The sequence below is a fragment of the Kitasatospora purpeofusca genome (assembly GCF_000718025.1).
Classification (GTDB): Bacteria; Actinomycetota; Actinomycetes; order Streptomycetales; family Streptomycetaceae; genus Kitasatospora; species Kitasatospora purpeofusca.
Window position 1 is genome coordinate 1 of sequence record NZ_JODS01000028.1, and the last position, 56961, is coordinate 56961.

A 56961-nucleotide genomic window follows, 5' to 3' on the forward strand; every position below is an offset into this window, starting at 1 on the left:
AAACAAGTCCGAGGCCGGGGATGTCAACATATCTGGCGTTGACTTTTGGCACGCTGTTGAGTTCTCAAGGAACGGACACTTCCTTCAGGCGGCTTTCACCGGCCCTCCGGGCGCTTCGTTCTTTCGTGATTCCAGCGTATCAGATCCGTTTGCCGTTGTTTAACCGGCGCTTTTCGTTTCTGAAATCTGGTGTTAACCGTCGACTTGCGGCGACTCGACCAACCATAGCGGGTCGTCGGGCCGAGCGCGAATCGGGCCGCGCCGGTGTCACCCGGACGGACGCGTGATTTGTTGCTCTCGCGAGCATATACAGCAATGGTCCCGATTCGCCAAGATGCCTGTAGAGTGCGGCGCATCGGCCAAGAGGACTAGACCACTAGTGGTCGACGAGATGACTGACTGGTGGGGGCGGACGGCGCGGCCGGCCACCCGGAATGTCAGCGGATGTCCGAAGTTGACATGATTTAGGCTTCAGTCGATCACCCCGCCGCGTTCGCGGCCGCTCGCCTGTACTGCGCACTTGGGAGGCTCATCCATGACCACTGTGACGTCGCCGCTGACCGGCCGGGTCGTAGGGCTCGCCGGCGTGCCGGACCCCGTGTTCTCGGGTGCGATGGTCGGCCCCGGCACCGCGATCGACCCGGTGCGTCGGCCGACCGAGGCCGTTGCCCCGGTCGACGGCGTGGTCGTCTCGATGCACCCGCACGCGTTCGTCGTCGTCGACGCGGACGGGCACGGGGTCCTGACGCACCTGGGCATCGACACCGTCCAGCTGAACGGCGAGGGCTTCGAGCTGCTCGTCAACAAGGGCGACACCGTCACCCGCGGCCAGGCCGTCATCAAGTGGGACCCGGCCGCCGTCGAGGCCGCCGGCAAGTCGCCGATCTCGCCGATCGTCGCGCTGGAGGCCGCTGCCGACTCGCTCGGCGGGCTGCTGGAGAGCGGGGAGGTCGCCGTCGGCGACGCCCTGTTCAGCTGGAGCTGACCTCTCCTCCCCTTCTTAAGGACACACCCGCCCCACCGCTCCGGTCGGGGCGGCCCGGCACACAGCGGTACCCGGCGGGGCCGCCTCTCTCACGGAGAAAGACATGGAGAAGACGCTGCGAGGCGTGGGTGTCAGCCACGGAGTCGCGATCGGCCAGGTGCGGCACATGGGCACCGCGGTGCTGGAGCCCCCGGCCACCCAGATCCCGACCGAGGACGCTCCTCGCGAGCAGGCCCGCGCCCAGGCAGCCGTCGAGGCCGTGGCCGCGGACCTGATCGCCCGCGGCAACCTGGCGGGCGGCGAGGCCCAGGCCGTGCTGGAGGCCCAGGCGCTGATGGCGCAGGACCCGGAGCTGATGGCCGACGTCTCCCGCCGGATCGCGGTCGGCAGCAGCGCCGAGCGCGGCGTCTACGACGCCTTCGCCGCCTACCGGGCGCTGCTCGCCTCGGCCGGGGAGTACCTGGCCGGCCGAGTCGCCGACCTGGACGACGTGCGGAACCGGATCGTCGCGCGCCTGCTGGGCGTGCCGATGCCGGGTGTGCCGGACAGCGACGAGCCGTACGTGCTGTTCGCCCGGGACCTCGCGCCGGCCGACACCGCGCTGCTGGACCCGACGCTGGTGCTCGGCTTCGTGACCGAGGAGGGCGGGCCGACCAGCCACAGCGCCATCCTGGCGCGTGCCATGGGCGTACCGGCCGTGGTCGCGCTGCCGGGGGCGTCCGACGTGGCCGAGGGCACGGTCGTCGCGGTGGACGGCAGCTCCGGTGACGTGCTGGTCGAGCCGAGCACCGAGAAGCAGGACGAGCTGCGCCGGATCGCCGCCGAGCGCAAGGCGGCGCTGGCCGCCTCCTCCGGCCCGGGCGCGACCTCGGACGGGCACCGGATGCCGCTGCTGGCCAACGTCGGCGGTCCGGCGGACCTGCCGGCCGCGCTGGAGGCGGGCGCCGAGGGTGTCGGTCTGTTCCGCACCGAGTTCCTCTTCCTCGACGACTCGGCGAAGGCGCCGACCGAGGAGAAGCAGGTCGAGGCGTACCGCAAGGTGCTGGAGGCGTTCCCGGAGGGCCGGGTCGTGGTCCGGGTGCTCGACGCGGGCGCGGACAAGCCGCTGGACTTCCTGACCCCGGCCGACGAGCCGAACCCGGCGCTGGGTGTGCGCGGTCTGCGCACCCTGCTGGAGCACCCCGAGGTGCTCCGGACCCAGCTGCGGGCGCTGGCGACGGCCGTCGAGGGCCTGCCGGTGCACCTCGAGGTGATGGCCCCGATGGTGGCCGACCGCAAGGACGCCAAGGACTTCGCCGAGGCGTGTCGCGAGGCCGGGCTGAGCGCCAAGTTCGGCGCGATGGTGGAGATCCCGTCGGCCGCCCTGCGGGCGCGCTCGATCCTCCAGGAGGTCGAGTTCCTCTCCCTCGGGACCAACGACCTGGCCCAGTACGCCTTCGCCGCGGACCGCCAGGTCGGTGCGCTGGCGCGGCTGCAGGACCCGTGGCAGCCGGCGCTGCTGGACCTGATCGCGTTCGCCGCCGAGGCCGCGCAGGCCGAGGGCAAGAGCTGCGGTGTCTGTGGCGAGGCTGCCTCCGACCCTCTGCTGGCCGTGGTGCTGACCGGTCTCGGTGTCACCAGCCTGTCGATGGGCGCGGCGTCGATCCCCTATGTGCGGACGGCGCTGGCCAAGTACACGCTGGCGCAGTGCCGCCGGGCCGCCGAGGCGGCGCGGGCGGCGGACAGCGCCGAGGAGGCGCGGGCCGCGGCGCAGCAGGTGCTGTCGGGCGAGTAGCGGTCGCTGCACACAGCGACGACGTCGAAGGGGCCCTCCCCACCGGGTGGTGGGGAGGGCCCCTTCGACGTGTCCGGGGGTCGGTCACTCGGCGGCGGCAGCGGCGGCGCGCTCGCGCTCCTGGCGCAGCTGTTCGAACCAGCGCAGGTGGTCGAGGTTGTCGACGGAGCCGGGGTTGACGGCCTGGTCGAGCGGGGTGCCGGAGAGCAGGCGCTTGACCGGGACCTCGATCCGCTTGCCGGTGAGGGTGTGCGGCAGGCCGCGGACGGCGATGACCTCGTCGGGGACGTGGCGCGGGGAGAGCTCGGTGCGCAGCGAGGTGCGGATGCGGCCGATGAGGTCCTGGTCGAGCTCGGCGCCGGGGGCGAGGACGACGAAGAGCGGCATCCAGTAGCCGCCCTCGGGCTCCTCCAGGCCGATGACCAGGGATTCGGCGATCTCGGGGAGGCGCTCGACGACCTCGTAGATGTCCGAGGAGCCCATCCGGACGCCCTGGCGGTTGAGGGTGGAGTCGGAGCGGCCGTGGATGACGACGGTGCCGCGGGAGGTGGCGGTGATCCAGTCGCCGTGGCGCCAGACGCCGGGGTACACGTCGAAGTAGCTGTCGTGGTACCGGGTGCCCTCGGGGTCGTTCCAGAAGCCGGTGGGCATGGACGGGATGGGCTTGGTGACGACGAGTTCGCCGACCTCGTCGGTGAGCGACCGGCCGTTGACGTCCCAGGACTCGACGGCGGCGCCGAGGCTGGGGGCCTGGATCTCGCCGAGGTGGACCGGGAGGGTGGGGACGCCGCCCACGAAGCAGGAGCAGACGTCGGTGCCGCCGCTGACGGAGGCGAGCCAGACGTCCGCCTTGACCTCCTCGTAGATCCAGCGGAAGCCGTCGGGCGGCAGGGGGGAGCCGGTGGTGCCGAGGCAGCGGACGGCGGAGAGGTCGAGGTCCCGGCCGGGGTGGAGGTCGGCCTTGCGGCTGGCGATGACGTAGGCGGCGGAGGTGCCGAGGACGGTGGCGCGGGTGCGCGCGGCCACGGACCAGAAGGCGCCGGTGTCGGGGTGGCCCGGGCTGCCGTCGTAGGTGACGACCGTGGACCCGACGAGGAGGCCGGCGAGGAGGAAGTTCCACATCATCCAGCCGGTGGAGGTGTACCAGAGGAAGCGGTCCTCGGGGCCGAGGTCGAGGTGGAGGCCGGCCTGCTTGAGATGCTCGACCAGGATGCCGCCCTGGCTCTGGACGATGGCCTTGGGCAGGCCGGTGGTGCCGGAGGAGTAGAGGACCCAGAGCGGGTGGTCGAAGGGGACGGCCTCGAAGACCGGCTCGGTGTCCTCGGCGGTCAGGTCGTCCCAGGCCAGGGCGCCCTCGGGGGCGGGGGCGCCGAGCAGGGGGACGTGCACGACCGTGTGCAGGGTGGGGAGTTCGCGGCGGAGTTCGGCGACGACCTCGGTCCGGTCGTGGTCCTTGCCGCCGTAGTGGTAGCCGTCGACGGCGAACAGGACGACCGGCTCGATCTGCTGGAGGCGGTCGAGCACGCTGCGGGCCCCGAAGTCGGGGGCGCAACTGGTCCAGACGGCGCCGACGGCGGCGGTGGCGAGGAGGGCGACGGCGGCCTGCGGGATGTTGGGCAGGTAGGCGCCGACGCGGTCGCCGGGGCGGACGCCGCAGGCGCGGAGGGCGGCGGCGAGGGAACCGACCTGTCGGCGGAGTTCGGCCCAGGTGAGGACGAGCGGCTCGTCGGTGGTCTCGTCGAGGTGGAGGACGGCGGGGCGGTCGGCGTTCTCGGCCTGCTCGCCGGCGCGCAGGGCGTGCTCGGCGTAGTTGAGGCGGGCGCCGGGGAACCAGCGGGCGCCGGGCATCGCGGGGTCGGCGAGGACGGCCTCGGGGGCCTGGGTGAAGCGGACGTCGAACCACTGGGTGACGGCGGTCCAGAAGCGGTCGAGGTCCTCGACCGACCAGGCGTGCAGGGCGGCGTAGCGGGCGGCGGCCTCGGCGTCCGAGTCGGTGGGGGCGAGCGGGGCGGCCGGGGCGCCGTGGTGCTGGGCGGCCCAGGCCTGGAAGGCCACGATCCCGGTGCCGGCGGCACGCTCGGGGTTCGGGCGCCAGAGCGGCTGGTCCTGGGTTGGGGTGCTCACGGTGGTGGTCTCCCGGCCGGTGATGAGGGCGGACGGGGTCGCTTGTGGCAGGGCCCGCGTCCGGTTGGGGGCTGTCGGAGCAGACCCTGCCATGTGAGCGGCCGGGGCGCCAGGGTCTGCCCGGCGCGGCCGTGGCTGGTCAGGGGCGGGTGAATTCGCCGTTGAACCAGGAGCGGGAGACACGGGTGTGGAAGGGGAAGGCGAGCGGGGTTTCGGGGGTGGAGAGCTGCCAGCCGTCGGTCTCGTCGGTGGGGACGGAGGGCGGGAGCTCGGCGAACGGGCGGGCGGGGAGGAGGCCGAAGAGGCAGAGGAAGCCGCCGCGGGTGTCGGAGTCGGTGGCGACCAGGGTGACGTCGGTGTGCTCGGCGAGGATGCCGGTCTCCTCGCGCAGCTCGCGCACGCAGGCCTGCTGCCAGCTCTCGCCGTAGTCGATGTAGCCGCCGGGGAGGGCGAGTTCGCCGTAGCCGGGCTCGATGGTGCGGCGGATGACCACCAGGGCGGGGGCGGTGTCCTCCTGGACGACGGGGAGGAGGGTGACGACGACGGGCAGCGGGTTGCGGTAGCTGATCTCGGTGCAGGCGGAGCAGGTCCGGGGCCAGCCGTCGGTGCCGGGCGGGTAGGGGGCTCCGCAGAAGTGGCAGTGGGAGTTGGGCTGCTGGCGCACGGTGCCGGCCTCTTCAGTCGTCATGGCCGGATGGTAGTGCGGGCGGCCGGGAGCGGGGTGGTGGTCAGGTGATCCGGTCCGGGGAGGGCTCCGGGGTGGGCTGCTGCGAGGGCTCCTGGGACGGATCGCCCTGGGCGGGGCGGAGGAGGGCCGGGTGGAGGAGTGTGGCGCCGCCGGCGTGGTAGGTCCGGGCGCGGGGGCCGCCGCGGGCGCCGCCGCGCTCGGTGGTGGTGCCGGTGCCCTCGACGAAGCCGGGGACGGAGAGCACCTTGCGGTGGAAGTTGCCCGGGTGGAGCTTCTCGTCCCAGACGGCCTCGTAGACGGCGCGCAGCTCGGGAATGGTGAAGTCGTGCCGGAGGAAGGCGGTGGCCAGCGGGCTGTACTCGATCTTGGCGCGGGCGCGGTCGAGGCCGTCGGCGAGGATCCGGGCGTGGTCGAAGGCGAGCTCGATCGGGGTGACCGCACCGGTGGCCCGGGGCTCGGCCGGACCGGCGGGCTGCTCCGGCTCGGTGGGGCCGGTGCTCCCGCCGACGCCACCCCCGTGGGTGTCGGCGGGAGCAGCGGCGGACTCGGACCGGCCGGCGGGCCGGAGGTCGAGGTCGGTGACCGGGTGCCAGGCGGCGTGCGCCGCGTCGCTGCCGGCCTGCGGATCGGGCAGGTCGGGGGCGAAGGCGAGGTAGGCGACCGAGATCACGTGCATCCGCGGGTCGCGGTCGGGCACTCCGTAGCTGCCGAGCTGTTCGAGGTGGATCCGGCTGAGGGCGCCCTCGGCGCCGCCCGTGCCGGGCAGGCCGGTCTCCTCCGCGAGCTCGCGGGCGGCGGCCTCGTCGAGGCTCTCCTCGCCGGCCCGCAGGAACCCGCCGGGCAGGGCCCAGCGCCCCTGGTAGGGCGGGAGGGCGCGCTCGACGAGCAGGACATGGAGTCGGCCCTGGCGCAGGGTCAGTGCGACCACGTCCACGGTGACGGCGACCGGGGTGAAGGCGCGCGGATCGTAGGCGGCGAGCCAGTCCTGCTCGGTGGTGTCCACGCTGCGCGCTCCTCTCTCCCGCCGGGCCCGCGGTGGCGGGCGGCCGTCCTTCTCGGTCTGAGCACAACGTAGCGATCCCTTGACTCTGCGGCAAATGGTTTTCCGCCCCGGCCCCGGCCGGCCGCTCCTACCCTGTGACCAGGGCGTCCTGCGGATCGGCCGGGACGCCGCCCGCCCCGAGGAGGACGTGATGGACCGGGCAACCCCGTCGGCCCCGGCGGGTCCGGCGGACTTCGCGGCCGCGCTGGCGGCCGGGCCGCTGGTGCTGGACGGCGGGCTGTCCGAGCAGCTGGCCTCGGCCGGGTTCGACCTGACGGACGCGCTGTGGTCGGCCCGGCTGCTGGCGGACGCGCCGGAGGCGGTCGTGGCGGCGCACCGGGCGTACTTCGAGGCGGGCGCGCGGGTGGCGATCACCGCGAGCTACCAGGCGAGCTTCGCCGGTTTCGCCCGGCGCGGGGTGGGCCGGGCGGCGGCCGCCCGGCTGATGGCCGGCAGCGTGGAGCTGGCCCGGGAGGCGGCCCGCGGGCTGCCCGGGCCGCGCCGGTGGGTGGCGGCCTCGGTGGGTCCGTACGGGGCGGTGCTGGCGGACGGCTCGGAGTACCGGGGCCGGTACGGGCTGACTCGGGCCGAGCTGGAGGCGTTCCACCGGCCGCGGCTGGAGGTGCTGGCGGCGGCCGGTCCCGATGTGCTGGCGCTGGAGACGGTGCCGGACGTCGACGAGGCGCGGGTGCTGCTGCGGGCGGTGCGCGGGCTGGGGGTGCCGGTCTGGCTGTCGTTCGCCGCGGCGGACGGGCGGACCCGGGCCGGGCAGCCGCTGGCGGAGGCGTTCGCGCTGGCGGCCGGGGCGGACGAGGTGGTGGCGGTCGGGGTGAACTGCTGCGCGCCGGAGGAGGCGGACCGGGCGGTGGCGCTCGCGGCGCGGGTGTCGGGCAAGCCGGTGGTGGTGTACCCGAACAGCGGCGAGGGCTGGGACGCGGCGGCCGGGGCGTGGTGCGGGGAGCCGACCTTCGGTGCGGCCGGTCCTCCCCGGGCCGACGGCCGGGCCCGGGTCGCGGGCTGGCTGGCGGACGGGGCGCGGCTGGTGGGCGGCTGCTGCCGGGTCGGACCGGCCGGGATCCGGGCGGTGGCCGCCGGGGCGGCCGCCGCGACCGGGGAGCGGAGCGTCCGCGGCTAGGTGATCGGGACCGGACGGGCGGCGGTGCGCGGGCGCACGACCGGGTCGGCCGACGCAGGTTACCGAGGGGGAAGGTGCACGGAACGGCGGCGGCCTGGCAGACTCGTGCCGTTACCACTGCGGTCGACATTGTCGACCGCCTGTCCGCGCGGAGGTACCAATGCCCGGCCCGATCCAGTCGCTCTCCCGGGCCGCCGCGATCATGCGTCTGCTGGCCGGCGGCGAGCGCCGCCTGGGCCTGTCGGAGGTCGCGACGGCGCTGGACCTGGCGAAGGGCACCGCCCACGGGATCCTGCGCACCCTCCAGCAGGAGGGTTTCGTCGAGCAGGACCCGGAGAGCGGCAAGTACCAGCTGGGCGCCGAGCTGCTGCGGCTGGGCCAGAGCTACCTGGACGTGCACGAGCTGCGCGCCCGGGCCCTGGTCTGGGCGGACGACCTGGCCAGGGCGTCCGGGGAGACCGTCTACCTGGGAGTGCTGCACCAGCGCGGGGTGCTGATCGTGCACCACGTCTTCCGGCCGGACGACACCAGGCAAGTGCTGGAGGTCGGCTCGATGCAGCCGCTGCACTCGACCGCCCTGGGCAAGGTGCTGCTGGCCTACGACCCGGTGGCGCGCGGCGAGCTGGGCGAGGGTCCGTTCGAGTCGTACACCCCGCGGACGCTGACCGAGGCCGCGGACGTGGACGCCGAGGCGGCGCTGACCCGTGAGCGCGGCTGGGCCGACGCGGTGGAGGAGACCTGGGAGGGCGTGGCCTCGATCGGGGCGCTGATCCAGGACCGGCGCCGCAATCCGGTGGGCGCGGTGTGCATCAGCGGCGCGGTCGAGCGGGTCTGCGAGGACGGCTTCGTGAAGCCCTCGCTGGTCGCCTCGGTGCGCAGCGCGGCCAGGGCGATCTCCCGGGACCTGGGCGCCGGGCGGTTCTGACCGCGCCGGTCGGGCCCGGGCCCGACCGCTCCCGTGCCTTCCGGGCGGGGGCCCGCAGTAACGCGGTAACACAGGAAAACGTTCACGCTGAGGCGCGGACGGGCGAAATGCCCGTCCGCGCCTTACCGTTTTGTCCAAAATTGCGACGATCCGATCGGTAACTACGGGTAGCGCGGCGAGCGAAGGGTCACAGCTGCGTAACCCGGCCTTGACGAGAGGGCAACCCGGGGAGGAAGCTTCCGCATGACGGTCGACATTGTCGAACGATGGCCGTGCGAATCCATCCCACAGAGCGCTCACCCGCCCAGCGATCCGCCCGGCCCCTGCCCCCACCCGCACCTCCGGGCCATATGGACAAGGGAGTCTTTGTGTCCGCGTTCTCCAACGGCGACATCTTCGTCGGCGAAACCCTCGGCACCGCCGCCCTGATACTTCTCGGCGGTGGCGTCTGTGCCGCCGTGACGCTCAAGAAGTCGAAGGCCCTGAACGCCGGCTGGCTGGCGATCACCTTCGGCTGGGGCTTCGCGGTGATGATCGCCGCCTACATGTCGGCCCCGAAGTCCGGCGCCCACCTGAACCCGGCCGTCACCCTGGCCCTCGCCGTCGACAGCGGCGACTGGAGCAAGGTCCCGATCTACCTCGGCTCCCAGCTGCTCGGCGCGATGATCGGCGCCGTCTTCGTGTGGCTCACCTACCTCGGCCAGTTCCAGGCCAACCAGGAGCCCACCCTCGGCATCTTCTCGACCGGCCCCGAGATCCGGAACCCGGTCCAGAACCTGCTCACCGAGATCATCGGCACCTTCGTGCTCTGCCTGGCCATCCTCACCCAGGGCCTGACCAAGGGCCTCGGCCTCTCCGGCACCGGCATCCTGATCGTCGCCTTCACCGTGGTCGGCATCGGCCTCTCGCTCGGCGGCCCGACCGGCTACGCCATCAACCCGGTCCGCGACCTGGGCCCGCGCATCGTCCACTCGCTGCTGCCGATCCCCAACAAGGGCGGCTCCGACTGGTCGTACGCCTGGATCCCGGTGACCGGTCCGATCATCGGCGGTCTGCTGGCCGGCGGCCTGTACCACGCCGCGTTCTGATCCCCCCGGGTTTCCACCCCACCCGAGCACGGGGACTGACCTGAGAGTCAGGCCCACCGCCCCCCGCCAACCTCTTGAGCCGAGGACCCTCATGACCTCCACTGGCAACTACATCGCCGCGATCGACCAGGGCACCACCTCCAGCCGCTGCATCATCTTCGGCGCCGACGGCCGGATCGTCTCCGTCGACCAGCAGGAGCACCGGCAGATCTTCCCCCAGCCCGGCTACGTCGAGCACGACGCCGCCGAGATCTGGACCCGGGTGCAGTCGGTCGTCCGCGGCGCGCTGGAGAAGGCCGGCCTGACCAAGGACGACATCCGCGCGATCGGTATCACCAACCAGCGCGAGACCACCGTCCTGTGGGACAAGCACACCGGCGAGCCGGTGCACAACGCACTGGTGTGGCAGGACACCCGCACCGAGGCGCTCTGCCGCGAGCTGGGCCGCAACGTCGGCCAGGACCGCTTCCGCCGCGAGACCGGCCTCCCGCTGGCCAGCTACTTCGCCGGCCCGAAGATCCGCTGGCTGCTGGACAACGTCGAGGGCCTGCGCGAGCGCGCCGAGGCCGGCGACATCCTCTTCGGCACCATGGACACCTGGGTCATCTGGAACCTCACCGGTGGTGTCGACGGCGGCAAGCACGTCACCGACGTGACCAACGCCAGCCGCACCATGCTGATGAACCTCAAGACCCTGGCCTGGGACGAGGAGATCGCCGAGTCGATGGGCGTGCCGATGGCCGTCCTGCCGGAGATCCGCTCCTCCGCCGAGGTCTACGGCGAGGCCGTCGGCGACCTGGCGGGCGTCCCGGTCGCCGCCGCGCTCGGCGACCAGCAGGCCGCGCTGTTCGGCCAGACCTGCTTCAACGAGGGCGAGGCCAAGTCCACCTACGGGACCGGCACCTTCCTGCTGCTCAACACCGGCGAGAAGATCGTCAACTCGTACCACGGCCTGCTGACCACGGTCGGCTACCGGATCGGCGACCAGGCCCCGGTGTACGCCCTGGAAGGCTCCATCGCCGTCACCGGCTCGCTGGTCCAGTGGCTGCGCGACCAGCTCGGCATCATCTCCACCGCCGCCGAGATCGAGACCCTCGCCAACACGGTCGAGGACAACGGCGGCGCCTACTTCGTCCCGGCCTTCTCCGGCCTGTTCGCCCCGTACTGGCGCTCCGACGCCCGCGGTGTGATCGCCGGCCTCACCCGGTACGTCACCAAGGGCCACCTGGCCCGGGCCGTCCTGGAGGCCACCGCCTGGCAGACCCGCGAGGTCGTCGACGCCATGCAGAAGGACTCCGGGGTCGAGCTCACCGCCCTCAAGGTCGACGGCGGCATGACCAGCAACAACCTGCTCATGCAGAACATCGCCGATGTCCTGGACGCCCCGGTCGAGCGCCCGTACGTGGCCGAGACCACCGCCCTCGGCGCCGCCTACGCGGCGGGCCTGGCGGTCGGCTTCTGGAACGACCTCGACACCCTGCGGGCCAACTGGCACCGCGCCGCCGAGTGGACGCCCCGCATGGACGAGGCCACCCGGGAGCGCGAGTACAAGAAGTGGCTCAAGGCCGTCGAGCGCACCATGGGCTGGGTGGAGGAGGAAGAGAACAACTGATCGCGAAGCCGGTCGGGGCCCCGTGCCCCGGCCGGCCCGCTCCCGTTTCACCGGCCCGTCGCACCGGGCCGACCCGGTCTCTCCGCACAGAGGCCGTACGCACACCGAGAGGAGTAACGGCGCCGCCCGACCCGCGCGCCGTACACACACCATGGCAACCATCCCGACCCTGGGCGCCGAGCGCACCGCCGGCCGCACCGCCTCCCGCGCCGAGACCCGCGAGCTGCTCGGCAAGGCCACCTACGACCTGCTGGTGATCGGGGGCGGCATCCTCGGCACCGCTGTCGCCTGGACCGCGTCCCAGGCCGGCCTGAAGGTCGCCATGGTCGACGCCGGCGACTTCGCCGGTGCCACCTCCAGTGCCTCCTCCAAGCTCGTCCACGGCGGTCTGCGCTACCTGCAGACCGGCGCGGTCAAGCTGGTCGCGGAGAACCACAAGGAGCGCCGGGTGCTCTCCACCGACGTGGCCCCGCACCTGGTCAACCCGCTGACCTTCTTCGTGCCGGTCTACAAGGGCGGCCCGCACAGCGCCCCCAAGCTCGGCGCCGGCGTCTTCCTCTACTCGGCGCTCTCCGCCTTCCGCGACGGTATGGGCCGGGTCTCCACCGCCGCGCACGCCGCCCAGCAGGTGCCCGCGCTGCGCACCGAGGGCCTGCGCTCGGTGGCCGTCTACGGCGACCACCAGATGAACGACTCGCGCGTCGCCGTGATGACCGTGCGCGCCGCGGTCGAGGCCGGCGCCGTGGTGCTCAACCACGCCGAGGTCACCGGCCTGCGCTTCACCGGCGGCCGGGTCACCGGTGCCGAGCTCAAGGACCGCCTGGACGGCACCGAGTTCGGCGTCGACGCCCGCCTGGTCCTGAACGCCACCGGCCCCTGGGTGGACCACCTGCGCCGGATGGAGGACGCCGGCGCCGCGCCGTCGATCCGCCTGTCCAAGGGTGCCCACGTGGTGGTCAAGCGCCGCTCGCCGTGGCGCGCCGCGCTGACCATCCCGATCGACAAGTACCGCGTCTCCTTCGCCATCCCGTGGGAGGACCACGTCCTGCTCGGCACCACCGACGAGGAGTTCACCGGCGACCCGAAGGACGTCCGGGCCACCGAGGCGGACGTCGACCAGATCCTCGGCGAGGCCGCGCACGCGATCCGTGACGAGCACATCGACCGCGACCTGATCACCTACAGCTTCGCCGGCCTGCGGGTGCTGCCCGGCGGCCCGGGCGACACCGCCGCCGCCAAGCGCGAGACGGTCGTCACCGAGGGCAAGGGCGGCATGCTGTCGGTCGCCGGCGGCAAGTGGACCACCTACCGCCACATCGGCCGCACCGTGCTGGAGAAGCTGGCCCACGTGCCCGGCACCTCCCTCGGCGAGGACATGTCCCCGATCGCCCCGACCGTCCCGCTGCCGGGCGTCGGCGCGCCGAACGCCGTCGCGCACCGCCTGCTGATCGACCGTGACCCGGGCTCGCGGATGGAGCCGCTGGTCGCCAAGCACCTGGCCAGCCACTACGGCACGCTCTCCTTCGACATCGCCCGGATGATCGACGAGAACCCGGAGCTGGGCCGGCCGATCCACGAGGACGGCCCGGACGTCTGGGCGCAGGTCGCCTACGCGGCCGCCAACGAGTGGGCGTACACCGCCGACGACGTGCTGCGCCGCCGCACCACGATGACCGTCCGCGGTCTGGACACCCCGGAGATCCGGGCCGAGGTCGAGACCTTCCTGGCGAAGCACGGGACCAAGTAGCACGGATCGGGTGACCGGCACGGTCACCCGATCAGCAGGGCGGGCACCCCCCGGAGCGGGGGTGCCCGCCCTGCGTCGTTGTCGGGACCGTCGATGCCGGCGAGGTCGTCGAGCCCGTCCGGGGCGTCGATGACGTACGGCGCGTCTCGATCGGATCACCATTCCCAGGAAATGTTCAGAAATTGGGCCACTATGCCCCCTTTGTCATGATCATCTTGTCTTTTGATCTTTCCTATGCTCCGCGCATCGCCCATGTTCAAGGGCGAGTCAAGGAGCCCCCATGCATGTCTCAAGAAGGACCCTGAGCGGTCCTCCGGCCGCCGCGCTGGCCCTGACCCTGGTGCTGAGCGCCTGGTCGCCGGTCGCGTTCGCGGCCAAGCCACAGGCCAAGCCCACCCCCGGCAAGCCCCCCACGGCCGCCCCGCTCGACCCCGGGCTGAGCATCGGCACCGCCCGGGCCGCCGCCCAGAAGACCGGCAAGCGGATCGAGGCCGTCTCCGAGCGCGACGAGACCTCCACCACCTGGGCCAACCCGGACGGCACCCTCACCACCGAGCTCTCGGCCGGCCCGGTGCGCTTCCTGCGCGACGGCAGGTGGGCCGACGTCGACCTCACCCTGAAGACGGCCGCCGACGGCTCGGTGGCGCCCGCCGCCCACCCCAACGGCCTCAAGCTGGCCGGCGCGGGCGGCAAGCGCCCCCGCACGCTCGCCGAGTCCAAGGCCCTCCAGGCGGCGCCGGCCGGCGCGGAGGCAGCCGGCGCCGAGACGGCCCGCACCCTCGTCTCGCTCGGCTCCGGCGACGACCAGCTCGCCCTGGAGTGGCGCGGCGGCCTGCCCAAGCCCGAGCTGAACGGCACCCGGGCCACCTACCGGGACGCGATCGGCGACGGCGCCGGCGACCTCGTCGTCGAGGCCACCCGCACCGGCTTCGAGCAGTTCGTCCTGCTCAAGCAGCGCCCGGCGACCGGCGGCTACACCTACACCATGCCGCTGCGCGCCAAGGGCACCAAGGCCGAGGCCCAGCCGGACGGCAGCGTGCTGTTCACCGACCGGAAGAACGGCCAGAAGCGCGCGGTACTGCCCGCACCGGTGATGTGGGACGCCACCACCACGCCCGGCTCCAGCGAGCACCCCCGGCAGGCCGAGGTCGGCCTGGAGGTCGTCCAGCGCGGCGACACCGTCGACCTGGTCTTCACCCCGGACGCGGCCTTCCTCGCCGACCCGGCCACCGTCTACCCGGTGACCGTCGACCCGGCCACCGCCGGTCTCGGCAACGCCTTCGACACCCGGGTGCAGAAGGGCGAGACGGTCGACTGGTCGGCCGACACCGAGATCTACTGGGGCAACTCCGGCACCAAGAACGCCCTGGGAGGTCTGGGACACCGGACTGGCGTCCACCGCCTCCCGCTGGACCGCCCAGCCGGCCTGGAAGGCCAAGAAGGGCAGCTCCACCGAGACCAAGGGCCGCGACGCCTGCGGCGGCGACGGCTGGATCAACGCCAACGTCACCGACCTCGTGCAGACCTGGGCCTCGGCCAAGAGCACCACCTCCGGCATGGGCCTGCGCGCGCCCGACGAGGTGTCGACCAAGTACTGGAAGGAGGTGAACTCCGCCAACGCCTCCAGCAACGTGCCCAAGCTGACGGTGAACTACAACTACCGCCCGCGCACCGGCACCAAGCAGCAGGCCGGCCCGCCGTTCCTCCAGGACGGCACCGGCACCTGGCGGGTCGAGACCACCACCCCGGTGCTCCGCGACACCTTCGTCGACCCCGACGGCGACAAGGTCACCGGCACCTTCCAGCTGGTCGACGCCATCTCCGGGGCCCAGGTGGGCGCCGTCAACGTCTCCGGCTACGTGCCCAGCGGCACCCCCTCCGAGGTCACCGTCCCGGCCGGGCTGCTGGAGTACGGGCACACCTACCGGTTCCGCAGCTCGCCCTACGACGGACTGCACTACAACCTGAGCTGGTCGCCCTGGGTGACCTTCACCGTCAGCCCGCTGCCGGACGTGCCCACCGCGCTCCAGACCGGCGCCGACAAGACCCTGACGCCGGTGCTCTCCGCGCTGGCGACCAACCCCAACCAGGGCCGGGTCCGCACCGAGTTCGTGCTCAAGGGCTCCAACGGGCAGCCGCTGCCCACCGCGCTCGCCCCCGCCTTCACCGAGAGCGGCAGCCGCGCCACCGTCCAGGTGCCGGCCGGCGCCCTGACCGACGGCGCCGACTACACCTGGGCCGCCCGGGCCTGCACCGCCGTCGGCTGCTCCGCCTGGAGCACCGACCAGCCGCTGGCCGTCCGGGTCCAGGCCCCGCCGGTCCCGCCGACCGCGACCGCGGTCCCGTTCACCGGCACCACCCTCACCGACGCCTCGGTGGCCACCGCCGGCGGCGGCTGCGACACCGGCGCCTGCCCGGCCGCCGACCCCGCCGAGCTGCGGATCGGCACCACCCCGGACGGCAGCAGCTGGACCGGCTGGCTCAAGCCCGACCTGTCGGCCGTCCCGGCCGGCTCCCGGGTGGTCGGCGGCAAGCTGGCGCTGACCCGCTCGGACTGCGCCGCCGGCACGCCCGGCTGCGAGGAGACCGCGGTCGACGTGTTCCAGCTCGGCTCGGCCTGGGCCCCCGCCCAGGGCGGCGCCGCGCTGGTCGCCGCCGCCGGTGTCGACAGCTACGCCTCCGCCGCGAAGCTGTCCGAGACCGACCTGGCCGCACTGGCCGGCTCCTGGATCGAGAAGGGCGAGGCCTACGGGCTGGCCCTGCGCCCGGCCGCCGGCTCGACCGGCGTGGCCCGGTACTTCTCCGCCACCGCCGCCGACCCGGCGCAGCGCCCGAAGCTGACGCTCGACTACCTGGCGCCGACCGCGCCCGGCCCGGCCGAGCTGGTCACCGCCACCGGCGGTGACACCGGTCTCGTGGTCGCCTGGAACGCCCCGACCGACCGCGGCTCGGTCGGCGACGTCGGTTACACCGTCCGGGTCGAGACCTCGGCCGGCGTGCTCGCCCAGGAGATCGCCACCGCCGACATCCGGGCCGCGTTCACCGGCCTGGACAACACCAAGTCGTACCGTGCGGTGGTGACCGCCCGGAACAGCTACGGCGCCGCGGCGCCGGTCGCCTCGGCCGTGGTGCAGGGCACGCCGACCGCCGGCGGCCCGGACCAGTACCGCGGTTACGTGCAGGAGTACCTGGACGCCCGCAACAAGGTCAAGATGCGGGCGGGCCTGACCGTGCCGGACGCCGCCGCCGAGGCCGCGCACGGCAGTGTCTTCGTCGACCTGCTGGCCACCCAGGACGCCTCACTGGTCGCCAACCGCGAGGCGCTGGCGACCCAGGGCCAGCAGTACGCGGCCGCGGCGGTCTCGCTGACCGACGTCGTGGTCGACCAGCAGACGGCCGGCAAGGTCGTGGTGCGGGCCACCGTGAAGGACACGGTGATGGTCCGGGCCGGCGGCGTGGACTCGCCCAGCGAGAGCGCCGGCCCGAAGCGGTTCGAGTTCAGCGTCGGCACCCGCGCGGTGCTGGTCTCCGAGGCCGACGACCTCGCCGCCCAGCAGAAGCTGTCCTCCTCCGCCGCCGCACAGGGCCAGGTCGAGGTCGCCGACTCGGCGCCGGCCGACCCGACGGACGCGGAGAAGGCCGTCCCGCTGGACGCCAACGGCTTCCCGGTCCAGCCCGCGCAGCCCGCGGCCGCCGCCGTCCAGGCCGGCTACAACTACAACGGCACCGCCAACTGGGCCAGCCGCAACGTCGGCATCAAGTGGGACTACGGCCAGGACTGCACCAACTTCGTCTCCAAGGCGCTGTACTACGGTGGCGGAATGCGCTTCCGGTACGGGTACAAGAGCTGGGACAGCGCCTGGTGGACGAACGACTTCTGGATGTTCGGCTGGCGGATCAACCGCAGCTACACCTGGGCCGGCGCGGCCAACCTGCACCGGCACCTGATGTACAACCGGTACTCCACCTGGCTCCGCTGGACCTCCGACGCCCGTCCCGGTGACATCATCTTCTTCAAGTGGAAGAACGAGTCCCGGATCAACCACGCCGCCGTCGTGGTCAGCTGGGGCGCGCGGATGGAGCTGCGCCAGCACGGCGCCCGGAACTCCACCACCCTGAACGAGGTGCTGGCCCACTACCGCCAGAAGAACGACCCGATCGAGTGGTTCGTCGTCGTGCGCCCGCTCGGGACCAACTGATGGCGGCGGGGCGGTCGGTGACGGCCGCGCTCACGGTGGTGCTCTCGGCCGCCCTGCTGGCCGGCTGCTCGAGCGATGCCGGGAACGCCCGGCTGGAGCACGCGGCCGACTACGCCGCCCGTCCGCACCTCCGGGTCACCGGCTATCCGGTGCCGGAGACACTGGGCCTGGTCCAGCAGCTGGTGTGGCGGCTGGCCGACGGCTCGGCGGACCGGCTGGTGAAGCTGGCCGCCGCCGAGGGCTCGACCGATGCGCGCCGCACGGCGGCCGAGGAGTGGATCCGGACCTACGGGGCCGACGCCGCCGGGGAGGTCAGCGCCGACTTCGGCGACGACCCGGCGAGCCGGCAGACCGTGGTGCTGACCTTCCACGGCAGCGGCCGGGCGAAGGAGCTGACGCTCCGCCCCGAGAACTCGGCCGACGGGGCCTGGCGGGTCCTGCTGCGCTGACGCGGCCGTGAACGACGACAAGGGCGGGTGCTCCCGAGGGAGCACCCGCCCTTGTCGCGTTCCGGGGTCAGACGATCAGGCTGAGCGGCATGATCAGGGCGATCGCGACCACCGAGATCACCGTCTCCATCACCGACCAGGACTTCAGGGTCTGGCCGACGCTCATCCCGAAGTACTCCTTCACCAGCCAGAAGCCGGCGTCGTTGACGTGCGACAGGAACAGCGAGCCGGCGCCGATGGCGAGCACCAGCAGGGCCGCGTGGGTGGACGACATGTCCGCCGCCAGCGGTGCGACGATGCCGGCCGCGGTGATGGTGGCGACCGTCGCCGAACCGGTGGCGAGCCGGATCAGCACCGCGATCAGCCAGCCCAGCAGCAGCGCCGGGATGTGCCACTTCGACGACCAGTCGCTGACGGCGGTGCCCACGCCCACGTCGATCAGGGTCTGCTTGAAGCCGCCGCCCGCGCCGACGATGAAGACGATGCCGGCGATCGGGCCGAGCGAGGACCCGACGGTCTCCGAGATCCGGGCCTTGTCGAAGCCGGCCGCCCGGCCCAGGGTCAGCATGCCGAGCAGGGTCGCGGCGAGCAGCGCGATCAGCGGGGAGCCGACGAAGTCGAGCACCCGCTGCGGCAGCGCCTTCGGGTCGTCGATGACGACGTCCGCCAGCGCCTTGCCGAGCATCAGCACCACCGGCAGCAGGATGGTCGCCAGCACGGCGCCGAAGGAGGGGGTGTGCTCGCGCTTAGCGGGCTCGACCGGGGTGTCGCTCTCCGGTATCTCCAGCGGGCCGACCCAGCGCTCGGCCACCCGGGCGAACAGCGGACCGGCGACGATCAGCGTCGGGACGGCGATCAGCAGGCCGAGCGCCAGGGTGACGCCGAGGTCGGCCTTGAGCGCGTCGACCGCGACCAGCGGGCCGGGGTGCGGCGGCACCAGGCCGTGCAGCACGGAGAGGCCGGCCAGTGCCGGGATGCCGATCCGGATCAGCGGGACGTTGCCGCGCCGGGCCACCAGCAGCACGATCGGGACCAGCAGCACCACGCCGACCTCGAAGAACAGCGGCAGGCCGAGCACGGCCGCGATCAGCGCCATCGCCCAGGGCAGCGCCCTGGTCCGGGACCGGGACAGCACGGTGTCCGCGATGATGTTCGCCCCGCCGGAGTCGGCGAGCAGCTTGCCCAGCATCGCGCCCAGGCCGATCAGCAGGCCGACGCCCGCCACCGTGGCGCCGAAACCGGTGGAGAAGCTGCTGAGCAGCTTGTCGAACGGCGCGCCCGCGACGGCGGCCAGCAGCCCGGAGCCGAGGGTCAGGGCGAGGAAGGGGTGCAGCTTGAGCTTGGTGATCAGCAGCACGATGGCGCCGATCGCGAGCAGCACGGCGACCAGCAGCCGGCCGTCGCTGTCGGTGTGCGGGAGGACCGGTGGGGCGGCCGCGAGCACGGTGAGGGTGGGGGTCACGCGAGGTCTCCATTGACGGGCCGCAGCAGGGCGGCGGCCTTCTCGACGAGTTCTTCGGGGCTCGGCCCGATGTCCAGGACGGCGCCGCGCTCGTCCGGGCCGAGGGGTTCCAGGGCGGCGTACTGCGAGCCGAGCAGGGACGGCGGCATGAAGTGGTCGGTGCGCCGGGCGAGCCGGTCCTCGACCAGTCCGGTCCGGCCGCTGAGATGCAGGAACCAGGCGTCCGGGCAGGCCGCGCGCAGGATGTCGCGGTAGCCGTGCTTCAGCGCCGAGCAGGTGACGACGCCGCCGGTGCCGGCCTCGGCGCGCTCCCCCAGCCAGGCGCCGACGGCGCGCAGCCAGGGCGCGCGGTCGTCGTCGTCCAGCGGTGTGCCGGCCGACATCTTGGCGATGTTGGCGGGCGGGTGGAAGTCGTCCGCCTCGGCGAAGGGGAGGCCGAGGCGTTCGGCCAGCAGGCGGGCCAGGGTGGTCTTGCCGACACCGGAGACGCCCATCACCACGACGGTGAGGGGCGCGCTGGGGGTGTCCTGGTTCTCGACGCTGAGAGCCATGAGGTGGTGCTCCTTCGTTGCCTGGCCGCCACTATCGCCTCAAAGGTATGACGTATTCAAGTGCCGGAAACCAAATCGTCATACTTTTGCGGGACAGGTGGAGGTGGCGGGGCCCGGGGGTACGGCGGTGAGGGTCACCCCGGACGACTAGGCTGGCGGGATGGAGATCCAGGGGCTGCCCGGCCGACTGCTCGCGGAACTGGGGCCGGCCATCGCGTCCGGGGAGCTCCCCGAGGGCACCGTGCTGCGTGCCGAGGAGCTGGAGGAGCGGTTCGGCGTCTCCCGGACGGTGGTCCGCGAGGCGGTCCGGATCCTGGAGGGGATGCGGCTGGTGGCCTCCCGCCGCCGGGTGGGCATCACGGTGCAGCCCCGGTCGGGCTGGGACGTCTTCGATCCACTGGTGATCCGCTGGCGGCTGGCCGGCGCCGACCGCTCCGCGCAGCTGCGTTCGCTCGGCTCGCTGCGGCTGGCCGTGGAGCCGGCCGCGGCGGCGCTCGCCGCGCGGCACGCCACCGACGACGAGCGGCGCCGACTCAGCGCGCTGGCCGTCGAGTTGACCATGACGGCGCGCGCCGCCGACCTCGCCACCTTCCTCCGGCACGACATCGAGTTCCACTCCACCGTGCTGCAGGCCTCGCGCAACGAGATGTTCGCGCATCTCGGCGACACCGTCGGTGCGGTGCTGACGGGCCGGACCGAGTACCATCTGATGCCCCATCAGCCGGAGCCGTACGCGATCCGGCTGCACCGCGAGGTCGCCGAGGCGGTCTGCGCGGGGGACGCCGAGCGGGCCGAGCAGGCGATGCGGACCATCGTCGAGGGCGCGCTGACCGAGCTGAACCAGCAACTCGGCTGAGCGCGCCGGGGGTTCGGCGCGCCGCTCGGTACGGTCCGAGCCGGATCATACGATTTGGCATCAGTTCGGGGGATTCGTGCGCATAGTCCGGGTACGACTGGGCAGAGTGGAGCGCGGGGGCGTGTTCGCGGCGCACGCCCCACCGGTGGTCCGCCGTACCGCCCGCCGCCCGTCCGCCGCTCCGTGCCTGGGGGTCGCCCGATGCCAACCGCCCGCCGTCGCCGCCGACTTCCCGACGAGGTGCGGACCGCCGTCGTCCGCGCGGTGCTCTGTCTGGCGCTGACCCTGGTCGGCATCGTGCTCGCGGTGCTGTCCTCGTACGCCGACAGCTGGCTGATGACACCGGCGCTGATGGCGATGGGGTTAGGGGTGTTCGGCACGATGTGGTGCCTGCTGGAGATCCTGATCTCCCGCCAGGTCGCGGCGCAGCGGGTGCGCGCGCCGAACTCCGCCTCGCCGATGGGCGGCAGCCGCACTCCGGCCGACCCGCCGCAGTACCGGCAGCCGTCGCAGGCCCAGCCCCAGGGCCAGTCCCAGTCCCAGCCGCGTCCCCGGGTGCCGCAGCCACCGCCGCAGTCCCGGCCGCCGTACGCGCAGCCGCCGCAGGCCCAGCCGCAGCAGCCGCAGCGCCCGGGGACACAGCCGCCGCCCCACCCGGGCGGCCCCGGGCCCCGTCAGGCGGGGGCGACCACGCGGTAGTGGGTGGTCAGCCGGCCGTCGTCGTCCAGCAGGTGGAAGGAGATCATCGGCGGCTGCTCGAAGATGATCTCCGCCCGGCCCTCGCAGGGCAGCGGCACGGTGGAGACCACGCCCGGCGCGACCAGCAGCGGGAGCCCGGCGAACACGGTGGCCGCCGCGGTGTGCGCGTGGCCGCAGAGCAGTGCCCGCACCCGGGGGTGACGGCCCAGCACCTCGGCCAGCCGCTCCTCGCCGAACTGCCGGATCGGGTCCACGTACGGCAGGTGCAGGGTGACCGGCGGGTGGTGGAAGGCCACCAGCGCCGGGCGGTCCGCCGGGCCCTCGGCCAGCGTGCGGTCCAGCCAGCCGAGGGTCTCCTCGTCGAGCAGGCCGTCGTGCCGGCCGGGGATCGAGGAGTCGAGCATCAGCACGTCGGCACCGGGCAGCGCGTGCAGCCGGTTCACCGGGCCGCCGGACGGCTCCTCGCCGAGCAGCACCTCGCGGTAGGGCTCGCGGGCGTCGTGGTTGCCGGGGCAGAGCAGCACCGGGTACCGGGAGGTCAGCGCCTTGGCCACCTCCCGGTACTCGGCCGGCAGTCCGTTGTCGGCGAGGTCGCCGGTGACCAGCACGGCGTCCACCGGGCCGGGCAGGGCGTCCACGTACGCCATCACCTGCTCGGCCCGCCGGCGGGCCCGCTCCCCCGCGTCGCCGTGGTGGTCCTGGCCCAGGTGGATGTCACTGAAGTGAACGATCGTCAGCATGCGGTCCACCGTAGGCCGATCAGGACGTGGCGGGAACCTCCGCCGGACGCTTGAACATCCGGGTGGCGGTGATCTCGCCGTGCACGGCCGGGCCGTCCGGGTCCTGCGGGGCCGGCAGCCCCGGCCGCAGGTGCTCCTCCACCGAGATGTACTTGAGGCCGGCCCGCAGGTCGGCGTCGTTGCGCAGCCGGATCACCAGCGGGAACTCGGCCAGCGCCGTGGTGTCGAACAGGCCGGTGGTGTAGATCAGCTGGACGCCGAGGGCGTCGGCCACCGCGCGCTGGAGCTCCAGCAGGTAGGTGGCGTTGGCCCGGCCGATCGGGTTGTCCAGGAACAGGGTGCCCGCGTGGCGCAGCTGCGACTGGCCCCGGTCGTTGGCGCGCAGCGCGGCCATCGTGCAGTAGAGCGCGATGGCCGCGGTGAGCAGCTGCCCGCCGGAGAACACGTCGGACATCTGGCCGACGCCGACCCGCTCGGCGCGCAGCACCGCGTCCGGCTTGAGGATCTCCACCGAGACGCCCTTGGGGCCGATCGCGGCGGCCACCCCGCGCAGCAGCAGCGACATGCCGTCCCGGCGCAGGTCGCTGTTCTTGCGGACGGCGGCGCGGGTGGCCTCGTCGATGACCTCGCCGAGGCGCTCGACCAGGGTCGCGTGGTCCGGGTCCTCGAAGCGGATCCGGAGGAACTCCTGGCCGGACCACTCCCCCAGCCCCTCGGGGAGGCGGGAGAGCCGCTGGGCGGCGCGCAGGGTGGTCAGCGAGGACTCCACCAGTCCGCGCAGCCGGTCGACGATCGAGCCCCGGTTGCGCTCCAGCTGGGTGAGTTCGTCGGTCAGCACCCGCAGCCGCGGGGCGAAGGCGACGGCCCAGTTGGCGGCGTGGTCGGGCAGCGCGGAGGCGGGCAGTTCGCGGATCTGCTGGCGGGCCGGGGTGCGGACGGCCTCGTAGCGGGCCGCGTTGGCGTGCCGGACCAGCGCGTCCGAGGCGTCCCGGACGGCGAGTTCGGCGGCGGACAGCTCGCCGGCGGCGGTGCGCAGGGCGCGGCGGGCCTCGGCGGCGGCGGTACGGGCGTCGGCGAGCTGTCCGAGGTACGGCTCGACGGCCGCGCCGTCCTCCTCCTGCTCGCGCAGGCCGTCCCGGAGCTGCCCGGCGTGCTCGTCGAAGTCGGCGGCGGCGGACTGGGCGGCGTCGAAGGTGCGCTGGAGGTCGGCGGCCGCGGTGCGGGCGGCGTCGACGGCCTCGCGCCGCTCGGCGAGCCGGCCGGTGGCCGTGCGCAGCAGGGTCTGGGCGTGCTCGGGGTCGGTCGGGACGAGCTCCTCGGGCAGCTCGGTGTGCGCCTCGCCGTCGGCGGGGGCGGAGCGCTCGGCCTCGCCGCGGAGCCGGCCGAGCTGCTCGCTGGCCGAGGCGGCCCGGGCCTCGATGGTGGCGACGAGTTCCTCGGCGCGGGCGGCGGCGGCCTGGCGGGCCGGGCCGTCGGCGCCGTCGGGGCTGCCGAGCAGCTCCTCGGCGCGGGTGCGGACCTTGTTGGTGAGGCGGTCGAGTTCGGTCGCGGCGGCGGCCTCGTCGCCCTCGGCGCGGGCCTGCTCGGCGCGCAGGTCGGCACCGACGCCGACCTTCTCGTAGAGCTGGGAGGCGGAGCGGTAGGCCTCGCGCAGCGCGGGCAGCGCGGCGGGAGCGGTGTCGGCGGGCTCCTCGGACTGCTCGGCGGCGGCGATCTCGGCCCGCTCGGCGCGCAGGGTGCGGGCGGTGCGGCGGGCGTCGTCGGCGGCGCGCTGGGCGGCCCGGCGGTCCTCGTCGCAGGTGCGGGCGCGTTCGGCGCACAGCGTCCGGCGGCGGTCGCACTCGGCGGCGTCCTCGGCGAGTTCGCGGCGGCGGCGGCTCCAGTTGGCGCGCTCGCGCAGGCGGAAGGCGAGGCCGGAGAGGGCGTCGGCGCGGCGGCGGGCGCGCTGGGCGCCCTCCCGGTGCTCCTCGTGCGCGGCGGCCGCGGCGGCGTGGTCGGCCTCGGCCTCGTCGTGGTCGGCGCGCAGGGTGGCGAGGGCGGCGGCGGCCTGCTCGGCGTGCTCGCGGGCGGCCTCGGCGGCGGCGGCTCGTTCGGCGAGGGTGCCGGGCGGGCAGCTGGCGTGCCAGGAGGCGAGCCGGGCCGCGAGCGCGCGGTCGCCGCCGAGTCGGGAGGCGAGTTCGCGGATGTGCTCCTCGCGGGCGGTGGCGCGGGCGCGCAGTTCGCGGCGCTCGTCATCGGCGGCGGACTCGTCGTGCATGGCCGGGTTCGGCGGGACGAGGAAGAAGGCCGGCTCGTCGGTGATCGGGGCGATCAGCGAGGCGGCGGCGCCGACGGCGACGGTGGAGCGGGGCAGCAGGGCGGCGGAGCCCAGCGCCTCGCGGGCCCGCTCCAGCGAGCTCGGGTCGGTGACGACCACGCCGTCGACGAGTTCGGGGCGGGCGGCGAGGATCGCCTCGTGGTCGGCCGGGTCGACGGACTGGGCCAGGTAGCGCCAGCCGGGCAGGGCGGGGATGCCGTGCTCGGCGAGGTACTCGACGGTGGCGAGCACGTCCGGTCCGGGCGGCAGCAGGCCGCCGTCGCCGAGCGCGGCGAGGATCCGGGAGTCGTCGGCGGCGGCGGTGCGCAGGTCGAAGAGGGTGCGTTCGGCGGTCGCGATGGACTCGTCGAGGAGTTCGCGCAGGTACTCGGCGTTGCGGTCGAGGACGACGGGGGTGAGGAAGCCGGCGTCCTCCTCGGCGCCTTCCTGGTATGGCGTCAGGGAGAGCAGGTCGGCGAGCCGGAGCTCGGTGGCGAGCAGGGCGGCGGTGCGCTGCTCGGTGGCGAGGGACTGGCCGGCGGCCTTGCGGGCGTCGGTGGCGCGGGCGGCGGCGAGTTCGGCGCGGCCGGTCGCGGCGGCGGCCTCGCGCAGCCGGGCGGCGGCGGTCTCGGCGGCGGTGCGGGCCTGGGCGAGGGCGGCGCCGGCGGCCTTCTCCACGTCGGCGGCGTGCAGGGCTGCCCTGGCCGGGTCGACGTCGCCGTCGGAGTCGATGAAGCCGGCCTCGACGGCGGCGGCGGTCTCCTGCTCGACCTCGGCGAGGCGCTGGCGCAGGTGCTCGGCCTCGCTGCGGGCCTTCTGGGCGGCGGTGGCGGCCTCGGTGGCATCGGTCTGGGCGCGGCCGCCGTCGGCCTGGAGTTCGGCGGCGCGCTGCTCCTCGGTGTCGGCGCGGTCCTCGGCGGCCCCGGCGGCGGCTTCCAGGGCGCGGGCCAGGGCGGTGGCGGCGCGGGCGCGGGCGGCGAGCGCGGGGGCGGCGTCGAGCTCGGCCTCGCGGATCGCGGCGGCGACCCTGGTCACCCGGTCGGCGGCGGCGCGGTGCCGCAGTACGGCCTCGGCGGCCTGCCAGGCGGAGTGCAGGGTGCGGGCCTCGGTGAGTTCGCGGCGCAGCCCGGCGGCCTCCGCGGTGGCGGCAGCGAGGGCCAGGGTGGCGTGCCGGTGGGTGAGTTCGGCGGCGATCAGGGTGTGCCGGGTGCGGTCGGTCTCGGCGGCGGTGACGGCGCCCGCGGCGGCGGCGACCTCGATCGCGAGGTCCTCGGCCCGGTCGCGTTCGGCGGCGGCGCGCGAGGCGAGCGCGTGGGCGAGCCGGCGGGTGCGGCGTTCGGCGGTGCGGTGGGACTCGCGGACGCTCTCGCGGGCGGTGGTGGCCTCGCTGATGCGCTCCAGGAGGTCCAGCGAGCCGGCGGTGAAGTCGCGTTCGGCGGTGAGCTCGGAGCGCAGGCCGAGCTTGGCGGCGAAGCCGTGGACGAGGTCGGCGAGGCCGTCGGTGTCCCGGGTGTCGGTGACGGCGCGCAGCAGCAGGTCGGTGAAGTCCTTGTCCTGCTTGACCGCGAACAGGCCGGCCGCCTCGCCCTCGTCGGCGTTCATCTCGCGCTGGTAGCGGAAGAGTTCGGGGTCGAGGCCGAGTTCGCCGAGGTGTTCGGTCCAGCGGTCGTGGCCGTCCTCGAAGACCAGGTCGAGGTGCGGGTGGGCCTTGCCCGCCTCGGTGAGGGCGTCGCGGAAGCCCTTCATGGTGCGGCGGCGGCCGCGGGCCTTCTGGTCCCCGGCCAGGCTGATCCGCTCGGCGACCGGGAGGGAGTCGAGGGTGAGGCCGGGGCCGGGGCGGAAGGAGTACCAGGTCTCGGCGAACTTGCGCGGGTCGGAGGAGACCTGGCGGCCGCGCCACTCGCTGACCTTGCCGACCACGATCGGCTCGCCGGTGACGGTGTGCTGCCACTCCAGGGCGACGTGGCCGCAGTCGTCGGCGAGCAGGAACTTGCGGAGCACGCCGGAGCTGGCGCCGCCCAGGGTGTTGCGGTGGCCGGGGAGCATGACCGAGAAGATCAGCTTGAGCAGGACGGACTTGCCGCCGCCGTTCTCCAGGAAGAGCACGCCGGCCGGGGCGGGGCGGCGGACCGGGCCGTCGGTCTCCTCGCCGAACAGGCCGATCTGCTGGGGCGCCGGGTCGGAGACGGGCTCGCCGACACCGCGCAGGTCGAGCACCGTGTCGGCGTAGCGGGCGCCGGCCGGTCCGATCGAGTAGAGGCGGACCCGGTTGAGCTCGTACATGTGCGGCGGTTCTCCAGGAGGCGGGTGGATGGGTCGGCTGGGGCGGTCCGGTGGGGGCCGGGACAGGGGCTGGGGCTGGGTGGGGCTGGGGCGCGGGGGCTAGAGCGAGTGGAACGGCAGTCCGGCGTCGGCGACCAGGTCGTCCCCGGTGTCCGGGGGCAGCAGGGAGGCGCTGCCGTCGGACACCGGCACGATGCCGAGGTCCAGCAGTTCGGCCATGGCGGCGCCGCCGGCCAGGTCGCGGACCTGGAGCTGGTAGCGGGCGGTGGTGCGGTAGGTGCCGCCGGCGTCGTCGGAGACCTTCTGCAGGAAGCCCGAGTCGACCAGGAACAGCACGGCCTTGGCGACGATGCCGATGGTGGAGCCGGAGAGCCGGCGGGCGTCCTTGGTGGCGCCGGTGGCGGTGCGCCGGGCCCAGACCCGCCAGGCGGCCTCCAGGCCGGGGGCGTCGCTCTGCGGATCGGTGTTGTCGCCGTCGGCGGCGGCCTGCTCCTCCAGGCGGCGGCAGGCCTGGCGGACGAAGGCGTCGACGCCGTTGACGGTGATCCGGCCGAGGTAGCCGTCGTCGGAGAGGTCCTCGGGGCGGGGGAAGGCCATCGCGGCAACGGCCAGGTGGGCCAGGCCGTGGAGGAAGCGGTCGGTGGACTCGGAGGCGGCGCGGCGCGAGTAGTCGCCCATCCGGACGGCGAAGACGGAGTCCTCGGCGGCGGCGACGGCCATGCCGGCGCGCGGGGAGACCTCCAGGACGACCAGGCCCATGCCGGTGGCGACGGCGTCGGCGAGGCGGGCGAACGGCGGGTCCTCGCGGTGGCGGCGGACGAGTTCGGCGTACTCGGTGTCGCGGGCGGGGAGCAGCTTGGCCTGGAGGCCGAAGGACACCAGGCGGGCGGCGTCCGCGACGTCGGCCGGGGTGATCGGCGCGGGGGCGGCCGGTTCGGTCTCGGGCGCCCAGGACGTGTCGTGGTGGGTCGTCACGGGCGGTGCTCCTCGGGGGCGTTGCGGTGGTTCACGGGCGGGTGGTTCACGGGCGGGTCGTTCGGAAGTGCTTCACGGCGGGATGCGGGGGTGGCCGGCGGTCAGCCGGCGTCCTTGCGGTCGGCGGCCATCCCGGCCGCGTCGAGCAGGGCGCTGCCGACGACGAGGTCGGCGCCGCCGAACTCCGGGTCGTGCAGCGGGGTGCCGTCGTCGACCGCGAAGAGCAGCCGCTCCTCGCCCTGCCGGTAGGCGGTGCCGACCGGCGGGCTGGCCGCGTGCACGGCCAGCAGGGCGACCAGGTAGGGGAGCTCCGGGTCCTGTTCGCGGGCCTCGGCGAGCAGGCCGGAGAGCCGGCGGGGCGCGTCGGCGGGCAGGTCGAGCAGGACGAGCGCGGCCTCCAGCTGGGCCTCGGAGAACCGGCTGTCGTCCGGGGTGGCGACGAGGTCCGGGTCGGGCAGCTCGGCGCCGAGGTGCTCGCGCTCGACGGGCGGGGTGAGCAGCAGGTCGACCAGGTCCGCGACGCGCACCGAGGCGGGGGTGCGCAGACCGGTGCCGCGGGCGAAGAACGCGCCGGTGGGGCGGACGGCCTGCGCTATCGGCAGCCGGAGCACCGGGGCGAGCAGCTGGCCGTAGAGGTCGATGCCGCTGCGGGCGCCGGGGGTGGCGAAGGCCTGCCGGTCCTGCTCGGCGCGGAACAGCGGGCCCGCCTCCAGCAGCCTGGTCTGCAGCTGGGTGTGGCGGCGGATGCAGTCCTTGACGATGTCGACCAGCTCGGCGGCGCGGCGCTTGTGCTCCGGGTCCTCGGCCTCGTCGCGGGCCTTGCGGATGTTGGTGAGAATCGCGTTCTCGTGCCGGTAGCGGTCGGCGATGTGGTCGAGCGCCTCGTCGATGAGGTCCGGGATCGCCTGCATCCAGTCGACGGCGCGGACGTTACGGCGGGTGGCCTCCAGGGCGCGGCGCAGCGTCTCGGCGTACTGGACGGTGCGGTAGCGGGCCTGCTCGGCGGCGAGCTGGGCGTCGGCCAGGCGGCCGCGCCGGATCAGCACCTCCAGCTTGACCTCGGCGGCGATCTGGGCGGAGGTGACGTCGGTGTCCAGCGCGCCGACCAGGACGTTGACCGCCTCGTCGGTGGTGCGCAGGTAGACACCGCCGTCGGGGCCCGGGACCTCCTCGATCAGCTTGAAGTCGTAGTCGCGGCGGACGTACTCGCCGTCGGCGCCGAAGGTGCCGTAGACGGCGCGGAAGCCGCGGTCGACGCTGCCGACGTTGATCAGGGACTCCAGCACCCAGCGGCCGACCCGCTGGTGCTCGGCGGCGGGGCGGCCGGGCGCCTGGGCGGCGACCCGGGGCAGCAGCCGGGCCAGCACTATCTCCCGGTCGGCGCCGGTGTCGAAGTCCATGTTGAGGGTGACGAGGTCGATCGCGGCGAGCCCGACCTCGGCCATCGCGTAGCCGCCGTACTCGCCGGCCAGCATCACCTTGCGGCTGTCCAGGTCGTGCAGGGGCGCGGTGCAGGCCAGCGCCTTGAGCCGGCGCGCCAGGCCCTCGTCGGCGGCGGGGCCGGGCGCGGGCCGCGCGGCGGCGACGGCGGGCCCGGCGGGCGGCCGGGGGCCGTGCTCAGTGGGCTGGTCGGCGATGACGGTCACGGTGGACAAGAGTAGAGGCAGGCCCCGACATCGACCGAAACGGACCTTCCGGACAGGCCCGCGGACGGGGCGCCTCCGGGCCGTCCCCGGTTAGAACTCGCTTTCGAGAAAAGCCTCCCGATGATCCCCGGGCTCGGCCATGATGCTTCGTATGATCACCAGACTGGTTCGAGGCGGCCTCGCCGCCGCACTGGCCGTGACCACGCTCACCGTCGCCACCGCCGCCGTCGCCACCGCCGCGCCCACCGCCGTCGCGACCGCCGTGAGCGGCCCGAACGTCACCGTGACGCAGGCCGGCAACTACCCGATGTTCCCGGTCGACAACACCAGCTTCAGCGTGACCTGGAAGTCCACCGGCACCGCCGACGTCACCGGGGTGACCCGGCTGACCGTCGACCTGCCGCCGGGGCTCACCACCAACGGCGCGCTGATGTACTCCACCCCGTACGACTACACCTTCACCCAGACCGTCTCCCCCGACGGCCGCCGGCTGGAGGCCGTGTTCACCGGCACCCGGGCGCCCGGGCGCAGCGACTTCATGAAGGTCCAGGTCAGCTCGCACGGCACCCGGCCGTCCGGGGTGATCACCGTCACGGCGGCCAACAAGGACGACGCCGACCCGTCCGACAACGTCTCCCGCTACCTGCTGGGCAGCGGGCCCCAGGCGCCGGTGACCCCGGCCGCGCCGGCCGTCACCGCGCTCGCGCCGAGCACCGGCCCGGCCGCCGGCGGCACCGCGGTGACGATCACCGGCACCGGTCTGACCAACGGCTTCGCGCTGTTCGGGAACACCCCGGCGACCGGCAGCTGCACCGACACCGCGTGCGTGGTCACCGCCCCGGCCGGCTCGGGCAGCGTCCCGGTCACCCTGGTCACCCCGGGCGGCTCCGTCGCGACGCCGACGGGCTTCACCTACACGCCCTGACCCCGGTTCCTCCGAGCCTCCGCTCGGGCCCGGTACCCGCCCCGGGTACCGGGCCCGAGTGCGTCCGGCCACCCCCGGAGCGCCTCCGGGACGCCTTCGGGGCACCTCCGGGACGCCTTTGCCAGGGCGAGTTGAACGCGTTCAATTCGGAGGTCTAGAGTCGCTCCCGTGCAGGCGGGAGCAGCCCGACCTGCCTCCTCGTCATGGGTGGACGCAGATGAACGACGCGACCGACAACGACCGGACGACCCTGCGACGGGTGCGGCGCCTGCTCTGGGTCTTCGTGGTGTGCCTGGTCCTGAGCGGACTGACGGCCTTCCCCCTGGAGAGCGAGACCCGCTGGCTCGCCGACCTGGCCGCCGGTCCCGGCGCCCCGGTGACCGAGCGCTTCCCCGCCCTGCTGGAGTGGATCCTCCGGGTCCGGGACGGCATCGCCGAGACCAACGACCGCTACCCCTTCCTCGCCTACGGCACCGACTGGCTCGCCTTCGCCCACCTGGTGATCGCGGCGGCGTTCGCGGGACCGCTCAAGGACCCGGTGCGCAATGTCTGGGTGATCCGCTGGGCCGTACTGGCCTGCGCCGGGATCATCCCGCTCGCGCTGATCTGCGGGCCGCTCCGGGGCATCCCGCTGTACTGGCGCTTCATCGACATGTCGTTCGGGGTGGTGGGCGTCGTCCCGCTGCTGATCGTGCTGCGGGCGCTGCGGCCGCTGGTCGAACGGGCCGAGCTCGCCGCGCGGGTGGCCCGGCTCCCCGAAGGGCCGCGGCCGACCGACCCCACCGGGCCCGGGCACGGAACGGCCCCGGCGGCGGGCTGACCGCCGCGGGGGGCGGGCCGGGCGTTGCCGGAGGGCCGACCGACCGTCACCGGGGGCGGGCCGACCGGGCGCAGGCCCTACCATCTGCCTCAACAGCTGCTGGGAGGCGGACGGGCGTGACCGATGCGGTGATCGATCTCAATGCGGACCTCGGAGAGGGGTTCGGACGCTGGACGCTGACCGACGACGAGGCCCTGCTCTCCGTCGTCACCAGCGCCAACGTCGCCTGCGGCTTCCACGCCGGAGACCCGTCCACCATGCGCCGGGTATGCTCACTGGCCGCCGAACGCGGGGTCAGGATCGGCGCCCAGGTCTCCTACCGGGACCTCGCCGGCTTCGGCCGCCGGGCCATGGACGTGCCGCCCGAGGAACTGGCCGACGAGATCGCCTACCAGATCGGCGCCCTCCAGGTCTTCGCCCGCGCCGCCGGCTCCCGGGTCTCCTACGTCAAGCCGCACGGCGCCCTCTACAACCGGGTGGTCGCCGACTCCGAGCAGGCCGAGGCCGTCGTGGCCGGGATCCTGCGGGCCGGGGCGGTCTGCGACGGACCGCTGCCGGTACTGGGCCTGCCCGGCTCCCGGCTGCTGGCGGTCGCCGAGGACGTCGGGCTGCCGGTGGTCACCGAGGCGTTCGCCGACCGGGCCTACACCTGGGCCGGCACCCTCGTCCCGCGCCGCGAACCGGACGCCGTGGTGCACGACCCCGGGACCGTCATCACCCGCGCGGTCGGCATCGCCCGCGACGGCGCGGTGGACGCGGTCGGCGGCGAACGGATCGCCGTCGCGGCACGCTCGCTCTGCGTCCACGGCGACACCCCCGGCGCGGCCCAGCTCGCCTGGCGGATCCGGGGCGCGCTCGCCTCGGCGGGGGTCCGGGTGGAGGCCTTCGCATGACGGCGGGCGGCGCGGCCGGGGGCACCGACGACCGGGCCGGCGACCCGGCCGGCGAGGGCCCCGGTCCGGTGCTGCGCCCCGTCGGCGAGCGCGCGCTGCTGGTCGAGCTGCCCGACGCCGCCGAGGTCACCGCCCTCTACGGCTGGCTGCGCGAACGGCAGTCGACCGGCGAGCTGCCGCCGGTCGAGGAGATCGTGCCCGCCGCGCACACCGTCCTGCTGGACGGCGTGGCCGACGTCCCCGCACTCGCCCGGCTGCTGCGCACCGCCCGCCCGGACCGGGCGACCACCGCCGCCGGCCCACTGGTCGAGGTGCCCACCGTCTACGACGGCGCCGACCTCGCCGAGGTCGCCGCGCGGTGGGGCGTGCCGCCCGAGGAGGCCGTCCGGATCCACACCGCGCCCGAGTACGTGGTGGCGTTCTGCGGCTTCGCCCCCGGCTTCGGCTACCTCACCGGCCTGCCGGCGCGGTACGAGGTGCCGCGCCGGGCCACCCCGCGCAGCGCCGTCCCGGCCGGCTCGGTCGCCCTGGCCGGGCCCTACACCGGTGTCTACCCGCGCTCCTCCCCCGGCGGCTGGCAGTTGCTGGGCCGCACCGCCCTCCCGCTGTGGGACACCGCCCGCACCCCGGCCGCGCTCCTCGCCCCGGGCACCCGGGTGCGTTTCACCCCGGTCCGGGCGGGCTCCCGATGACGGCCGGGGTGGACGCGGCGGACGGGGTGGACGCGGCGGACGGGGTGGCTGGGGTGGACGGGGTGGACGGGGTGGACGGGGTGGCTGGGGTGGACGGGCTGGTGGTGGTGCGCCCCGGTCCGCTGACCACGGTGCAGGACCTCGGGCGGCGCGGCGTCGCCCACCTCGGCGTGCCGAGGGCCGGGGCGGTGGACGAACCCGCGCTGCGGGCGGCCAACCGCCTGCTCGGGAACGAACCCGGGGCCGCCGCCCTGGAGACCACCCTGGGCGGCGTCGCGCTGCGGGCCCTGCGGCCGCTGCTGGTCGCGGTGACCGGGGCTCCCTGCCCGGTCCGGGTGGACGGACGGCCCGCCGCCTGGGGCGCCCCGGTCCCGGTACCCGCCGGGTCGGTGCTCGACGTCGGCGCCGCGACCGCCGGGGTGCGCGCCTACCTGGCCGTCGCGGGCGGGATCGCCGTCCCGCCGGTGCTCGGCAGCCGCTCGGCCGACCTGCTCTCCGGGCTCGGCCCGGCCCCGCTGTCCGCCGGCGACCGCCTGCCGGTGGGCCCCCGGCCGCCCCGCCGGGCGACGCCGGAACTGGTCCCGCTGCCCGCTCCCCCGGGCGAACTGGTGCTGCGGCTGCGGCCCGGCCCCCGGGCGGACTGGTTCGCCCCGGACGCCCTCGCCCGGCTCGCCCGCGACACCTACCGGGTCTCCCCGGCCGCCAACCGGATCGCGCTGCGCACCGAGGGCCCGCCGCTGGTCCGCGCCCGGGACGGCGAACTCCCCAGCGAGGGCATGGTGCTGGGCGCCGTACAGGTCCCGCCGGACGGACTGCCGGTGGTCTTCCTGGCCGACCATCCGACGACCGGCGGCTACCCCGTCGTCGGCGTGGTGCCCGTCGCCGACCTCGCGGCCGCCGCGCAGGCCCGCCCGGGCACCCCGCTGCGCTTCACCGTCCTGCCCGGGTGATCCCCGGACCGCCCCGGCTTCCCGACAGCGCCTCCGCGATCGTCCGCTGCGTCCCGTCGATCGCCGACCCGCCGTCCGCGACGTCCCAGAGGACGTTCTGCAGGACGCGGGCGAGGGTCCAGCGGACGGCGCGGGGGCGGTCCAGCGCGAGGCGCTCGGTCAGCAGGTCGAAGCGCAGCCGCAGGGCGCGCGGCAGGTCGCCGGTGGCGGCGAGGTCGGACCAGCGGTTCCCCAGGGCCGGGAGGAGTTCGAAGCACGGGTCGCCGGCCAGGGGCTTGGGGTCGATGGCGAGCCAGGGCGCTCGGGCGTCGGGGGCCGACGGGGCGAGCACGTTGCCGTAGTGCAGGTCCCAGTGGAGCAGGCGGTCCCCCGGCTCGGGCCGGACCTCGCGCAGGGCCGCCGCCAGATCCGCCAGCAGTCGGCGGTCGTCCTCCCCCGCCAGTCGCTCGCGCGCGGCCGGGACCTCCGCCAGCATGCCGTCCGCGATCCCGGCCAGGGACCGCAGGCCGGGCGGCGCCTGACGCTCCGTCAGTTCGGCCAGCAGGTCGGCGAGGACGCGAGTGGCCGCCGCGTCGTCGGGGAGGGCGAGCAGGGAGCGGGCCGGGTCGAGGCGCTCCAGCAGCATCGATCCGCTGTCCGGGTCGAGGTCGAGCAGTCGGACGGCGCCCCGGCCGTTCCAGGCCCGCAGGGCGAGCGGCTCGCCCTGCGTCTCCTCGTCCACCCGCTGGAGCTTGAGCACGGCGCGGGAACCGTCGGCCCGCCGGACGGGCAGGACCAGGGCGACCACGCCGTGCGCGGGCGGGCCGTCGAGGCGCAGCCCCCAGCGGTCCGCCGTGGCCGCCGCGAGCGCGGGCAGCCCGTCGGCCCAGGCGCGACCGTCGGCGCCGTGCCACTCGACGAGGGAGGCGACCAGCGCCTCGGGGACCTGGATCGGCACGACGGGACCACTCCTCGCGAGAGTCGGACAGCGAGCAGACGGGCAGACGGGCAGACGGGCAGAACGACGCTACGCCAGCGCGGCGGCGGTGGCCTCGGCGAAGCCGTCCGGGTTGTCGATCATGATGTTGTGCCCGCAGTCCGGCACCGCCACCAGCGTCACTCCCGACTCCCGGAGCAGCTCCGCACCGGCCGGCTCGCCGTCGACTTCGGGATAAAGGAAGGTGCGCGGCACGTCCAGGCCCCGCAGCTGCTCGCGCAGGCTCGGAACGGTCCCCCGGCAGCGATGGACGGCGGTGCGGTGCAGCGCCTCGGGCCCGGCGAGCCGCATGGTGGCCCACCAGAACGGGCCGGCCCACCGCTCCACTTGCTGCCACCCGCCGGCCAGGTACTCCTGCTCGGCAAAGGAGGCGATCCCGCTGCCGCCCGGGGTCCGGGCCGGGGTGACCGGGTCGAGGACGGAGTCGACCAGGACCAGCCGGTCGACCAGCCCGGGGTGCCGGTGGGCGAGCAGGATGGCGACCGCGCCGCCCAGGCTGTGGCCGATCACCTCGACCCGCTCCGCTCCCGCTGCCCGGACGGCCGCCGCGACGGCGTCGGCGTGCGCCTCCAGGGTGTATGAGAAGTCGGTCGGACGGTCGCTGATGCCGAAGCCGAGCAGGTCGAGCAGCAGCGCGCGGTGGCCGGTGAGCAGCGGGTGGGCGGCGGCCGCGGCGTAGTAGACGGGCGAACTGGAGCCGAGGCCGTGCAGATAGAGGCGGACGGGCTCCTTGCCGGGGATCTCCACCCAGCGGATCCGGTCGCCGTTCGGGGTGACGGTGGCATCGCGCACGGTCGTGCTCCTTTTTGCTGTCGACAGGGGGCCCCGGGCAGGCGTCCACGGGGACCGCCGCCTCCCGGCTCTTCCCCGGGGCGGCGGAGCGACCATACCTCGGAGTCGAGATATAGCAACACCGATATATCTCGTCCCGTCTGGCAGAGTGGACCCATGCTGAAGCTCGCGATCCTCGGGTTCCTCCACGACCGGCCCCTGCACGGCTACGAACTGCGCCGCCACCTCGCCGCGCTCACCGGCCACGTGCGTCCGATCAGCGACGGCACGCTCTACCCGGCGATCAAGCGCCTGGAGAGCGACGGGCTCCTCGTCCGCTCGACCGAACCCGGCGCGGCGGCCGCCCCCCGGCACACCCTGCGGCTCACCGACGCCGGCCGGGCCACCCTGCTGGACCGGCTGCGCACCCCGGACGACCTGGACGTCAGCGACGAGAACCGCTGGTTCACCGTGCTCGCCTTCCTCCGGCACCTCGACGGCGAGCCGGCCGCGCAGGCGGCCGTGCTCCGGCGCCGCCTCGCCTTCCTCGACGAACCGGCCAGCTTCTTCTACGAGGGGGACCGGCCGGTCGGCGCCGAGGAGGCCACCGACCCGTTCCGCCGGGGGATGCTGCTGATCGCCCGCGCGACCACCGCCGCCGAGCGGGACTGGCTGCGCACCACCCTCGCGGAGCTCGACCGCTCGGTCTGAGCGGGAGCCGGAGCCCGGACCGATCACCCGGCCCCCGACCCCGGTCCCGGTCCCGGTCCCGGCACGCGAAAACGCCGCGGCCCGCGCCGACCCCCTGCGGAGGGGTCGGTGCGGGCCGCGGCGTCCGGTGCGGCGGGCAGCGCCGGTGGACCGGTCGGTGCCGGTGGAGCGATCAGTGCTGGTGGTAGGCGTGGACCACGGCGTGACCGCGCCCCTTGCCGATCATCCACTTGTTGACCGGAACGGTCAGGACGAAGGCCAGGACCAGCGAACCGGCCAGCGCGAACCAGAACAGGATGTCGCCGAGACCCGCGTCCATGGCACCGGGCACGGTCACCATCACGCTGTTGTCGATGATCTCCATGACGACGATCGAGACGGTGTCGGCGGCCAGCGCGACCTTCACCGCGGTGCGGACGTCCAGACCCGCCTTGAGCACGCCGCGCATGGTCAGCGCGTAGCCGAAGACGAAGGCCAGCAGGACCGAGAGCACCACGGTGCCGCCGTTGTGCAGGCCGAAGGCGGTGCCGAGCACCATGCCGAGGATCTCGCCGATGGCGCAGCCGGTGAGGCAGTGCAGCGTCGCCTGCGCGGCGGCCGCCCAGGTCACGCCCCCGCCGCCGTGCCCGTGCTGCGCGTGGTGCACGTGCCCCGCATGGTCGGCCCGGTGTTGTCGGTGCTGTTCGTGGTCCATGTCCTGCCCATGGTCCTCGCGCCCCTGGTGGCCCGCATCGTGCTCGGGGTGTCCCTGATGGTCGCGGTGGTCGTGGCGGTCGTGACCGCTGTGCTGCCGCTCGTGCTGGGCGGGGTGCGCCATGTCGTCCTCCAGGTACTCGTTCCTTCGCCGTGCTGCCCGGCTCGTCGATGACTGTATACCCCCCAGGGGTATCTGCCAAGCCTCGTTCGCCCCGCGTTCTTCCCACCGCGCGCCGACCGTGCTCGGATGGTTCGCATGACCGACGAACGACGCGAGGGATACGACGGCACCGGCCCCGGGGCGATCACCCCGGACGGATGCGCGGTCGAGATGTACGAACGGCTGCCGGTCCGCGACGAGGTCGAGGTGATCGCCGGCGCCGTGCCGCCCGGCGCGAGCCTGCTGGAGCTCGGCTGCGGTGTCGGCCGGATGACCCACCCGCTGGTGGCGCGGGGCTTCCGGGTGACGGCCGTGGACGAGTCGGCGCCGATGCTGGCGCGGATCCGCGGGGCCCGCACGGCGCTCTCCCCGATCGAACGGCTGGACCTCGGCGAGCGCTTCGACGTCGTCCTGCTGGCCTCCTTCCTGGTGCACGCCGGCAGCCTCGCCGTCCGCCGGGGCCTGCTGGAGACCTGCCGCCGGCACGTGGCCCCGGACGGCTGCGTGCTCGTCCAGCGCGAGGGCGAGGACTGGCAGACGAACGTCCCGCGCGAGCGGGCGCTCGGGGAGAACGGCCTGGTCAGGGTGGAATCGGCGACACCCGTCGGGGACGGGGTGAACCGGATCCACGTGGTGTACGAGTTCCCGGACGCCCGGTGGACCCAGACCTTCCCGTCCCGCCCGATGGACCGGGCCGAGTTCGAACGCGCGCTGGCCGAGGCCGGGCTGACCGTCGACACCTATCTGACCGAGGACCGGACCTGGGCGCGGGCCCGACCGACGGCCGACTGAGCCGCACCCGGGCGGCATCGGAACAACGCCCGGGGCCGCACCCGGGCGGTACCCGGGCAGCATCCGGGCGAAAGGGGAGGAAGCGGGGAGGAACCGTGTGCCGGACGGTGCGCCGGAGGTGGGGCGGGCGAAAAGCTGTCACCTGAACGGCGTAGCATCAGGCGGACGCCGGGCCCGCGCGCGGCCCGAGCGCCGGGCGGGACCGGTCGTTCGCCTGCCATCGGACCGCGCCACTGGACCGCGCCGACCGGTTCGCAGGGCCGTTCCCGCACCGACCAACAAGGAACGCTTCATGCGCATCGACCGACGGATACCCCGGGCGGGTGTCCGGTGATCGACTGGTTCCACGGGGCCGTCCTCGGCCTGATCCAGGGGCTCACCGAGTTCCTCCCGATCTCCTCCAGCGCCCACCTCCGGGTCTTCCCCGCCCTGTTCGGCTGGCAGGACCCGGGAGCGGCGTTCACCGCGGTGACGCAGCTCGGCACCGAGACCGCCGTGCTGATCTACTTCCGCCGCGACATCGCCGCGATCATCAAGACCTGGACGCTCTCGCTGTTCCGGCCCGCGCTGCGCTCGCACCAGGACGCGCGGATGGGCTGGTTCGTGATCATGGGCACGCTGCCGATCGGCATCCTGGGCAAGCTGTTCCAGGACACCATCGAGCAGGACCTGCGCGATCTGCGGATCATCGGCAGCACGCTGATCCTGTTCGGCGTGGTGCTCGCGATCGCCGACCGCACCCGGGCGGTCCGGCACGCCAAGCCGATCTCCGACCTGACCCTGCCGCACGCGGCGACGTACGGCATGGCCCAGGCGCTCGCCCTGATCCCCGGCGTCTCCCGCTCCGGCGGCACGATCAGCGCCGGTCTGCTGCTCGGCTACAGCCGCGAGGCGGCGGCCCGGTACTCGTTCCTGCTGGCGATCCCGGCCGTGCTGGCCTCCGGCCTGCTGGAGCTGTTCAAGATCGGCGAGGGCCCGGCGCCGGCCTGGGGGCCGACCATCCTGGCCACCGGGATCGCCTTCGTGGTCGGATACGCGGCGATCGCCTGGTTCCTGAAGTACATCTCGAACAACAGCTTCATGCCCTTCGTGATCTACCGGATCGCGCTCGGCATCCTGATCATCGTCCTGGTGTCCGTGGGCACCCTGGCGCCCGACGCCGGCGTGGTCGTGAAGTAGAACCGCGTTCCATTCCACTCTCCCGGACCCCGGGAACGACGGAGCGGGCCGGTCCACCCTCGTGGTGGACCGGCCCGCTCCGTCGTTCCCGCTGTTCGATCGCCCCTCGGCTGCGGCTACCTGCTCCGCTCGCGGGCGGAGGTGAGCCGGCCGCGCACGGCGGCGTGGACCTCGGCCTCCTCGGCCGGGTCGGCGGCCAGGCGGCGCAGGCGCTCCAGCACGCGGGCGTCGCCGGTGGTGGCGACGTGCCTCGCGGCGAGCTCCCGGGTGGACTCCTCGCAGTCCCAGAGGCACTCGACGGCCGGCCCCTCCGGGAAGTGCACGTCGGTCGCGGCGAGCGCCCGGGCCGCGCGGCCGCGCAGCTCCGAGGAGACGGCCTCGCCGTAGATGTGGCGCAGGACCGGGACGGCCTCGGTGGCGGTCAGCCGCCCCGCGCCGTCGACCAGCGTCCCGAGCCCGGCATCGGCGCCGGACACCCCGTGCAGCAGGACCCAGCGGCGCAGCCCGCCCACCACCAGCGGGGCGTCGGTGGGCTCGCCCGCGTCGGCCAGCAGCCGGACGGCGGCCTCGCCGAGGGCGCTGTCGGCGCCCCCGGTGGCCGGATCGGCCCAGCGGCGGGCGTGGGCCAGCGCTTCCGGGCCGCGCATCCGCCCGAGGAGTTCCAGGGCGAACCGGACCAGCCGGTCGTCGACCTCCGCCGCGGCGGCCTCGATCAGCCCGGCCGCGGCCGGGTCCTGCCGGTCGACGAGGTGGCGCAGGGCCGCCCGGCGGGCACCGGGCAGACCGGTGCGGGCCGCCTCCAGGACGGCGGGCCGGTCCTCCGGTCGCACCACGGCGGCCAGGCAGCGGGCGGCGGCGGCGGCGCGGCGGTCCACCGCGTCCGGACCGGGTCCGGCGTCGGGCGAGGAACCGGAGCGGACCGGGCCGCCGGCGAAGGCCGCGGCACCGAGGCCGCCGAGATCGCCCTGGTCGGCCCAGGCCAGCACATCGGCGGTGGACCAGCCCGGGGTCACCCCGCTGCGGTTCAGCTGGCGCTGCCACACGTCGAAGGGGGCCTGCTCGCTGGCGGCCGCGACCCTCGGGTGGTAGGCGGCCCAGAGCCGCCAGGGCCTGGGCTCGTACGCGCTCCGTACGGTCTCGCGCAGCTCGGCGTCGCCCTCGGGGCCCGGGGCGAAGCGGTCCAGTACGGCCGTCCCGAGCAGCAGCAGGCCGCGGTCGTCGTCGCGCAGCGCGAGCTCGTCCAGCGCCCAGGCCCAGTTGGTGCCGGTGGCGGCGTACTCGCGGAGCACGATCAGCGCGTCCCGCCGGCCGTACGCGGCGAGGTGGCCCAGGACGGAGAGCGCGAGGCCCGTGCGGGCCTCGTCCTCGTCGAGGAGGTCCTCCGGGGAGTGGAGGTGGTCCTCGATCCCGTCGAGCGGCGCCTCCAACTCCATGTAGAGGCGCGCGTAGTAGAGGGAACGGTTCTCGACCTGCCAGTCGGCTCGCGGGTCCCTGGTGACGCACTCCTCCAGCGCGGCGATGGCCTCGGTGCGGTCGGCGGCCAGCGCATGGAGCTGCCCGTCACCGCGACCTCGCTGCAGGAGGCCGAGGAGGCTGGCACTGGGTGCTATCACTGGCTCGAACATGAGGTCAGCATCCGTTGCGGCGGTCGTAGTGGCAACGGGATTTCCGTCGCCGGGGTCTCTGGTGGGTACTGCGGTGGGCGCCCGGGCGCCGGAATCACCGAAGGTTACCGCCTCGGGCAGCCCGTCGCACACAGGGCGACCGGCCCTTTGTGCGCACTGGCATATGCCGGGGGAACTTTGACGGCGATCTGTCCAAATCGCCCACAGGGGTGAGACCGCTGTGCGACAGTCGATGCCACCACGCACCGGCCGCTCTCCACGAACGGACCACTGGACTCACCATGCAAAAGTCGCCCACGACCGGCCCACCACCCGTCGCGCCCCCGAACGAGGGCGCGACGGACGGCGAGGGGCCGGTGGGCGAAAGAGTGGACAGCGCCATCCGTACCTCGACCGGCGCGGCCGTGATCGGCTCCGCCGAGTGGGACCTCCTCACCGACGACGTCCGCTGGTCCGCCGAGGCCTACCGGCTGCTCGGCTGCGACCCCGGACACGGACCGCTCAGCCTGGACCGGCTGCCCGACCGCCTCAGCGAGGCGGACCGGCCCCAGCTGCGCCGGATGATGACCGACGCGCTGGTGCACGGCCGGTACGCCTTCGGCACCCTCCAGGTCCGGCGGCCCGACGGCGGGCACGGCATGATCGAGTGCACCGGCGAGCCCGTGCTGGGCACCGACGGCACCGTCACCGCGCTGCGCATGCTGCTGCGCCCCGCGAACCCCTCCTGACCCACCGGTCCGCAGGGCCCTTCCCGACCCGGGCGCCCCTTCCGACCGGCCCGACCTTCCCGACAGGCCCGCCCCGGGCGCCCGGCCGTCGCCGGGCCCGGGTCAGGCGCGCGCGGGCCGCTTCTTCGCGTCCGCCGCCCGCAGCTCCCGCCCCAGCTGCTCCCGCAGCTCGTCCACCACCGGCACCCCCCGGTAGCGCGCGGTCAGCCGGTACATCTCCCGCAGCCGGTCCCAGGTGCGGTGCGAGGAGTTCTGGCCGATCAGGTTCAGCACCAGCTTGCACTGGGTGTCCGCCGCGTCGGGCTCGCCGGTGAGCCAGTGCACCGAGGCCAGCGTGATCCGGTCGAACAGCGCCGAGCGCAGCTGCCCCGTCCCCTCCCGCAGCCGGATCACCCGCTCGGCGTGCCGGCGGGCCTGGTCGGCGGCCGCCCGGTCGTGCTCGGCGAGCGTCCGCAGCACCAGCGCCTGCATCCCGCGCAGCTCCGCCTCGTCGAAGACCTGCATCCAGGACGGCGGCGGGCCGTCCGGGTCCTCGGCGAAGAGGTCCTCCGCCTCGCCCAGCAGCCGCCAGGTCGCCTGCGACTGCCCGATCGAGGCGTGCGCCCAGGCCTCGACGGTGTTCAGCATGGCGCGCGTTCTCGGCAGCATCCGGCCGCCGCTGGCCTTGGCCGCCGCCATCAGCCCGATCGCCTCGTCCGCCCGCCCGAGGTGCACCATCTGGCGCGCCGCCCGGGAGATCGCCTCCCCGGCCCGGGGCCGGTCGCCGGCCTCCCGGGCCGAGTCCGCCGCCAGCATGAAGTACTTCTGCGCGGTCGGCTCCAGGCCCACGTCGTGCGACATCCAGCCCGCCAGCACCGCCAGGTTGGCCGCGACCAGCCACAACCGCTGGGTCACGGCCGGGCTGTGGCGGTGCGTCAGCAGGCCGCCCACCTCGTTGAGCTGGCCGACCACCGCCTTGCGCTGCAGGCCGCCGCCGCGGGCCGCGTCCCAGGCCCGGAACACCTGCACCGAGCGCTCCAGCGCCTCCACCTCGTCGAGCCCGACCGGGCCCGGGTCGTACAGGTCCACCACCGGGCGGGCACCGCCCTCGGTGAGCACCGGGCGCGGGCCGGGGGCCGACGCCGCGTACGCGACCTCCGCCCCTCCCAGCCAGCCCTTCAGCGAGTCGGCGACGACCGCCCCCGCGGTGAGCGCGGCACCCGCGCCCACCAATCCACGTCGGTTCAGCATGAGGTCCATTCCCGTGAACTCGGTGAGGACCGCGGCCGTTCGATCCGGCTCCCATGGTGACGAGGTGGCGGACTGCGCCGCTCCGGTCCTGGTGGGCCGGTGTCGTTCCAGACCGAGGTCCTCAGTGGTGACGACACGGCCGAGCCGCTCCGTGAACACGGCTGCCAGTACCCTCGGCACCGGATCGCGCGGGATCTCCCCCTGCTCGATCCACCGCCGCACCCGCGAGGTGTCGGTGGACAGCTGCTGCTGTCCCATCGCGGCACCACGCCTGTTGACCAGCCGCGCGAGCTCGCCCTTGGACCATCCGGTCAGGACGAACAGATCGGCGAGTCGGGTGTTGGGTCCCCTGCTCACGTGAAGCCCCCAGGTTCCTCGGCTGGTTCGAGGCTAGAGGCTCCGTCATGTGCCGGGCGAGCATTCGCCAGGCTTCGCCAGGGTCCGCCACATTACCAACCACCGGCATCCGGGTGTGATGTAGAGGTGCGCCACCTCGACCCCCGGGTCGGGCGGTGTCCCAGGCCGGTACGGGGTTCCCCCGCACGGGTCGGGGGGCGCCCCCGGTTCTCACCCGAGGGGGTGGCGCGGCCGGGTGGCGCGGGAGCGCCGGGCACGGCCGCGGCAGTACCGGCCGACCGCATTCCCCAGGGTGCGGACGGCCGGTCCACCGCCGCAGCACGGGGCTACGGCCCCGGCGTCCGTGCCCGGCGCCCGCGCACCACCCGACCGAGCCAGGGCCGCCGTCACGCCAGGAAGCACACGGCACCGGCCCTCCCCGCAACCCCCTGCGGGGCCGCACCCGCAGCCGGACAGGAAGGGACCACCCTCACCCCATGTACTCCTCAGCGACCTCCCCGACGCCGACCACGACCCGCACCGCGCTGCGCCCCCCCACCGCAGCCGTCGGCCGTCCCGGCCCGAAGCAGGTCCCGCCGCCGTCCCGGCCCGCCGCCCCGCGCGCCGCCGACGGCCGGCCCGGGGACGCGCGGGGCCAGGCCACCCGGACCGCGCTGGGACTGCGCCCGGCCGAGACCGCCGGCCCCCGCCTGCCCGGCGCCCGGATCCCCGCCGTCCGCCCCGGCGACGGCCGGCTGCTGCGCCCGCCGACCCGGCCGGGCCAGCCCGTGTCGCAGGAGCGGATCGACCCCTCCGCGCTCCAGACCCCGGCCGTCCGGGCCGCCCTCGCCGGGGTCGCGCGGATATGCCCCGCCTTCACCCCGCGCCAGGTGCTGCGCGAGGGGAGCCGCCACATCCTGGTGGCGGGCACCATCGGCCGGGCGCCGGTGGTGGCCAAGTGCCTCGCCCCGCAGGCGGTGCGGAGCGAGTACTTCGAACAGCTGGTCGCCGACTTCCACCACGAGGTCGCGGTCTACCGGGCCTTCGTGCGGCACCGTCCGCCGGTGCGGCTGCCCCGGCTGGTGGCCGCCGACCACGACCGCTGCGTGCTGGTCATGGAGCGCGTCCCCGGCCGGCCGGCGGCCCGGGAGCGCCACCCGGTCAACGCCCCGACGCCCGGCGAGGTGCGCGCGCTGCTCACCGCCGTCCGGACGCTCAACCTGTGGCGTCCGCCGACCGACGTCTTCCAGCCCCGGCTGGACTACCAGCTGGAGATCGCCCGCTACCACTCGGTGGGCCAGCTCACCGACCGGGACGCCGGCGACCTGCGCGGTCTGCTGCACGGGCTCGGCCACGGTCCGCTCCAGCTCTGCCACGGCGACGCGCTGCTCAGCAACATGCTGCTGGCGCCGTCCGGGCCGGTGCTGGTCGACTGGGAGCAGGCCGGCTGGTACCTGCCCGGCTACGACCTCGCGGTGCTCTGGAGCGTGCTCTCCGGCGACACCGCGGCCCGTCGGCAGATCAGCCAACTCGCCCAGAGCGGCGGCACGATGGCCCGGGACGCGTTCCTGGTGAACCTGGTGCTGGTGCTGATGCGGGAGATCCGGCTGTACGACGTGCCGGGCGCCGGCGAGGAGCAGCGGATCATGATCCGCCGGCTCTACGACGACGCCGCGCTGGCCCGCCGGGCGGTCCGGGCCGCCGTCGGGACCAGGTGAGACCCGTCCGGGCCGCCGCCGTCCGGTGCTCCTCCGGACGGCGCCCCCGCCGACCGGTCAGTGCCGCGCGCCGCGCTCCAGGGCGGCCCGACCGGCGGCCTCCAGGACGGCCTCGTCCGGGGCCAGATGCACCCGGCTGCTGAGCACGTCCCGCAGGTACCGCTCCAACGGGTGACGCCGGCTCAGCCCCGGGTTGCCGGTGAGCGAGACGGCCTGCTGGACGGCGGCCGTCGCCGCCCGGGTGGCCAGCAGGTGCGCCGGCCCCGTCCGGGCCACCGCCTCCGGCTCGGCCCGGTCCACCCGCGCGGCCAGGCCGTGGACGAGCTCCTCGGCACCGATCAGCTGGGCCTCGATCTCGCCCAGCGCGCTGCGGTAGCGGGGCAGGCTGCCGAGCGGCTCGGTCAGATTGGCCGGAGTTCGCTGGTGCAGGAAGCGCACCAGCCAGTCCTGGGCCGAGCGGGCCACCCCGACGGCCACCGCCGAGAGCGCCAGATCGTGCCAGGCCCGGGCCAGTTCGGCCGCCGGAACGGCAGCGGCGGCAGCAGCGGAAGCGGCCGCTCCCTTTCCGGCACCGCTCCCGGGCGGGTTCAGGCCGAGGGCGAGTTCGGCCGGTACCCGCACCTCGTCGAGGACCACGTCGTGGCTGGCACTGGCCCGCAGGCCGAGCTGGTCCCAGGTCGGGTCGACCTCCAGGCCCTCGCTCTCGCCGCGCACCAGGAAGGTGCCGGTCCGGGGCACCGGTTCGTCCGTCCGGGCGGTCACCGCCATCCAGGCGAGCGCCTCGGCGCCGGTGCAGTACGTCTTCCGGCCCGTCAGCAGCCAGGCCTCGCCGTCCCGTCGCGCCACCGTGGCCGGCGGCTCGCCCTCGCGGCTCCCGGGCTCCGCCCGCAGGGTGTTGACCAGGGCCGGACCGCGCCGGGACTCGGTGAGCAGCCGCCGGTAGCCGGCCGTCGGCCAGGCCGCCGTCCGGGCCTGCTCGGCGTGCTGGAGCAGGGTGAAGGCGGTGACCACGGCCACCGAGGCGTCCCCGCGCCCGAGTTGGGCCAGGACCCGGACGGTGTCGGCGAGCGTGCCGCCGGGACCGCCGTAGCGGGCGTCGACGGTCAGGGTCAGCAGTCCGGCCTCGTGCACCGCCTCTATGCCCTGGTACGGGAAGGTCGCGTCGCGGTCGTGCTCCTCGGCCCGGGCGGCCAGCAGGTCGACGACCCGGGGCAGCCCGGCGAGGGCGGCCTCGACCGGGGACGGCGCGGGGTCGGGGGACGGGACGGCGGGTGACTGGTCGGCAGCGACGGTACTCATGGGGCTGGGGCCTCCGGGGCGGCAGCGTGGGCTCGGGGTCCGCACCCGGCGGCGGGGCTCGGGCCCGGTGCCGACGGCCGGCGCGGCCACGCCTCCGCTGTCGTCGGGGACTCGGCCGTTCCACTGTCGGCGCCGGTACCCCCGTCGGCTGGTGCGGGGAACGGCGGGCGGCACGCCGGGACGGGCGCGCGGTACCTGGTGGCGGCCCGGGACTCCGGCTCGATGCCCACCCCGGGACCCGGGGCCCGGCACAGGGGCCGCCCCCGGATCGGCGCCGGCCGCTCGGCCGGCCGCCCGCCGCCTCGGGGACGAATCCCCCTCAGTGACCCGGACACGCCGCGCTGGCGGTGCGCCGCAGGTCGAGGTAGCTGCGACGGGTCAGCAGCGGGAGACGGCACGGCATGTTCGCGACTTTACGAAGCCGTGATCGAAGCCGTCAAGCAGCGCCCGAGGCACGGACCGGGCGGAGCGGCCCAGGTCGGGGCCGAACTCGCGCCGGACACCCCGGCGGGCGCCGCCGCGGACCTCGCGGCGGACGTCGTCACGGGTGTCGTCACGGGCGTCCCGGTGAACATCCGGGTGAACATCCGGCTCGGCAGCACGCCCGTACCCGCGTCGGACACCTCGACGGATGTCCCGACGGGCACCCCGGCGGACGCCCCGGGGGCGGCCGAACGGGAACCGGAACGCTGCCCTCCGGGCCATCGGCCCGCCTCGGTCAGCCCTGCTGGAACATGTCCGCGGGCAGCGGCTTGAGCAACTGGTAGAGATCGTCCGAAATCGGCCGGTCCCAGGAGGCGATGGTGACCTGCACGCCGTCACTCCGGCCGAACTGGGCACAGAAGACCCGGCCCTCGCTGACCTTGACCTTCTTCACGATCAGCAGATCGTCCCCGAGCATGACGGGGAAGTCCTCCGCCGAGACGAAGTCGACCGGTTCCTCGTTCTCCAGGGCCGCGAGCAACTGGCGTACCTCGAAGGGCACGCTGTCGCCGGTCTCGCGGGCCGGCGAGCCCTCGGGGAGGTTGCCGATGAACATCGCCGGGCCTCTGCCGCCGAACAGGTCGTAGCGCAGGAAAATCCCCTGGCAGGCGCCGTCCGGGCCGGTCATCATGGCTGCACCGAAGTCACCGGGCCAGTCGCCCGGGTCCATGGCGAGCACGTCGAAGTCCGGGCCGGTGGGCTGACCGGAGCGACGGCGGAGAAAAGACATGGGAACATCGTACGTGCCCGCCACACCGCGCTCGCGGGGTGGGTGGGGCGCCGGACGGAGATCCACGCTCAGAGACCAATGTTGACTCTGAGCAACCGTCCGGGCTACGTTCGGTTCAGCACGGCAGCCGTTCTGGGTTTCACCCTCCGGGGGGACGGCCTGTCGCAACGCGGCCCTACACGCGTTTCCCTCACTGTGCACACCGTCGTGCCGAGCACCCAGCTCCGCCGTCGCGCCGCACAGCACACAAGCCAACAGTTCCATGTTTCACAGGCAAGGTCTGCGGGGCCCCGGCCCGTCGCTCCCGCAGACCTGCTCGGGACGCCGCCGCGTGGGGGCGTGCGGGTCCCGAGCACGGTGCCGCCCCTGAGTCGCTCTCGGGGACCGGCGCCATCCTCCCGGCGACTGCCGGCCCCTTGTGGGCCGGGACCGGCCGACGCACCCCCGGTGCGCAGAGGGATGACTGGGAGGAGGCTCGGCAGCGCTGCCGGGTCGCACAGCAGGCGCCGTGTCTGGCCGCGTGGGGGCGGTGGGCACGGCGTCTGCCTGTGCTCATACTCTGAGCTGCGTTTGTCCAGCAGTCAACAGAAATTATGACGGGGCACGTTCAAATGTGATCGGAATGATGACGGCCGGAGACCTTCGGGGACGTACGACCGTCCCCGGACACCCCTGAGGGGTATCCGTGTGCCGACCCGGGTGTCCGAGTAACCGGCCGGGTGCCGACCCGGCGGCCCGGACCGGCACCCGGCGAGGGGCCGCGGCCCCTCGGATCCGGTCAGGTGAGGTCGAACTCGCCGTCCCGCGCGCCGAGCACGAAGGCCCGCCACTCCCCCGGCGTGAACACCAGGATCGGGCCGTCCTCCTGACGGCCGTCCCGCATGCCGATGTACCCGTCCACGAAGGCGATCTGGACGTCCCCGACACCCTGGCTGCTGAAGAGCCAGGTCGCCCCGGTGAAGTCCACCTTCGGCTTGCCGCTCGCGGCGAGCTCCACCACCTCGGTCGCCTCCACCCCGGTCCCGCTGTTGGCTGCCACTGCTGCTCTCTCCTCCCGACGGCCTGAACGCGCCCAGCCTAGTCACCGGCACGGTCCCGGTCAGCGGGATCACCAGGTCTCCACCGGCCGGAGGGGGCGGGCCGACGGCGGCGGGGCGGACGCCGCCCCGCACGCCCCGGCGCACCCCCGGGGGCGCGTGTCCCGCGCGGGCGCGCGGCGGGCGAACTGCCACAGTGTGGGGAAGTCCCCGCCCCGGGGAGCCCCCAGCCCGGGGAGCCCCCGCCGAACGCCCCGAGGAGCAACCGATGAGCCGCCGGGACGGCACCCGCGCCGATGTCATCCCCATCTCCGAGGCCGCCTCGGCGCAACCGCCGGCGCCCCGCACCCCGCCCGCGCCCACCCCGCTGCCCCGGCCCACCCCAGGCCGTCCGCCCCTGCACGGCCGGGTCGGGGTCGTCCTGGTGTCGCACAGCCAGGAACTCGCCAACGCCGTCCGCGCCCTGGCGCTCGCGCTGACCCCCTCCACCGCCCCCGCCCCGGTGGCCGGCACCGGCGGGGACCTCGTCGACGGACCCGGCATCAGCGCGGTGCTCGTCGCCGCCGCCACCCGCCGGGTCGACCAGGGGCACGGCGTGGTCGTGCTGGCCGACCTCGGTGGCGCGGTGACCACCGTCCGGGCGCTGCTCGCCGAGGCCGACGAGCACGGGCTGCCGTTCCCGGTGCGGTTCGCCAACGCCCCGTTCGTCGAGGGCGCGGTGGCCGCGGTGGCCACCGCCACGGCCGGCGGCGACCTCGCGGCGGTGCTGGACGCCGCCGAGGAGGCGTACCGCCAGCCCAAGGGCTGACCGGGGTCGGGGCGCCGCCGGGGGGCCGCCGGGACGGGGCCGCCGACGCCTCCCGTGGCCGCTTCCGGCCGCCCGCGGCCGTTCTCGGCGTTCCGGCACACGGCGGGTGACCGCGCGGCTACCATCGGCGCGGGGCCGGCCGAGCGGGCCGGGTCGTCGCGAGGGGGGAACCTCAGCCATGCGTGTGGTCGTCACCGGCGGAGCCGGATTCATCGGGGCCAACCTGGTCCGGGCCCTGCTCGCCCGGCCCGAGGTGGACCAGGTCCGGGTCGTGGACAACCTCTCCACCGGGCAGAAGGCCAACCTGGTCGGCACCGGGGCCGTGCTCCACGAGGGCACGATCCTCGACCCGGAGCTGCTGGACGACGCCTTCGCCGGTGCCGACGCGGTGGTCCACCTGGCCGCGCTGCCCTCCGTACCGCGCTCGGTGGCCGATCCGCTGGCCAGTCACCACGCCAACGCCACCGGCACCCTGGAGGTCCTGGAGGCCGCCCGCCGCGCCGGGGGCCTCTACGTGGCCGCCGCGTCCTCCTCCTCGGTCTACGGCGCGAACCGGGAGCTGCCCAAGCGGGAGACCATGCGCACCGCGCCGATGAGCCCGTACGCGGTCAGCAAGCTCGCCACCGAGGCCTATCTGGCGGCCTACCACCACTGCTACGGGCTGGGCGTGCTGCCGCTGCGGTTCTTCAACGTGTTCGGCCCGCTGCAGCCCGCCGGGCACGCCTACGCGGCGGTCGTCCCGGCCTTCCTGGACGCCGCCCTCGCCGGGCGGCCGCTGACCGTGCACGGGGACGGCGGGCAGAGCCGGGACTTCACCTTCGTCGGCACCGTCACCCAGGTGATCACCGACGCGGTGCTGCGCCGGGTCGTGAGCGCGGACCCGGTGAACCTCGCCTTCGGCACCCGCACCTCGCTGCTGGAGCTGGTCGGCGAGCTGGAGTCGGTGCTCGGCCACCCCGTCGAGGTCGCGCACACCGAGCCCCGGCCGGGCGACGTCCGGGACTCGCAGGCCGACAACGCGCGGCTGCGCGAGCTGTTCCCCGACGTCCGCCCGGTCCCGCTGCGCGAGGGCCTGGAGCGGACGGCGGCCTGGTTCCGCACCCTCTAGGTGTGCTGTCCGGACCGGTCCAGGGCCTGGTGCGTCAGAAGCGCTGTACGCCGTCCCACTGGAAGGCCGTCTCGGCCGCGCCGGACACCGCCCGGTCGATCCAGCCGAGTTCGCGCTCGCCCATCGGCGGCAGCGCGTCCAGCGGGTACCAGCCGACCGCGAGGGTCTCGTCCTCGTCCGCCTCGATCTCCCCGCCCAGCGGGCGGCAGCGGAAGACGACCTCCAGGTACTGCGTCACATCGCCGTTGGGGTAGGTGATGTCCGGCGAGACGGTGAGCGCGACGAGCCGTTCGGCCACGGTGGCAATCCCGGTCTCCTCCAGGCACTCCCGGACCGCCCCGTCGGCCGGCTGCTCGCCCGGGTCGAGGATGCCGCCCGGGGGCGCCCAGTTGCCGTCGTCGGCGCGCTGGACGAGCAGCACCCGGCCCTCCTCGTCGAGGACGACCGCGGCGGCGGCGCTGAGCCAGAGCTTGCGGGGGCCGACGACCGCGCGGAGATCGGCCAGGAACTTCGGAATCGCCATGCCCCGCAGCCTATCGGGGCGCTCGACCCGCCCGTTCGGCACCTGCGGAGCAGCGGGTGGGGTGCTCAGGACCGGCGCAGCGGGCGGGCCGGGGAGCCGACCACCACCTCGCCGGGGGCGACGTCCCTGGTCACCACCGCGGCCGCGCCGACGAAGGCCCCGGCGCCGATCTTGCGGCCCTGGAGCACCACCGCGTTGGAGCCCACGGTGGCGCCGTCGGCCAGCAGCACCGCGCCGGAGACGTTGCCGCCCGGGTAGACCGTCACCCGCTCGCCGAACACCGTGTCGTGGCCGACCGTCGCGTTGTAGTGGACCTGGCTGTGCGCACCGAGCCGGACGCTGCTGGACACGTACGCGCCGCCCATCACCAGGCAGCCCGGGCCGAGCAGGGTGTCCGGGGCGATCAGCGCCCGGGGGTGGACCAGGGTGAACGGCTCCGCCCCCCGGCCGTCCAGCAGGGCGGACAGCCGCTGCCGGACGGCCGGGTCGGCGATGCCGACCAGGTAGCGGGCGCCGGGGCCGAGCTCCGCGGGCCTACGGACGGGCAGGCCGCGGACGGTGGCGCCGTGCTGGCGGTCGTCGAGGAAGCCCGCGACCGGGACGCCGGCCGCGAGCGCGGTGTCCAGCGCCTCGCGGCCGACGCCTCCGGCGCCGGCGATCCAGAGTGCGGGCGAGTCCGTCGCGGAGGGCATGGGGGCCATCCTGCCGGGTCCGGCGGTCAGGACGCCTCCTCGACGGCGGCGCCGACCGGTGCCGGGCGGGACGGCCGGGCGCGGAGCGGCGGTACCGGCCGCGGCCCGGTGGCCTGCCGGGGCAGGCCGATCACGGCGGGAGCCGGCTCGGGGACGGTGGTGGCCGCGGTGGCCGCGGTGGTGGCAGAGGCGGCCGGGGCCGAAGAGGCCGCAGCGGTGTCGGCGGGCTCGGTCGGCGCCGGGAAGCCCGGGTTGACCCCGCCCGCGGCGGTGATCCCGGCCGGGTTCAGCAGCACCTTGACGGTCAGCAGCAGGATCCGCAGGTCGAGGCCGAACGAGCGGTTCCGGACGTACCAGAGGTCGAGCTCGATCCGCTCCGGCCAGGTGATGGAGTTGCGGCCCTGGACCTGGGCCCAGCCGGTGAGGCCGGGCCGCACGTCGAGTCGGCCGCGCTGGCGGTGGGAGTAGTGGACGACCTGCTCGGGGAGCGTGGGCCGGGGCCCGATCACTCCCATCTCGCCGCGCGCGACGTTCCACAGCTGCGGCAGTTCGTCCAGGCTGGTCCGGCGGAGCAGGTCCCCGAGCCGGGTGATCCGGGGAGCGTCCGGCTCCTCCGGGAAACGCTTGTCCCGCATGGTGCGGAACTTGAGGATCTCGAACTCCTGGCCCAGCAGCCCGGTCCGGGTCTGCCGGAAGAGCACCGGTCCGCCCATGGTGCAGCGGATCAGCAGAGCGATCACCAGACCCAGCGGAATCGCGACGATCCCGGTCAGGACGGTGATCGCGAGGTCCCCCCCTCGCTTCATGACGGTCCTTCCCCTGATGCGGTGGTGTGGTCGTGGGCGGGCTCAGCCGACCGTCCAGGGCAGCCCCTTCGCGCGGGCGACGGCCGCGTAGGTGGCCAGTGAGACGGCGGCGACCGCCCTTTGGTCGAACGCCGCCTCGGCGCGGCGGCGGGCCGCCGTGCCGAGGCGCTCGCGCAGGCCGGGCTCGGTGAGGAGCCGGTCCAGGGCGCTGGTGAGGGCCCGGGCGTCCCCGGGCGGGGCGAGGAGCAGGTGCTCGTCGTGGGTGCCGATCTCGCGGCAGCCCCGGATGTCGCTGAGCACCATCGGGAGGCCGCCGGCGGCGGCCTCCATGGCGGAACGGGAGAACCCCTCCCGGTAGGAGGGGAGGACGAAGACGTCCAGCGCGGCGTAGACGGCGGGCATGTCGGCGCGCGGACCGAGGAAGGCGACCCCGGACTCGGCGCCGTGGGCGTCCGGCTTGTCCGGGTCGTCGGGGCCGATCCAGACGAACCTGGCCTTGCCGGCCAGGGCGCGGGCGGCCTCGGCGTACTCCCCGATGCCCTTCTCGGCGACCCGGCGGCCGACCCCGCCGACCAGCAGCTCGTCCGGCCCGAGGCCCAGCTCGGCGCGCAGCCGGGCCCGGGCGCGGGCGCGTTCGCCGGGATCGGTGGCGAAGCGGGTGAGGTCCACGCCGTTGCCGACCACCCGCGAGCGGCGGGCCGGGACGGCGCGGGCCAGGGTCCGCCGGTCCTCGCCGTTCTGGTACAGCTCGGCGTGCGAGAAGCGGGCGGCGAAGGCCTCCGCGCCGAGCACGAAGGCGCGCTTGGCGAGCGGGTCGTGCGCCTGCGCCCACAGCCCGTGGCAGGTGTTGACCACCACCGGGACCCGGGCCAGCCGGCCGATGACCCGACCGAGCACACCGGTCTTCGGGTTGTGGGTGTGCAGCACGTCCGGGCGGATCCGGCGGAGCACCGCCAGGAGTTCGCGGGCCGCTGCGGCGTCGGCCCGCGGCTCCCAGGCCCGGGTCAGCGCGTGCAGCGGCTCGTGCCGCACCCCGATCGCCGCCAGATCGGGCAGGTAGGGGCCCGGGGCGCTGATCCCGTACGTCTCGAAGCCGGCCTCCAGGTCCACCTTGAGCTCGGTGGCGAGGAGCAGTTGGAGGCTCATGTCGACGGTGGTGAGGTGGGCGACGCGCAGCGGGCGGCCGCCGGGGCCGCGCAGGCGCGGGGGTATCCGGTCCTCAGGCACGGGCGCCCACCGCCTTCGCGGTGGCGACGATCCTGGCGTAGGCGCGCTCGGGGATCAGCCGGCCGTGGAGTTTGGCGCGGAAGAAGTCGATCGGGTCGGTGCGGCGGACCGGCACCCGGCGCAGCCGTACCGGGTCGACCCCGGGGGTGTTGCGGCCGACCTCGCCGGTGGCGGCGGTCCGGAATCGGGCGCGCAGCGCGGGTTCCATGTGCGGGACCGGCACGCCCCAGGTGTAGGCGTAGTGGCTGGGGCGGACGCCGAGGTGCTGCTCGACCTCGTCGTTGCAGGCGTCCAGCTCGGCGGTGGTGAGCAGCTCGGGGCGGGCGTGGGTGCGGGTGTGGTTGGCGACCGTGCACAGGCCGGAGGCGGTCATCTCGCGCAGTTGCTCCCAGCTGAGCGCGGGGGCGCCGGTGGCCTTGGCGGTCGATCCCTCCCAGCGCATCTCGCCGCCGACGTGGCCGCTGGCCAGGTAGACGGTGAACGGCAGCCGGCGCTCGCGCAGCAGCGGCCAGGCGTTGTCGAAGACGTCCGCGAAGCCGTCGTCGAAGGTGAGGACGACGCCCGGGGTGCGGCGGCCCGACTCGATCCGGTCGGTGGCCTCGTCCAGGGAGACCACCCGGCCGGGCGGCAGGGCGGCGAGCAGGTCGGCCTGGGCGGCGAAGTCGGCGGTGGCGACGTCCAGCTCGTCCGGGCTCCCGCCGCCCACCCGGTGGTAGATCAGCACGGTGGCGCCCTCGCCGGGACTGCTCCCGACCCGGCGCGCCAGCTGGCGCTTCACCTGGGCCCGGATCCCCCCGTTGACCGGGGCCGTTCCGGGCACGGCGCTGCCGCTCATCGTTCCCCCCTCTGCGGCACCCTCCCCGGCGCCGGCAAGTGGCCTCGCATCCGGCGCAGTTGGCGCCCCGGACCGACATCACAGTAGGGGGAACTGTGGGGCTGGTGGCCCGGAATTGTGAAAGAAGCGAGAAGGAGTTGGCAGTTGGGCCGAAAACCGGCCGATCCGACCGGATGGATCCGATCGGGAGTTCGGTACGCGGGCCGTTACGGGGAATTCGACAAAACCGCGGGCCGGGCGGCCGGGACAGCTGTTCCGGCAGGCCCTGCCGGTGTGCCGGGGCGTCCTCGGACGGTCGGTTCAGGCCGCCGCGCGGCGGTGCCGGCGGAACACCGCGACGCCGATCCGGCCGAGCAGCAGCACACCGGCGGCGAGGCAGCCCGCGACCGCCATCGCCCAGGCCGGTCCGTCACTGTCCGGAACCACGACCGCGACCACGATGCCCAGCGCGAGGCAGGCCAGACCGACCAGCGCCAGCGGCACCTGGTGGGTGACCAGGGCACCACCGTGCCAGAACCGCGCCATCCGGGTCGCGCCGTGCGGGTGGTGGTGATCACGTTCCGCGTCTGCCATGAGCCCAAGGTACCTCGGGGCCGCCGCCGGAGCAGCCCGCAGGGCGTGACCTTTCGGCCACACCGGGTCACCGTCGACCCGGTCGGCCGGGGCGTGCGCGCGCACTCCGCCGGTGCGCCCCGGCGCGCGCCGGGGTGTCCGTCGCGGCGCCCGGTCCGGCGCTGATCCGGCTCCGGATCGGGCGTCGTCCCGAGTTCGTTCCGGCGCCGTCCCGGGATTGTTCCGGCGCTGCGAAAAAACCTTGCCGGTCCGGTACAACCATCAACGGGGCGTAGCTGTCTCCATTACATTGAGCGATCCAGGAGCCGTCCGCGGTGCGGGTTGGGAGTCCCCGCCGTGGACCGGAGATACCCAGGGGGCGGAGCCGCCGCGCCCTGGAGTCGGAGGCCGGGCTCTGTCCTCCGGCGGTACCGCCACGCCGCATCGGCGACCGAGGGGGAACCGTGCCGCAGTCCCATTCCACGACGACGACCTCCGGCCTCACCGCGCTCAACAGGGCCGTGGTGACCGCCCTGTCGGACCTGCGGCCGCCACCGACCGCCGCACCGCCACCCGCGCCCGGCCCCGCGCGACCGGCGGCCGCGTCCCCCGCCACTACCGTGCCGACCGACGGGCAGCCGGTCGGCACCCAGGCCGGCGACCGGACGCGGCGGTCCCCCGCGGCGGCCACCCGCACCTGCTCCCGGCCCGTCCGCGCGCTGGTGCCTGCACCCGCACCCGCACCCGCAGCGACGCCTGCGGCCGTGCCCGGGCGGCGGACGCCCGAACGCGCCGAGGGTCAGGCCGACGCGCGGGGCGAGTGGCTGCGGTTCGCGCCCGTCCAGCCGCTGTTCCGGGCCAGGGCGGCGCAGCGGCTCGCCGTGCTCGCGTACCACGGGGTCACCGACCCCCGGTCGTTCGGCGCGCAGCTCGACCGGCTGCGAAGACTCGCGACGCCCGTCTCGCTCGCCGCCGTGCAGGAAGCCGTCGCCGAACGACGTCCGCTGCCCGCCCGCAGTGTGCTGGTGACCTTCGACGACGCCGACCGCAGCGTCCTGACGCACGCGCTGCCCGCGCTGCTCGAACGCGGCATCCCGGCCGCGGCCTTCGTCATCTCCGAGCTGATCGGGACGGAGCGGCCGTTCTGGTGGCACGAGGCCGACTTCCTGGCCCGGCACGGCGGACGGGCCCGTTCGCTCGACTGCGGCCACCCCTCGCAGCTGCTCCCCCGGCTCAAGGCGATGCCCGACCCGGACCGCCGGCGCAGCCTCCAGGAGCTGCGGGTCAGCGCGGACCGGCGGCCGCCCGGCCAGGAGCAGCTCACCCCCGCCGACCTGCTGGCGCTGCGCGAGGGCGGCGTCGCCATCGGCAACCACACCCAGGGGCACCCGTGCCTCGGCCGCTGCGACGACGTCACCGTCCGGGCCGAGATCACCGGCGCCCACGAGGCCCTCACCCGCTGGCTCGGCGAGCCCCCCATCGCCTTCGCCTACCCGGACGGCGGCCACGACGTCCGGGCCGAGGGTGTGCTCCAGGAGCTGGGCTACCGGCTCGGCTTCCTCTCCGACCACCGCCTCGGCCCCCGGCTCCCCTCCCACCCGCTCCAGATCAGCCGGCTCCAGGTCGACTCGACCACCAGCACCCGCCGCTTCGACACCATCCTCTCCGGCCTCGAACCCGCCTACCGCCGCTGGCGCGGCCAGGCCGCCTGACCCCCGCGCAGGAAGTCGGCCGCTCCGACTTCCTGCGCCCGGCAGCGGGGCCGGGCGCGGGGCCGGGCGCAGGAAGGGGCACGCACAGGAAGTCGGAGCGGCCGACGTCTGCTGCCCGGAACCCAGGCCCACACCCGAGCGATCGCACGCGTGGGGAGTCGGCCCGACCGACTTGCGAGCCGCCGCGCGACGGACACCCACAGCAACCACCGCCCGCACAGGAAGTCGGACCCACCGACCTCCCGGTCCGGGGCACCCACCGGCGGAACCACTCTCGCGAAGGCATCGGGGCCGACCGGCCGGCCGGATCCGGACGCGCGAGAAGTCGAAGCGGCCGACTTCCTGCGCGCGGCCGCCCCCACGCCCGGCAGAAGGCCGGGGCGCAAGCGGGGTGGCTCGAAGCGGCTGGTCCACGTCTGTCTACGGCCGGACCCGCCCACACACGCGAAGCCTCCTGACGACCAACGACCACGTATACGGGAAGTCGAGCCGGCCGACTTCCAACGCGCGGCCTCCGTCACGGCTGACTGAAGACCCGGCATTCGCTTCGCCCCCGTGCAGGAGCCGACCGGCCAGGACGGCGCGGGCCGGGTGGAGGGGTGGTGGCCTCGGCGGGCCGGCGCGACCGGGTGGGCCGATCCCGGTCCGCCCGGTGGCGGTCCCGGGTGGCC

48 protein-coding genes are annotated in these 56961 nt (G+C 74.8%); 25 read left to right on the top strand and 23 right to left on the bottom strand.

All coding sequences use genetic code 11. From position 1 onward, the window contains the following. The first annotated feature begins 535 nt into the window (after nt 1-535). Together IF01_RS0130650 and ptsP are read left to right on the top strand one after the other, a co-directional pair. Nucleotides 536-985, top strand: a complete 450-nt coding sequence (locus tag IF01_RS0130650) for a PTS sugar transporter subunit IIA (protein WP_030396842.1) — start codon at nt 536-538, stop codon at nt 983-985. A 103-nt stretch (nt 986-1088) separates the two neighbouring features. Then, nucleotides 1089-2759 (top strand): phosphoenolpyruvate--protein phosphotransferase, encoded by a 1671-nt coding sequence (gene ptsP / locus IF01_RS0130655; protein WP_030396843.1) that lies wholly within the window; start codon nt 1089-1091, stop codon nt 2757-2759. Nucleotides 2760-2843: 84 nt separating this feature from the next. Here the strand turns inward: ptsP and IF01_RS0130660 are convergent, their stop codons facing one another. Genes IF01_RS0130660 through IF01_RS0130670 form a run of 3 tightly spaced genes read right to left on the bottom strand, consistent with a single transcriptional unit; the run spans nt 2844 to nt 6574 of the window. Further along, nucleotides 2844-4976 carry an acetoacetate--CoA ligase gene (locus IF01_RS0130660; RefSeq protein ID WP_078880460.1) on the bottom strand — a complete coding sequence of 711 codons (2133 nt, stop codon included), beginning with the start codon at nt 4974-4976 and terminating at the stop codon, nt 2844-2846. A 46-nt stretch (nt 4977-5022) separates the two neighbouring features. Next, nucleotides 5023-5571, bottom strand: coding sequence for an NUDIX domain-containing protein (locus IF01_RS0130665; protein ID WP_030396845.1), 549 nt, complete (start codon nt 5569-5571; stop codon nt 5023-5025). Nucleotides 5572-5611: 40 nt separating this feature from the next. Next, a complete protein-coding gene (locus tag IF01_RS0130670) occupies nt 5612-6574 on the bottom strand; it encodes an NUDIX hydrolase (RefSeq protein ID WP_051756524.1) in 963 nt (320 codons plus the stop codon). A gap of 190 nt (nt 6575-6764) precedes the next feature. On the opposite strand from IF01_RS0130670, the gene mmuM reads away from it, so the two are divergent. From mmuM to IF01_RS0130715, 7 genes are all read left to right on the top strand, one after another. Then, on the top strand, nt 6765-7748 hold the full coding sequence (gene mmuM / locus IF01_RS0130675; protein WP_051756526.1) for a homocysteine S-methyltransferase: 984 nt from the start codon (nt 6765-6767) through the stop codon (nt 7746-7748). Between the two features lie 160 nt (nt 7749-7908). Beyond that, complete coding sequence (locus IF01_RS0130680; RefSeq protein ID WP_030396848.1) at nt 7909-8673, top strand: IclR family transcriptional regulator; 765 nt, start codon at nt 7909-7911, stop codon at nt 8671-8673. Between the two features lie 350 nt (nt 8674-9023). After that, entirely contained in the window at nt 9024-9761 is a 738-nt protein-coding gene (locus IF01_RS0130685) for an MIP/aquaporin family protein (protein ID WP_030396849.1), read from the top strand. Between the two features lie 91 nt (nt 9762-9852). Next, on the top strand, nt 9853-11373 hold the full coding sequence (glpK, locus tag IF01_RS0130690) for a glycerol kinase GlpK (protein ID WP_030396850.1): 1521 nt from the start codon (nt 9853-9855) through the stop codon (nt 11371-11373). 151 nt (nt 11374-11524) lie between these two features. After that, nucleotides 11525-13120: a glycerol-3-phosphate dehydrogenase/oxidase gene (locus IF01_RS0130695; protein WP_030396851.1), complete on the top strand. Its 1596-nt coding sequence runs from the start codon at nt 11525-11527 to the stop codon at nt 13118-13120. A 1388-nt stretch (nt 13121-14508) separates the two neighbouring features. Continuing rightward, on the top strand, nt 14509-17319 hold the full coding sequence (locus tag IF01_RS51400; protein ID WP_375341010.1) for a DNRLRE domain-containing protein: 2811 nt from the start codon (nt 14509-14511) through the stop codon (nt 17317-17319). Further along, nucleotides 17319-17768 carry a hypothetical protein gene (locus IF01_RS0130715; protein ID WP_030396855.1) on the top strand — a complete coding sequence of 150 codons (450 nt, stop codon included), beginning with the start codon at nt 17319-17321 and terminating at the stop codon, nt 17766-17768. Before IF01_RS51400 ends, IF01_RS0130715 begins: the two co-directional genes overlap by 1 nt. Nucleotides 17769-17835: 67 nt before the next feature. On the opposite strand, the gene IF01_RS0130720 is transcribed toward IF01_RS0130715, so the two are convergent. After that, the gene (locus tag IF01_RS0130720; RefSeq protein WP_051742909.1) at nt 17836-19230 is read right to left on the bottom strand and encodes a GntP family permease; all 1395 of its coding nucleotides are present in this window, start codon (nt 19228-19230) and stop codon (nt 17836-17838) included. Further along, a complete protein-coding gene (locus IF01_RS0130725) occupies nt 19227-19781 on the bottom strand; it encodes a gluconokinase (protein WP_037781775.1) in 555 nt (184 codons plus the stop codon). Before IF01_RS0130725 ends, IF01_RS0130720 begins: the two co-directional genes overlap by 4 nt. Nucleotides 19782-19941: 160 nt before the next feature. Here IF01_RS0130725 and IF01_RS0130730 point away from each other — a divergent pair, with 160 nt between their 5' ends. Both IF01_RS0130730 and IF01_RS42550 read left to right on the top strand, forming a co-directional pair. Then, nucleotides 19942-20637 (top strand): FadR/GntR family transcriptional regulator, encoded by a 696-nt coding sequence (locus IF01_RS0130730; protein ID WP_030396858.1) that lies wholly within the window; start codon nt 19942-19944, stop codon nt 20635-20637. Between the two features lie 201 nt (nt 20638-20838). After that, nucleotides 20839-21336 (top strand): hypothetical protein, encoded by a 498-nt coding sequence (locus tag IF01_RS42550; protein WP_157855391.1) that lies wholly within the window; start codon nt 20839-20841, stop codon nt 21334-21336. Here IF01_RS42550 and IF01_RS0130740 read toward each other — a convergent pair. The 4 genes from IF01_RS0130740 to IF01_RS0130755 form a co-directional block, all read right to left on the bottom strand. Next, nucleotides 21312-22076 (bottom strand): phosphodiesterase, encoded by a 765-nt coding sequence (locus IF01_RS0130740; protein ID WP_030396859.1) that lies wholly within the window; start codon nt 22074-22076, stop codon nt 21312-21314. The genes IF01_RS42550 and IF01_RS0130740 overlap by 25 nt on opposite strands. A gap of 19 nt (nt 22077-22095) precedes the next feature. Next, on the bottom strand, nt 22096-26655 hold the full coding sequence (locus IF01_RS0130745; protein WP_030396860.1) for a coiled-coil domain-containing protein: 4560 nt from the start codon (nt 26653-26655) through the stop codon (nt 22096-22098). A 99-nt stretch (nt 26656-26754) separates the two neighbouring features. After that, nucleotides 26755-27630 carry a hypothetical protein gene (locus tag IF01_RS0130750; RefSeq protein WP_030396861.1) on the bottom strand — a complete coding sequence of 292 codons (876 nt, stop codon included), beginning with the start codon at nt 27628-27630 and terminating at the stop codon, nt 26755-26757. 101 nt (nt 27631-27731) lie between these two features. Beyond that, a complete protein-coding gene (locus tag IF01_RS0130755) occupies nt 27732-29267 on the bottom strand; it encodes a hypothetical protein (RefSeq protein ID WP_051742954.1) in 1536 nt (511 codons plus the stop codon). 160 nt (nt 29268-29427) lie between these two features. Here IF01_RS0130755 and IF01_RS0130760 point away from each other — a divergent pair, with 160 nt between their 5' ends. The 5 genes from IF01_RS0130760 to IF01_RS0130780 all read left to right on the top strand — a co-directional run bounded on the left by IF01_RS0130760 (nt 29428) and on the right by IF01_RS0130780 (nt 33556). Next, nucleotides 29428-30201: an IPT/TIG domain-containing protein gene (locus IF01_RS0130760; RefSeq protein WP_030396863.1), complete on the top strand. Its 774-nt coding sequence runs from the start codon at nt 29428-29430 to the stop codon at nt 30199-30201. Nucleotides 30202-30418: 217 nt separating this feature from the next. After that, nucleotides 30419-31021, top strand: a complete 603-nt coding sequence (locus tag IF01_RS0130765) for a hypothetical protein (protein ID WP_063764339.1) — start codon at nt 30419-30421, stop codon at nt 31019-31021. Between the two features lie 116 nt (nt 31022-31137). Further along, complete coding sequence (locus IF01_RS0130770; protein WP_233290518.1) at nt 31138-31914, top strand: LamB/YcsF family protein; 777 nt, start codon at nt 31138-31140, stop codon at nt 31912-31914. Next, entirely contained in the window at nt 31911-32606 is a 696-nt protein-coding gene (pxpB, locus tag IF01_RS0130775) for a 5-oxoprolinase subunit PxpB (protein WP_078880461.1), read from the top strand. The genes IF01_RS0130770 and pxpB overlap by 4 nt, the downstream gene beginning before the upstream one ends. Next, complete coding sequence (locus tag IF01_RS0130780; RefSeq protein ID WP_078880462.1) at nt 32603-33556, top strand: 5-oxoprolinase subunit C family protein; 954 nt, start codon at nt 32603-32605, stop codon at nt 33554-33556. The genes pxpB and IF01_RS0130780 overlap by 4 nt, the downstream gene beginning before the upstream one ends. Here IF01_RS0130780 and IF01_RS0130785 read toward each other — a convergent pair. Further along, a complete protein-coding gene (locus IF01_RS0130785) occupies nt 33537-34493 on the bottom strand; it encodes an aminoglycoside phosphotransferase family protein (protein ID WP_030396868.1) in 957 nt (318 codons plus the stop codon). The two genes, IF01_RS0130780 and IF01_RS0130785, sit on opposite strands and share 20 nt — an antisense overlap. Before the next feature lie 69 nt (nt 34494-34562). Beyond that, nucleotides 34563-35324, bottom strand: coding sequence for an alpha/beta fold hydrolase (locus IF01_RS0130790; protein WP_030396869.1), 762 nt, complete (start codon nt 35322-35324; stop codon nt 34563-34565). Nucleotides 35325-35480: 156 nt separating this feature from the next. Here IF01_RS0130790 and IF01_RS0130795 point away from each other — a divergent pair, with 156 nt between their 5' ends. Continuing rightward, a complete protein-coding gene (locus IF01_RS0130795; RefSeq protein ID WP_030396870.1) occupies nt 35481-36014 on the top strand; it encodes a PadR family transcriptional regulator in 534 nt (177 codons plus the stop codon). A 172-nt stretch (nt 36015-36186) separates the two neighbouring features. On the opposite strand, the gene IF01_RS0130800 is transcribed toward IF01_RS0130795, so the two are convergent. After that, nucleotides 36187-36708 carry a DUF4396 domain-containing protein gene (locus tag IF01_RS0130800; protein WP_030396871.1) on the bottom strand — a complete coding sequence of 174 codons (522 nt, stop codon included), beginning with the start codon at nt 36706-36708 and terminating at the stop codon, nt 36187-36189. On the opposite strand from IF01_RS0130800, the gene IF01_RS48600 reads away from it, so the two are divergent. The 3 genes from IF01_RS48600 (at nt 36652) to IF01_RS0130815 (ending at nt 38841) form a co-directional block, all read left to right on the top strand. Further along, nucleotides 36652-36882: a hypothetical protein gene (locus tag IF01_RS48600; protein WP_167349780.1), complete on the top strand. Its 231-nt coding sequence runs from the start codon at nt 36652-36654 to the stop codon at nt 36880-36882. The two genes, IF01_RS0130800 and IF01_RS48600, sit on opposite strands and share 57 nt — an antisense overlap. Nucleotides 36883-36966: 84 nt before the next feature. Continuing rightward, a complete protein-coding gene (locus tag IF01_RS0130810) occupies nt 36967-37662 on the top strand; it encodes a class I SAM-dependent methyltransferase (RefSeq protein WP_030396872.1) in 696 nt (231 codons plus the stop codon). 333 nt (nt 37663-37995) lie between these two features. Continuing rightward, nucleotides 37996-38841 (top strand): undecaprenyl-diphosphate phosphatase, encoded by an 846-nt coding sequence (locus IF01_RS0130815; RefSeq protein ID WP_030396873.1) that lies wholly within the window; start codon nt 37996-37998, stop codon nt 38839-38841. Between the two features lie 116 nt (nt 38842-38957). Here the strand turns inward: IF01_RS0130815 and IF01_RS0130820 are convergent, their stop codons facing one another. Next, nucleotides 38958-40466, bottom strand: coding sequence for a hypothetical protein (locus IF01_RS0130820; RefSeq protein ID WP_030396874.1), 1509 nt, complete (start codon nt 40464-40466; stop codon nt 38958-38960). A gap of 281 nt (nt 40467-40747) precedes the next feature. On the opposite strand from IF01_RS0130820, the gene IF01_RS0130825 reads away from it, so the two are divergent. Next, complete coding sequence (locus IF01_RS0130825; RefSeq protein ID WP_157855393.1) at nt 40748-41194, top strand: PAS domain-containing protein; 447 nt, start codon at nt 40748-40750, stop codon at nt 41192-41194. Between the two features lie 102 nt (nt 41195-41296). On the opposite strand, the gene IF01_RS0130830 is transcribed toward IF01_RS0130825, so the two are convergent. Then, nucleotides 41297-42781, bottom strand: coding sequence for a DNA-binding protein NsdB (locus tag IF01_RS0130830; RefSeq protein ID WP_030396876.1), 1485 nt, complete (start codon nt 42779-42781; stop codon nt 41297-41299). 476 nt (nt 42782-43257) lie between these two features. Between IF01_RS0130830 and IF01_RS0130835 the strand changes: the two genes are divergently transcribed. Then, entirely contained in the window at nt 43258-44478 is a 1221-nt protein-coding gene (locus IF01_RS0130835) for an aminoglycoside phosphotransferase family protein (RefSeq protein WP_244215683.1), read from the top strand. A gap of 57 nt (nt 44479-44535) precedes the next feature. Here IF01_RS0130835 and IF01_RS0130840 read toward each other — a convergent pair whose 3' ends face one another. The 3 genes from IF01_RS0130840 to IF01_RS0130850 form a co-directional block, all read right to left on the bottom strand. Next, nucleotides 44536-45777, bottom strand: a complete 1242-nt coding sequence (locus IF01_RS0130840; RefSeq protein WP_037781777.1) for an acyl-CoA dehydrogenase family protein — start codon at nt 45775-45777, stop codon at nt 44536-44538. Nucleotides 45778-46495: 718 nt separating this feature from the next. After that, complete coding sequence (locus IF01_RS0130845; RefSeq protein ID WP_030396879.1) at nt 46496-46990, bottom strand: hypothetical protein; 495 nt, start codon at nt 46988-46990, stop codon at nt 46496-46498. A gap of 778 nt (nt 46991-47768) precedes the next feature. Next, nucleotides 47769-48005, bottom strand: a complete 237-nt coding sequence (locus IF01_RS0130850) for a DUF397 domain-containing protein (RefSeq protein WP_037781797.1) — start codon at nt 48003-48005, stop codon at nt 47769-47771. A gap of 419 nt (nt 48006-48424) precedes the next feature. Here IF01_RS0130850 and IF01_RS0130855 point away from each other — a divergent pair, with 419 nt between their 5' ends. Together IF01_RS0130855 and IF01_RS0130860 are read left to right on the top strand one after the other, a co-directional pair. Next, complete coding sequence (locus IF01_RS0130855) at nt 48425-48835, top strand: PTS-dependent dihydroxyacetone kinase phosphotransferase subunit DhaM (RefSeq protein ID WP_030396881.1); 411 nt, start codon at nt 48425-48427, stop codon at nt 48833-48835. Nucleotides 48836-49013: 178 nt separating this feature from the next. After that, on the top strand, nt 49014-49943 hold the full coding sequence (locus IF01_RS0130860; protein WP_030396882.1) for an NAD-dependent epimerase/dehydratase family protein: 930 nt from the start codon (nt 49014-49016) through the stop codon (nt 49941-49943). A gap of 34 nt (nt 49944-49977) precedes the next feature. Here IF01_RS0130860 and IF01_RS0130865 read toward each other — a convergent pair whose 3' ends face one another. The 6 genes from IF01_RS0130865 to IF01_RS0130890 all read right to left on the bottom strand — a co-directional run bounded on the left by IF01_RS0130865 (nt 49978) and on the right by IF01_RS0130890 (nt 54599). Beyond that, entirely contained in the window at nt 49978-50466 is a 489-nt protein-coding gene (locus IF01_RS0130865) for an NUDIX hydrolase (protein ID WP_030396883.1), read from the bottom strand. A gap of 65 nt (nt 50467-50531) precedes the next feature. Beyond that, nucleotides 50532-51158 (bottom strand): NeuD/PglB/VioB family sugar acetyltransferase, encoded by a 627-nt coding sequence (locus IF01_RS0130870; RefSeq protein WP_030396884.1) that lies wholly within the window; start codon nt 51156-51158, stop codon nt 50532-50534. Nucleotides 51159-51184: 26 nt separating this feature from the next. Next, nucleotides 51185-51964, bottom strand: coding sequence for a sugar transferase (locus IF01_RS0130875; protein WP_233290519.1), 780 nt, complete (start codon nt 51962-51964; stop codon nt 51185-51187). Between the two features lie 42 nt (nt 51965-52006). After that, entirely contained in the window at nt 52007-53191 is a 1185-nt protein-coding gene (locus tag IF01_RS0130880) for a glycosyltransferase (RefSeq protein WP_051742912.1), read from the bottom strand. Continuing rightward, the gene (locus tag IF01_RS0130885; RefSeq protein WP_051742913.1) at nt 53184-54026 is read right to left on the bottom strand and encodes a polysaccharide deacetylase family protein; all 843 of its coding nucleotides are present in this window, start codon (nt 54024-54026) and stop codon (nt 53184-53186) included. Before IF01_RS0130885 ends, IF01_RS0130880 begins: the two co-directional genes overlap by 8 nt. A gap of 300 nt (nt 54027-54326) precedes the next feature. Continuing rightward, the gene (locus IF01_RS0130890) at nt 54327-54599 is read right to left on the bottom strand and encodes a hypothetical protein (RefSeq protein ID WP_149030651.1); all 273 of its coding nucleotides are present in this window, start codon (nt 54597-54599) and stop codon (nt 54327-54329) included. A gap of 443 nt (nt 54600-55042) precedes the next feature. Here IF01_RS0130890 and IF01_RS0130895 point away from each other — a divergent pair, with 443 nt between their 5' ends. Next, on the top strand, nt 55043-56290 hold the full coding sequence (locus IF01_RS0130895) for a polysaccharide deacetylase family protein (RefSeq protein WP_244215684.1): 1248 nt from the start codon (nt 55043-55045) through the stop codon (nt 56288-56290). Nucleotides 56291-56961 lie beyond the last annotated feature (671 nt).

Excerpts from the sequence above, each read along its gene's own strand:
- IF01_RS0130650 (WP_030396842.1), top strand. The coding sequence starts at position 536 with ATGACCACTGTGACGTCGCCGCTGACCGGCCGGGTCGTAGGGCTCGCC.
- ptsP (WP_030396843.1), top strand. The coding sequence starts at position 1,089 with ATGGAGAAGACGCTGCGAGGCGTGGGTGTCAGCCACGGAGTCGCGATC.
- IF01_RS0130660 (WP_078880460.1), bottom strand. The coding sequence starts at position 4,976 with ATGGCAGGGTCTGCTCCGACAGCCCCCAACCGGACGCGGGCCCTGCCA.
- IF01_RS0130665 (WP_030396845.1), bottom strand. The coding sequence starts at position 5,571 with ATGACGACTGAAGAGGCCGGCACCGTGCGCCAGCAGCCCAACTCCCAC.
- mmuM (WP_051756526.1), top strand. The coding sequence starts at position 6,765 with ATGGACCGGGCAACCCCGTCGGCCCCGGCGGGTCCGGCGGACTTCGCG.
- IF01_RS0130680 (WP_030396848.1), top strand. The coding sequence starts at position 7,909 with ATGCCCGGCCCGATCCAGTCGCTCTCCCGGGCCGCCGCGATCATGCGT.
- IF01_RS0130685 (WP_030396849.1), top strand. The coding sequence starts at position 9,024 with ATGGACAAGGGAGTCTTTGTGTCCGCGTTCTCCAACGGCGACATCTTC.
- glpK (WP_030396850.1), top strand. The coding sequence starts at position 9,853 with ATGACCTCCACTGGCAACTACATCGCCGCGATCGACCAGGGCACCACC.
- IF01_RS0130695 (WP_030396851.1), top strand. The coding sequence starts at position 11,525 with ATGGCAACCATCCCGACCCTGGGCGCCGAGCGCACCGCCGGCCGCACC.
- IF01_RS0130715 (WP_030396855.1), top strand. The coding sequence starts at position 17,319 with ATGGCGGCGGGGCGGTCGGTGACGGCCGCGCTCACGGTGGTGCTCTCG.
- IF01_RS0130725 (WP_037781775.1), bottom strand. The coding sequence starts at position 19,781 with ATGGCTCTCAGCGTCGAGAACCAGGACACCCCCAGCGCGCCCCTCACC.
- IF01_RS0130730 (WP_030396858.1), top strand. The coding sequence starts at position 19,942 with ATGGAGATCCAGGGGCTGCCCGGCCGACTGCTCGCGGAACTGGGGCCG.
- IF01_RS42550 (WP_157855391.1), top strand. The coding sequence starts at position 20,839 with ATGCCAACCGCCCGCCGTCGCCGCCGACTTCCCGACGAGGTGCGGACC.
- IF01_RS0130740 (WP_030396859.1), bottom strand. The coding sequence starts at position 22,076 with ATGCTGACGATCGTTCACTTCAGTGACATCCACCTGGGCCAGGACCAC.
- IF01_RS0130745 (WP_030396860.1), bottom strand. The coding sequence starts at position 26,655 with ATGTACGAGCTCAACCGGGTCCGCCTCTACTCGATCGGACCGGCCGGC.
- IF01_RS0130760 (WP_030396863.1), top strand. The coding sequence starts at position 29,428 with ATGATCACCAGACTGGTTCGAGGCGGCCTCGCCGCCGCACTGGCCGTG.
- IF01_RS0130765 (WP_063764339.1), top strand. The coding sequence starts at position 30,419 with ATGAACGACGCGACCGACAACGACCGGACGACCCTGCGACGGGTGCGG.
- pxpB (WP_078880461.1), top strand. The coding sequence starts at position 31,911 with ATGACGGCGGGCGGCGCGGCCGGGGGCACCGACGACCGGGCCGGCGAC.
- IF01_RS0130780 (WP_078880462.1), top strand. The coding sequence starts at position 32,603 with ATGACGGCCGGGGTGGACGCGGCGGACGGGGTGGACGCGGCGGACGGG.
- IF01_RS0130795 (WP_030396870.1), top strand. The coding sequence starts at position 35,481 with ATGCTGAAGCTCGCGATCCTCGGGTTCCTCCACGACCGGCCCCTGCAC.
- IF01_RS0130800 (WP_030396871.1), bottom strand. The coding sequence starts at position 36,708 with ATGGACCACGAACAGCACCGACAACACCGGGCCGACCATGCGGGGCAC.
- IF01_RS0130810 (WP_030396872.1), top strand. The coding sequence starts at position 36,967 with ATGACCGACGAACGACGCGAGGGATACGACGGCACCGGCCCCGGGGCG.
- IF01_RS0130820 (WP_030396874.1), bottom strand. The coding sequence starts at position 40,466 with ATGTTCGAGCCAGTGATAGCACCCAGTGCCAGCCTCCTCGGCCTCCTG.
- IF01_RS0130825 (WP_157855393.1), top strand. The coding sequence starts at position 40,748 with ATGCAAAAGTCGCCCACGACCGGCCCACCACCCGTCGCGCCCCCGAAC.
- IF01_RS0130835 (WP_244215683.1), top strand. The coding sequence starts at position 43,258 with ATGTACTCCTCAGCGACCTCCCCGACGCCGACCACGACCCGCACCGCG.
- IF01_RS0130840 (WP_037781777.1), bottom strand. The coding sequence starts at position 45,777 with ATGAGTACCGTCGCTGCCGACCAGTCACCCGCCGTCCCGTCCCCCGAC.
- IF01_RS0130845 (WP_030396879.1), bottom strand. The coding sequence starts at position 46,990 with ATGTCTTTTCTCCGCCGTCGCTCCGGTCAGCCCACCGGCCCGGACTTC.
- IF01_RS0130860 (WP_030396882.1), top strand. The coding sequence starts at position 49,014 with ATGCGTGTGGTCGTCACCGGCGGAGCCGGATTCATCGGGGCCAACCTG.
- IF01_RS0130865 (WP_030396883.1), bottom strand. The coding sequence starts at position 50,466 with ATGGCGATTCCGAAGTTCCTGGCCGATCTCCGCGCGGTCGTCGGCCCC.
- IF01_RS0130870 (WP_030396884.1), bottom strand. The coding sequence starts at position 51,158 with ATGCCCTCCGCGACGGACTCGCCCGCACTCTGGATCGCCGGCGCCGGA.
- IF01_RS0130875 (WP_233290519.1), bottom strand. The coding sequence starts at position 51,964 with ATGAAGCGAGGGGGGGACCTCGCGATCACCGTCCTGACCGGGATCGTC.
- IF01_RS0130885 (WP_051742913.1), bottom strand. The coding sequence starts at position 54,026 with ATGAGCGGCAGCGCCGTGCCCGGAACGGCCCCGGTCAACGGGGGGATC.
- IF01_RS0130890 (WP_149030651.1), bottom strand. The coding sequence starts at position 54,599 with ATGGCAGACGCGGAACGTGATCACCACCACCCGCACGGCGCGACCCGG.